Annotated in this window: 54 protein-coding genes and 1 pseudogene (1 of these 55 cut by a window edge); 31 read left to right on the top strand and 24 right to left on the bottom strand. The window is 66.8% G+C overall.

All coding sequences use genetic code 11. The features are described from left to right. Positions 1 to 223, top strand: the 3' portion of a protein-coding gene (locus AC0B44_RS16005; RefSeq protein ID WP_471903825.1) for a sulfate/molybdate ABC transporter ATP-binding protein. 866 nt of this gene lie to the left of the window's left edge; 223 of the gene's 1,089 nt are visible here — the last part of the coding sequence; its start codon lies off the left edge, out of view; it ends in the stop codon at positions 221 to 223. On the opposite strand, the gene AC0B44_RS16000 is transcribed toward AC0B44_RS16005, so the two are convergent. Continuing rightward, positions 153 to 1,478, bottom strand: coding sequence for an MFS transporter (locus AC0B44_RS16000; protein WP_471903824.1), 1,326 nt, complete (start codon positions 1,476 to 1,478; stop codon positions 153 to 155). The two genes, AC0B44_RS16005 and AC0B44_RS16000, sit on opposite strands and share 71 nt — an antisense overlap. 97 nt (positions 1,479 to 1,575) lie before the next feature. Here AC0B44_RS16000 and AC0B44_RS15995 point away from each other — a divergent pair, with 97 nt between their 5' ends. Together AC0B44_RS15995 and AC0B44_RS15990 are read left to right on the top strand one after the other, a co-directional pair. Next, on the top strand, positions 1,576 to 2,289 hold the full coding sequence (locus tag AC0B44_RS15995; protein ID WP_471903823.1) for a TetR/AcrR family transcriptional regulator: 714 nt from the start codon (positions 1,576 to 1,578) through the stop codon (positions 2,287 to 2,289). A gap of 4 nt (positions 2,290 to 2,293) precedes the next feature. After that, positions 2,294 to 2,911 carry a YqgE/AlgH family protein gene (locus AC0B44_RS15990; RefSeq protein WP_471903822.1) on the top strand — a complete coding sequence of 206 codons (618 nt, stop codon included), beginning with the start codon at positions 2,294 to 2,296 and terminating at the stop codon, positions 2,909 to 2,911. A 24-nt stretch (positions 2,912 to 2,935) separates the two neighbouring features. On the opposite strand, the gene AC0B44_RS15985 is transcribed toward AC0B44_RS15990, so the two are convergent. After that, entirely contained in the window at positions 2,936 to 3,934 is a 999-nt protein-coding gene (locus AC0B44_RS15985) for a DUF1648 domain-containing protein (protein ID WP_471903821.1), read from the bottom strand. Positions 3,935 to 4,001: 67 nt separating this feature from the next. After that, entirely contained in the window at positions 4,002 to 4,406 is a 405-nt protein-coding gene (locus AC0B44_RS15980) for an SdpI family protein (protein ID WP_471903820.1), read from the bottom strand. 104 nt (positions 4,407 to 4,510) lie between these two features. Between AC0B44_RS15980 and leuS the strand changes: the two genes are divergently transcribed. Beyond that, positions 4,511 to 7,393: a leucine--tRNA ligase gene (gene leuS, locus AC0B44_RS15975; protein ID WP_471903819.1), complete on the top strand. Its 2,883-nt coding sequence runs from the start codon at positions 4,511 to 4,513 to the stop codon at positions 7,391 to 7,393. Positions 7,394 to 7,461: 68 nt separating this feature from the next. Here the strand turns inward: leuS and AC0B44_RS15970 are convergent, their stop codons facing one another. The 3 genes from AC0B44_RS15970 to AC0B44_RS15960 form a co-directional block, all read right to left on the bottom strand. Further along, on the bottom strand, positions 7,462 to 8,049 hold the full coding sequence (locus AC0B44_RS15970; RefSeq protein ID WP_471903818.1) for an IF2 family translation initiation factor: 588 nt from the start codon (positions 8,047 to 8,049) through the stop codon (positions 7,462 to 7,464). Positions 8,050 to 8,200: 151 nt separating this feature from the next. Next, complete coding sequence (locus AC0B44_RS15965) at positions 8,201 to 8,764, bottom strand: CsbD family protein (RefSeq protein ID WP_471903817.1); 564 nt, start codon at positions 8,762 to 8,764, stop codon at positions 8,201 to 8,203. Between the two features lie 100 nt (positions 8,765 to 8,864). Beyond that, positions 8,865 to 9,689, bottom strand: a complete 825-nt coding sequence (locus tag AC0B44_RS15960; RefSeq protein WP_471903880.1) for an alpha/beta hydrolase — start codon at positions 9,687 to 9,689, stop codon at positions 8,865 to 8,867. A gap of 153 nt (positions 9,690 to 9,842) precedes the next feature. Here AC0B44_RS15960 and AC0B44_RS15955 point away from each other — a divergent pair, with 153 nt between their 5' ends. Genes AC0B44_RS15955 through AC0B44_RS15945 form a run of 3 tightly spaced genes read left to right on the top strand, consistent with a single transcriptional unit; the run spans position 9,843 to position 12,313 of the window. After that, positions 9,843 to 10,226 carry a nuclear transport factor 2 family protein gene (locus AC0B44_RS15955; protein WP_471903816.1) on the top strand — a complete coding sequence of 128 codons (384 nt, stop codon included), beginning with the start codon at positions 9,843 to 9,845 and terminating at the stop codon, positions 10,224 to 10,226. After that, complete coding sequence (locus AC0B44_RS15950) at positions 10,226 to 11,206, top strand: alpha/beta fold hydrolase (protein ID WP_471903815.1); 981 nt, start codon at positions 10,226 to 10,228, stop codon at positions 11,204 to 11,206. Before AC0B44_RS15955 ends, AC0B44_RS15950 begins: the two co-directional genes overlap by 1 nt. 36 nt (positions 11,207 to 11,242) lie before the next feature. Next, positions 11,243 to 12,313, top strand: a complete 1,071-nt coding sequence (locus tag AC0B44_RS15945; RefSeq protein WP_471903814.1) for a DUF6777 domain-containing protein — start codon at positions 11,243 to 11,245, stop codon at positions 12,311 to 12,313. A gap of 11 nt (positions 12,314 to 12,324) precedes the next feature. Here the strand turns inward: AC0B44_RS15945 and AC0B44_RS15940 are convergent, their stop codons facing one another. Next, positions 12,325 to 12,996: an SDR family oxidoreductase gene (locus tag AC0B44_RS15940; protein ID WP_471903813.1), complete on the bottom strand. Its 672-nt coding sequence runs from the start codon at positions 12,994 to 12,996 to the stop codon at positions 12,325 to 12,327. Positions 12,997 to 13,051: 55 nt separating this feature from the next. Further along, positions 13,052 to 13,702 (bottom strand): SanA/YdcF family protein, encoded by a 651-nt coding sequence (locus AC0B44_RS15935; protein ID WP_471903812.1) that lies wholly within the window; start codon positions 13,700 to 13,702, stop codon positions 13,052 to 13,054. A gap of 39 nt (positions 13,703 to 13,741) precedes the next feature. On the opposite strand from AC0B44_RS15935, the gene AC0B44_RS15930 reads away from it, so the two are divergent. Next, positions 13,742 to 14,752, top strand: a complete 1,011-nt coding sequence (locus AC0B44_RS15930) for a PHP domain-containing protein (protein WP_471903811.1) — start codon at positions 13,742 to 13,744, stop codon at positions 14,750 to 14,752. A gap of 7 nt (positions 14,753 to 14,759) precedes the next feature. After that, complete coding sequence (locus AC0B44_RS15925) at positions 14,760 to 16,193, top strand: flavin-containing monooxygenase (protein WP_471903810.1); 1,434 nt, start codon at positions 14,760 to 14,762, stop codon at positions 16,191 to 16,193. 22 nt (positions 16,194 to 16,215) lie between these two features. Here the strand turns inward: AC0B44_RS15925 and AC0B44_RS15920 are convergent, their stop codons facing one another. Both AC0B44_RS15920 and AC0B44_RS15915 read right to left on the bottom strand, forming a co-directional pair. Further along, entirely contained in the window at positions 16,216 to 17,241 is a 1,026-nt protein-coding gene (locus AC0B44_RS15920) for a pirin family protein (RefSeq protein WP_471903809.1), read from the bottom strand. Further along, the gene (locus tag AC0B44_RS15915; RefSeq protein WP_471903808.1) at positions 17,238 to 18,173 is read right to left on the bottom strand and encodes a spermidine synthase; all 936 of its coding nucleotides are present in this window, start codon (positions 18,171 to 18,173) and stop codon (positions 17,238 to 17,240) included. The genes AC0B44_RS15920 and AC0B44_RS15915 overlap by 4 nt, the downstream gene beginning before the upstream one ends. Before the next feature lie 86 nt (positions 18,174 to 18,259). Here AC0B44_RS15915 and ggh point away from each other — a divergent pair, with 86 nt between their 5' ends. Next, the gene (gene ggh / locus AC0B44_RS15910; protein ID WP_471903807.1) at positions 18,260 to 19,597 is read left to right on the top strand and encodes a glucosylglycerate hydrolase; all 1,338 of its coding nucleotides are present in this window, start codon (positions 18,260 to 18,262) and stop codon (positions 19,595 to 19,597) included. 18 nt (positions 19,598 to 19,615) lie between these two features. On the opposite strand, the gene AC0B44_RS15905 is transcribed toward ggh, so the two are convergent. The 4 genes from AC0B44_RS15905 to AC0B44_RS15890 form a co-directional block, all read right to left on the bottom strand. Continuing rightward, on the bottom strand, positions 19,616 to 21,706 hold the full coding sequence (locus AC0B44_RS15905) for a PhoX family protein (protein ID WP_471903806.1): 2,091 nt from the start codon (positions 21,704 to 21,706) through the stop codon (positions 19,616 to 19,618). A gap of 99 nt (positions 21,707 to 21,805) precedes the next feature. Further along, positions 21,806 to 22,990 (bottom strand): alpha/beta fold hydrolase, encoded by a 1,185-nt coding sequence (locus tag AC0B44_RS15900; protein WP_471903805.1) that lies wholly within the window; start codon positions 22,988 to 22,990, stop codon positions 21,806 to 21,808. A 77-nt stretch (positions 22,991 to 23,067) separates the two neighbouring features. Further along, a complete protein-coding gene (locus AC0B44_RS15895) occupies positions 23,068 to 23,847 on the bottom strand; it encodes an LLM class F420-dependent oxidoreductase (RefSeq protein ID WP_471903804.1) in 780 nt (259 codons plus the stop codon). An 81-nt stretch (positions 23,848 to 23,928) separates the two neighbouring features. Then, positions 23,929 to 24,555, bottom strand: a complete 627-nt coding sequence (locus AC0B44_RS15890) for a TetR/AcrR family transcriptional regulator (protein ID WP_471903803.1) — start codon at positions 24,553 to 24,555, stop codon at positions 23,929 to 23,931. Positions 24,556 to 24,697: 142 nt separating this feature from the next. Between AC0B44_RS15890 and AC0B44_RS15885 the strand changes: the two genes are divergently transcribed. Further along, positions 24,698 to 25,867, top strand: a complete 1,170-nt coding sequence (locus tag AC0B44_RS15885; RefSeq protein ID WP_471903802.1) for an acyl-CoA dehydrogenase family protein — start codon at positions 24,698 to 24,700, stop codon at positions 25,865 to 25,867. Positions 25,868 to 25,877: 10 nt separating this feature from the next. Beyond that, entirely contained in the window at positions 25,878 to 27,014 is a 1,137-nt protein-coding gene (locus AC0B44_RS15880) for an acyl-CoA dehydrogenase family protein (protein ID WP_471903801.1), read from the top strand. Positions 27,015 to 27,055: 41 nt separating this feature from the next. Here the strand turns inward: AC0B44_RS15880 and AC0B44_RS15875 are convergent, their stop codons facing one another. Beyond that, positions 27,056 to 27,580 (bottom strand): TIGR04338 family metallohydrolase, encoded by a 525-nt coding sequence (locus AC0B44_RS15875; RefSeq protein WP_471903800.1) that lies wholly within the window; start codon positions 27,578 to 27,580, stop codon positions 27,056 to 27,058. Next, a complete protein-coding gene (locus AC0B44_RS15870) occupies positions 27,577 to 28,386 on the bottom strand; it encodes a DUF2786 domain-containing protein (RefSeq protein ID WP_471903799.1) in 810 nt (269 codons plus the stop codon). The genes AC0B44_RS15875 and AC0B44_RS15870 overlap by 4 nt, the downstream gene beginning before the upstream one ends. An 85-nt stretch (positions 28,387 to 28,471) precedes the next feature. Here AC0B44_RS15870 and AC0B44_RS15865 point away from each other — a divergent pair, with 85 nt between their 5' ends. From AC0B44_RS15865 to AC0B44_RS15835, 7 genes are all read left to right on the top strand, one after another. Further along, the gene (locus AC0B44_RS15865; RefSeq protein ID WP_471903798.1) at positions 28,472 to 29,926 is read left to right on the top strand and encodes an alanine/glycine:cation symporter family protein; all 1,455 of its coding nucleotides are present in this window, start codon (positions 28,472 to 28,474) and stop codon (positions 29,924 to 29,926) included. A 47-nt stretch (positions 29,927 to 29,973) separates the two neighbouring features. Beyond that, positions 29,974 to 31,047, top strand: coding sequence for an ABC transporter ATP-binding protein (locus AC0B44_RS15860; RefSeq protein WP_471903797.1), 1,074 nt, complete (start codon positions 29,974 to 29,976; stop codon positions 31,045 to 31,047). Between the two features lie 149 nt (positions 31,048 to 31,196). Further along, positions 31,197 to 32,474 (top strand): ABC transporter substrate-binding protein, encoded by a 1,278-nt coding sequence (locus AC0B44_RS15855; protein ID WP_471903796.1) that lies wholly within the window; start codon positions 31,197 to 31,199, stop codon positions 32,472 to 32,474. A 19-nt stretch (positions 32,475 to 32,493) separates the two neighbouring features. Beyond that, positions 32,494 to 33,567: a carbohydrate ABC transporter permease gene (locus AC0B44_RS15850; RefSeq protein ID WP_471903795.1), complete on the top strand. Its 1,074-nt coding sequence runs from the start codon at positions 32,494 to 32,496 to the stop codon at positions 33,565 to 33,567. Further along, the gene (locus AC0B44_RS15845; protein WP_471903794.1) at positions 33,564 to 34,415 is read left to right on the top strand and encodes a carbohydrate ABC transporter permease; all 852 of its coding nucleotides are present in this window, start codon (positions 33,564 to 33,566) and stop codon (positions 34,413 to 34,415) included. The genes AC0B44_RS15850 and AC0B44_RS15845 overlap by 4 nt, the downstream gene beginning before the upstream one ends. Then, positions 34,412 to 34,606: a hypothetical protein gene (locus AC0B44_RS15840; protein ID WP_169620954.1), complete on the top strand. Its 195-nt coding sequence runs from the start codon at positions 34,412 to 34,414 to the stop codon at positions 34,604 to 34,606. The genes AC0B44_RS15845 and AC0B44_RS15840 overlap by 4 nt, the downstream gene beginning before the upstream one ends. A gap of 170 nt (positions 34,607 to 34,776) precedes the next feature. Further along, a complete protein-coding gene (locus AC0B44_RS15835; RefSeq protein ID WP_471903793.1) occupies positions 34,777 to 36,837 on the top strand; it encodes a transglycosylase domain-containing protein in 2,061 nt (686 codons plus the stop codon). Here AC0B44_RS15835 and AC0B44_RS15830 read toward each other — a convergent pair. Further along, positions 36,812 to 37,429 carry a TetR/AcrR family transcriptional regulator gene (locus AC0B44_RS15830; protein WP_471903792.1) on the bottom strand — a complete coding sequence of 206 codons (618 nt, stop codon included), beginning with the start codon at positions 37,427 to 37,429 and terminating at the stop codon, positions 36,812 to 36,814. The genes AC0B44_RS15835 and AC0B44_RS15830 overlap by 26 nt on opposite strands. A gap of 51 nt (positions 37,430 to 37,480) precedes the next feature. Between AC0B44_RS15830 and AC0B44_RS15825 the strand changes: the two genes are divergently transcribed. The 3 genes from AC0B44_RS15825 to AC0B44_RS15815 are packed head-to-tail and all read left to right on the top strand — an operon-like array spanning position 37,481 to position 40,559. After that, positions 37,481 to 38,734 (top strand): acyl-CoA dehydrogenase family protein, encoded by a 1,254-nt coding sequence (locus AC0B44_RS15825; protein WP_471903791.1) that lies wholly within the window; start codon positions 37,481 to 37,483, stop codon positions 38,732 to 38,734. Continuing rightward, positions 38,731 to 39,801, top strand: coding sequence for a phosphotransferase family protein (locus AC0B44_RS15820; protein WP_471903790.1), 1,071 nt, complete (start codon positions 38,731 to 38,733; stop codon positions 39,799 to 39,801). Before AC0B44_RS15825 ends, AC0B44_RS15820 begins: the two co-directional genes overlap by 4 nt. Next, entirely contained in the window at positions 39,801 to 40,559 is a 759-nt protein-coding gene (locus AC0B44_RS15815) for an SDR family oxidoreductase (RefSeq protein WP_471903789.1), read from the top strand. Before AC0B44_RS15820 ends, AC0B44_RS15815 begins: the two co-directional genes overlap by 1 nt. Positions 40,560 to 40,643: 84 nt before the next feature. Here AC0B44_RS15815 and AC0B44_RS15810 read toward each other — a convergent pair whose 3' ends face one another. Further along, a complete protein-coding gene (locus AC0B44_RS15810) occupies positions 40,644 to 41,744 on the bottom strand; it encodes an inositol-3-phosphate synthase (RefSeq protein ID WP_471903788.1) in 1,101 nt (366 codons plus the stop codon). Next, positions 41,737 to 42,294, bottom strand: a complete 558-nt coding sequence (locus AC0B44_RS15805) for a PadR family transcriptional regulator (RefSeq protein ID WP_169620961.1) — start codon at positions 42,292 to 42,294, stop codon at positions 41,737 to 41,739. The genes AC0B44_RS15810 and AC0B44_RS15805 overlap by 8 nt, the downstream gene beginning before the upstream one ends. 238 nt (positions 42,295 to 42,532) lie before the next feature. Here AC0B44_RS15805 and AC0B44_RS15800 point away from each other — a divergent pair, with 238 nt between their 5' ends. The 4 genes from AC0B44_RS15800 (at position 42,533) to AC0B44_RS15785 (ending at position 48,169) form a co-directional block, all read left to right on the top strand. Next, positions 42,533 to 42,955, top strand: a complete 423-nt coding sequence (locus AC0B44_RS15800) for a DUF5318 domain-containing protein (protein ID WP_471903787.1) — start codon at positions 42,533 to 42,535, stop codon at positions 42,953 to 42,955. An 849-nt stretch (positions 42,956 to 43,804) separates the two neighbouring features. Further along, positions 43,805 to 46,057 (top strand): transglycosylase domain-containing protein, encoded by a 2,253-nt coding sequence (locus AC0B44_RS15795; protein ID WP_471903879.1) that lies wholly within the window; start codon positions 43,805 to 43,807, stop codon positions 46,055 to 46,057. A gap of 9 nt (positions 46,058 to 46,066) precedes the next feature. After that, the gene (locus AC0B44_RS15790; RefSeq protein ID WP_471903786.1) at positions 46,067 to 47,659 is read left to right on the top strand and encodes a glycosyltransferase family 87 protein; all 1,593 of its coding nucleotides are present in this window, start codon (positions 46,067 to 46,069) and stop codon (positions 47,657 to 47,659) included. A 141-nt stretch (positions 47,660 to 47,800) separates the two neighbouring features. Beyond that, entirely contained in the window at positions 47,801 to 48,169 is a 369-nt protein-coding gene (locus AC0B44_RS15785) for a sigma factor-like helix-turn-helix DNA-binding protein (protein WP_471903785.1), read from the top strand. A 24-nt stretch (positions 48,170 to 48,193) separates the two neighbouring features. Here the strand turns inward: AC0B44_RS15785 and AC0B44_RS15780 are convergent, their stop codons facing one another. The 4 genes from AC0B44_RS15780 to AC0B44_RS15765 are packed head-to-tail and all read right to left on the bottom strand — an operon-like array spanning position 48,194 to position 51,171. Beyond that, a complete protein-coding gene (locus AC0B44_RS15780; RefSeq protein WP_471903784.1) occupies positions 48,194 to 48,619 on the bottom strand; it encodes a DUF2752 domain-containing protein in 426 nt (141 codons plus the stop codon). Then, on the bottom strand, positions 48,616 to 49,218 hold the full coding sequence (locus AC0B44_RS15775; protein WP_471903783.1) for a dihydrofolate reductase family protein: 603 nt from the start codon (positions 49,216 to 49,218) through the stop codon (positions 48,616 to 48,618). Before AC0B44_RS15775 ends, AC0B44_RS15780 begins: the two co-directional genes overlap by 4 nt. Before the next feature lie 28 nt (positions 49,219 to 49,246). Further along, the gene (locus tag AC0B44_RS15770; protein ID WP_471903782.1) at positions 49,247 to 49,834 is read right to left on the bottom strand and encodes a GNAT family N-acetyltransferase; all 588 of its coding nucleotides are present in this window, start codon (positions 49,832 to 49,834) and stop codon (positions 49,247 to 49,249) included. After that, positions 49,831 to 51,171 (bottom strand): hypothetical protein, encoded by a 1,341-nt coding sequence (locus AC0B44_RS15765; protein WP_471903781.1) that lies wholly within the window; start codon positions 51,169 to 51,171, stop codon positions 49,831 to 49,833. Before AC0B44_RS15765 ends, AC0B44_RS15770 begins: the two co-directional genes overlap by 4 nt. A 154-nt stretch (positions 51,172 to 51,325) precedes the next feature. On the opposite strand from AC0B44_RS15765, the gene rpsF reads away from it, so the two are divergent. From rpsF to dnaB, 5 genes are all read left to right on the top strand, one after another. Beyond that, positions 51,326 to 51,613: a 30S ribosomal protein S6 gene (rpsF, locus tag AC0B44_RS15760; protein WP_471903780.1), complete on the top strand. Its 288-nt coding sequence runs from the start codon at positions 51,326 to 51,328 to the stop codon at positions 51,611 to 51,613. A gap of 64 nt (positions 51,614 to 51,677) precedes the next feature. After that, complete coding sequence (locus AC0B44_RS15755) at positions 51,678 to 52,196, top strand: single-stranded DNA-binding protein (RefSeq protein ID WP_471903779.1); 519 nt, start codon at positions 51,678 to 51,680, stop codon at positions 52,194 to 52,196. A 42-nt stretch (positions 52,197 to 52,238) separates the two neighbouring features. Further along, positions 52,239 to 52,481: a 30S ribosomal protein S18 gene (gene rpsR, locus AC0B44_RS15750; protein ID WP_072700987.1), complete on the top strand. Its 243-nt coding sequence runs from the start codon at positions 52,239 to 52,241 to the stop codon at positions 52,479 to 52,481. A gap of 17 nt (positions 52,482 to 52,498) precedes the next feature. Then, positions 52,499 to 52,954 carry a 50S ribosomal protein L9 gene (gene rplI, locus AC0B44_RS15745; RefSeq protein WP_471903778.1) on the top strand — a complete coding sequence of 152 codons (456 nt, stop codon included), beginning with the start codon at positions 52,499 to 52,501 and terminating at the stop codon, positions 52,952 to 52,954. 497 nt (positions 52,955 to 53,451) lie between these two features. Continuing rightward, positions 53,452 to 55,674, top strand: a complete 2,223-nt coding sequence (gene dnaB / locus AC0B44_RS15740) for a replicative DNA helicase (protein ID WP_471903777.1) — start codon at positions 53,452 to 53,454, stop codon at positions 55,672 to 55,674. Positions 55,675 to 55,916: 242 nt separating this feature from the next. Here dnaB and AC0B44_RS15735 read toward each other — a convergent pair. After that, a pseudogene (locus AC0B44_RS15735) lies at positions 55,917 to 56,278 on the bottom strand (hypothetical protein); the annotation flags it as partial.

Raw genomic sequence — 56,278 nt, 5'->3', positions numbered from 1 at the left:
TCCGCGCAATGCGTTCGAGGTCATCGTGACCGAGATCGAAGCACGGGGAGCGACGGTGCTGGTGCGCACCGGAGGCGGACTCGCCGCAGAAGTCACCTCCGCGGCCGTCGCAGATCTCGCCCTCGAACCGGGTTCGGCCGTGTGGTTCGTGTTCAAGGCTGCCGAGGTGCACGTTCATCGTGCAGCGCTCCCTCCCCCGGGATCTTCGACCCCCCGAGTGTGAGAACGCGAACCAGAGTGAGGACGTAGATCAGCCCACCGGCCACGGCAAGTCCCGGGCTGCGCCCGTCGGGTGCGATCAGGAACGCGGCCGCCGCGATCGCGGCAAGGAACGCCAGGTTGAACACGGTGTCCTGCAATGCGAAAACCTGGCCGCGACGCGCGTCGTCGATCTCGATCTGCATCGCGGCGTCGCCCGTCAACTTGATCGTCTGTCCCGCGACCCCGAGGAGGAACGCGGCGGTCAACAGCGTTCCCGTCGTCAGGAAGGTGACGAACGCGAACTGGACCACCGCGGCGGCGAGCAACCCCATGACTACCACGCGCGGTCGTCCGAGACGAGGCAGAAGGAACGGTGTGAGGGCAGCCGCGACGAGCATCCCCGCTGCGGTGCACGCCACCGCGAGACCGAACCCCGCGAGCCCGCCGGGTAGATCCGACGGATTCTCGGCCGCGCGCAATACGAGCAGCATGATGAGGGTGTTCAACCCGAACACGATGCGGTGCGCCCCGATACCGACCAGTGCGGCTTCGACACCGGGATGCTCGGCCACGGCTCCGGCGCCGGTGCGCAGGCCCGCGAGTACCGCGCGAACAGGCGAACGGAGGCGTGCACCCGCGGGTCCGAGCGCATTGCGCGGGAATCGCAGGGCTGCGAGTGCGCCGACGATCGACCCACTCACGCCGAGCAACACCGCGACACCCGATCCGGTGTCACCCGTACCGACGACGCCGATCGTCGCCACGGCGACGGCGGCTCCCGCAGCCGCGACGACCGAACCGGCGGTCGCCAGAACGGAATTGACCGGTACCAGCCATGATCGTGCCGCCACATGGGGTAGTGACGCCGACACCCCGGCGAGAACGAACCTGCTCACCCCCACGGCGCCGAGTGCGAGCAGCATCAGCGGCAGTTGCGGTCCGCCGACGAGCAGTACCGCTGCGGCGGCCGCCACCAGAACGCCGCGAGCCACGTTCGCCCACACCAGGACGAGGCGGCGATCCCAGCGGTCGAGCAAGGCGCCGGCGAACGGGCCGATCACCGAGTAGGGCAGCAGGAGGACCGCGAACCCCGCCGCGATGTCCACCGGGTTCGTGTGACGTTCCGGGTTGAAGAGAAGCGCGCCGCCGAGGGCGGCCTGGAACAGTCCGTCCCCGAATTGCGCGGCGAAGCGCACCGCGGTCAGTCGCGCGAGCCCCGGGGAATGCCGTAGCGCGGTCGTCGTCGATCGCCACGCCTGTTTCTGGGAGTCCCGCACGCTGCGACCCTATCGACCGAGCGCGTCGCCGGTCCCCGCAGGGCGTGAGCGGCGCTCACATTTGTTTGCGCTGCTCACGGTAGGGCACATTGGAGGCGTGACGACACCGCGCGCCCGGGCACGTGCCCGCACCCTGGAAGACATCGTGACCATCGGCCGTAAGCACCTCGCCGCCGGTGGCGCGGAGGCGCTGTCGTTACGAGCGGTCGCCCGCGACCTCGGCGTGGTCTCCTCGGCTGTCTATCGCTACGTCGCCAGTCGCGACGAACTGCTGACTTTGCTGGTGGTCGACGCCTACGACGAACTCGGCGACGCGGTCGACGCAGCGGTCGAGGGTGCAGACCCCGCCGACCCCCGGGCACAGTTCTTCGCGCTGGGCCGCGCGGTGCGGAGGTGGGCGGTCGCAGAGCCGGCTCGATACGCCCTGATCTTCGGTACCCCGGTGCCGGGCTATCACGCTCCCGCCGAGCGGACCACCGAACCGGGAACCCGCGTCGTCCTGCGACTCGTCCGCATCCTGGCCGAGGCATACCGGGCCGGAGCGCTGGAGGTGCGGAACGAGGTCCCAGCGACGCCCGAGTTCGTCGCCGATCTCGACCGCATCCGTGCCGAGATCTCCTCGGATCTGCCCGACGACGTCCTCGCGCGGGGGATGTTCGCATGGCCGACGTTGTTCGGGGCGGTGAGTTTCGAGGTGTTCGGCCAGTACGGCGCCGACACGTTCACGGATCCGGCGTCGGTGTTCGATCACCACCTCGCGCTGCTCGCACAGACTGTCGGGTTCCGTCCGACAGAGGGGCGGGCACGGTGACAGAATGTTTCCCGTGGCGCAGCACCAGGAGGAACCCGAGGACCGCACCGCACCTGTGACTCCGAAGGTGCGGCCCGGAAGTCTCCTCGTCTCCGCCACCGACCTCACCGAACCGACCTTCCGCCGCAGTGTCGTCTACGTCGTGGAGCACAGTGTCTCCGGCAGTTTCGGTGTCGTGCTCAACCGCATCAGCAACACCTCCGTCGATGCCATGCTGCCGCGATGGACCCGGCTTTCGGCGGCACCGAAGGCATTGTTCGTCGGCGGTCCTGTTCATCGGAGTTCCGCACTGTGCCTGGGCACGGTGCGGGCGGGCACGAGGATCGACGGCCTGCCCGGTATCCGACGTGTCGACGGCCGTGTCGTGATGATCGATCTCGATTCGGATCCGGCCGTGATCGCCCGCCATGTCGAGGCCGTGCGGATCTTCGCCGGATACGCGGGATGGAGTGCGGGTCAGCTCGACGGTGAATTGCGCAACGACGACTGGATGGTCGTCTCGGCGCTCCCCTACGACATCTTCGCGCCCGCCCACGTCGACCTGTGGGCGCGGGTGCTGCGTCGCCAGCCGTTGCCGCTCGCCCTGCTGGCGACGCATCCGATCGAGATCGAACGGAACTGACGCGCATTCATCGGGACGGTTCGGTCAGGCCTCCGGCATCGAACCGGAATCGACGGATGTGTCCGCACCGCGTCGATCCGCGAGGGTGTTGAGTGCCCCGGCCATCTCGTCCGCCCGTCCCGAGGTGACGGTGAAGACGTGGCCCGACGCCATCGTCACCACCACAGCGGGTCCGGTGGTCGTGACGAGGCCGTACCTGCCACGTCCCTTCACCCGCAGACCCCAGCCACCCCAGTCCTGGAAGGGGCGGGTCTCGGTGATCTCGGCGCCGACGACCTCGTCGAGGTCGTAGACCACCGCATCGGTCGCGAGGTTGCGCACCCGGATGCCCTTCTCGTCCACGATCACGGTGAAGCGCAGCAGGCTCACGGCGAGGACGGCGACCGGAACCACGAACACCAGCGGCAACCAGCTGTCCGTGGTCGCGCCCACGAGCGACGTGGGCACGAGGACCGAGCCCAGCAGGACGAGGGTGGCACCGGTACCGATACCGACTCTGTCCACGATCGGCGACTCGACCGGTCCACGAGGCAAATCGGCTGCGGGGGGCCGTGATGCGGGTGTGCGCTCACGTCCGTCGCGGAGCAGGGCCGCACCGAGCCATCCGACGGCGACACCCGCGGCCGTGCCCACGGCGATCGACCAGGTTGGAAACGCTGTCTGTGTCACGTCCGCGACATCGAGCTGGGCGCCGAGCACGGCGACGAACGTCGCGACCATCAAGCCCGTGACCCCGAGACCGATGACGAGCATGTAGCGCCGCATCATCAGCAACGACCGGGCGAGCGCAGCGATCGCACAGCAACCACCCCCGACCATTACGACGAGCAGCGCCATCGTCCACGCCGACGACCCGACCGGCCCGAAGCCGTCCGGGCGCGATCCGGTCCAGTGCGTCGCGATCTCGGCCGGCAGCCGTGGTTCCCACAGGCGGGCGAGAACGACGATCGAGCCCGCAGCGAGTACCGGGAGCAAGATGCCGAAGAAAACACCGACAGGATCGATCACGCGGGTCTGCGACACGGCCTCACAGTAGAGGCCCGGAACCGCGAGTGCGTTGCCGGCGGACCGGCGGTGGGATCGGGAGAGGTCAGGCGCTCGGCTCGCACGCCCCGCGCAGGCTGCACGCACCGCAGGACGAGCCGCAGCCGTCGGATTCGGCGGGCTTCGTAGCTGCCGCGACGCGCGCACCGACCGATCCACCTGCGCCGGCGGTGACGAGCGCCGCGACGACGGTGACGACGATCGCGATGATCGCCGCGACGGTCGGCAGGGTCAGACTCGCGATTCCGCCCACCGCGAGGAGGACGGCAGCACCGAGCATGCTGGGGGCGGCGACCTTGTTGGCCAGCGCGAAGGTGGTGTCGTCCCGCATCGAATCGGGGGTGCGTACGCCGGCCCAGCGGTTGCGCGGCAGCTTCCCGGCCAGCGCTGCGACACCGACCGCTCCGACGACGAGAGCGAGCAGGAAGAGCAGAAGGGCGACGATCAGCACTCGGTCAGGATACGCGCCGGGCGAAGGCACCGGTCGGGTCGGGTGCGGGGACGTTCTACCCTGGTAGGAGCCCACAAACGCCGGCCGAGTAGATAGCGATCAACGTGACCCGTCCCGATCAGACCCCCGCACAGCCGCACGCTGCTGCTCAGCAGCAGTCGTCCGACGCCACCCCGAAGCATCGGTACACCGCCGAACTCGCGGGGCAGATCGAGCAGCGCTGGCAGGAGTCGTGGCGCGAGCGCGGCACCTTCCACGCCCCCAACCCGGTCGGCGCGCTCGCCGGCGACGTGCCCGCCGACAAGCTGTTCGTCCAGGACATGTTCCCGTACCCGTCGGGCGCGGGTCTCCACGTCGGCCACCCGCTGGGTTACATCGCGACCGATGTGTACGCGCGCTATCACCGTATGCAGGGCCGCAACGTGCTGCACACCCTCGGTTACGACTCGTTCGGTCTGCCGGCCGAGCAGTACGCCGTCCAGACGGGAACCCACCCGCGCACGACCACCGAGGCGAACATCGCCAACATGAAGCGCCAGCTGGGGCGCCTCGGACTCGGTCACGACGAGCGCCGGGCCATCGCGACGACGGACGTCGACTTCTACCACTGGACCCAGTGGATCTTCCTGACCATCTACAACGCCTGGTACGACCGGGCAGCAGGCAAGGCCCGCCGGATCTCCGAACTCGAGGCGGAACTGGATTCGGGTGTCCGCTCGCTCGAGGACGGGCGGGACTGGTCGAGCCTGTCCGATACCGACAAGCAAGCGGTTCTCGACGACCACCGTCTGGTGTACCGCTCGAATTCGCTGGTCAACTGGTGCCCCGGCCTGGGCACGGTGCTCGCGAACGAAGAGGTCACGGCGGACGGGCGTTCCGAGCGCGGCAACTTCCCCGTGTTCCGGAAGAACCTGCAGCAGTGGATGATGCGCATCACGGCGTACTCCGACCGCCTCATCGACGACCTCGAGTACCTGGACTGGCCGGAGAAGGTCAAGTCCATGCAGCGCAACTGGATCGGGCGCAGCAACGGTGCTCAGGTGAAATTCGCTGTCGACGGCCATGATTCGGATATCGAGGTCTTTACGACCCGGCCCGACACGCTGTTCGGTGCCACCTACGTCACCCTCGCACCCGAGCACCCCCTGGTCGACGAGATCGTCGCCGCGTCGTGGCCGGAGGGCGTCGACGCCCGCTGGACCGGTGGCGCCGGCACGCCCGCCGACGCGGTGGCCGCGTACCGAGCGTCGATCGCCGCGAAGTCCGATCTGGAACGGCAGGAGAGCAAGGAGAAGACGGGCGTCTTCACCGGTGCGTTCGCCGTGAACCCGGTGAACGGTGAGAAGTTGCCGGTCTTCATCGCGGACTACGTCCTCACGGGGTACGGCACCGGAGCCATCATGGCGGTGCCCGGCCACGACCAGCGGGACTGGGAGTTCGCCACCGCGTTCGGTCTGCCGATCCGCGAGGTCATCGCGGGCGGCGACATCTCGGCGGAGGCGTACACCGGTGACGGGCAACTGGTGAACTCCGGCCATCTCGACGGCATGACGGTGCCGGACGCGAAGAAGGCGATCATCGCCGAACTCGAGAAGTCCGGCGCGGGAGTCGGAAAAATCCAGTACAAGCTGCGCGACTGGCTCTTCGCGCGCCAGCGCTACTGGGGCGAGCCCTTCCCCATCGTCTACGACGCGCAGGGTAATGCCCATGCGATCCCCGAATCGATGCTGCCCGTGCAGCTTCCGGAGGTCGAGGACTACGCTCCCGTGTCGTTCGATCCCGACGACGCCGATTCTGCGCCGTCCCCGCCGCTGGCGAAGGCCGTGGACTGGGTGAACGTCGAACTCGATCTCGGTGACGGCCTGCAGCACTACACCCGCGACACCAACGTGATGCCGCAGTGGGCCGGCAGCTCGTGGTACCAGCTGCGCTACATCGATCCGCTCAACCAGGACGAGTTCTGCGCCAAGGAGAACGAGCAGTACTGGACCGGGCCGCGTCCGGATCTGTACGGGCCGAACGATCCCGGCGGTGTCGATCTGTACGTCGGCGGCGTCGAGCACGCTGTGCTGCACCTGCTGTACGCGCGCTTCTGGCACAAGGTGCTCTTCGATCTGGGTTACGTCACCTCGTCGGAGCCCTACCGGCGCCTGTTCAACCAGGGCTACATCCAGGCGTACGCCTACACCGATGCGCGCGGCGTCTACGTTCCGGCAGACGAGGTCGTCGAACGTGACGGCAAGTTCTTCTGGGCCGGCCCGAGCGGTGAGCAGGAAGTCGCCCGCGAGTACGGAAAGATGGGCAAGTCGCTCAAGAATTCCGTTGCGCCCGACCAGATCTGCCAGGACTACGGTGCCGACACGCTCCGCGTGTACGAGATGTCGATGGGTCCGCTCGACCAGTCGCGTCCGTGGGCGACCAAGGACGTCGTCGGTGCGTCCCGCTTCCTGCAGCGTGCGTGGCGTCTGGTGGTCGACGAGGAGACCGGCGACGTGCGGGTCACCGACGAGACGCCCGGGGACGAGACCATGCGCGCGCTCAACAAAGCGGTGGCGGGAGTCTCGGACGACTACGCGCATCTGCGGGACAACACCGCGGTCGCCAAGCTCATCGAGTACACCAACCACCTGACCAAGCAGTACCCGGCGGGTGCGCCGCGTGCCGCGGTCGAACCGCTCGTGCTCATGCTCGCCCCGGTGGCACCGCACCTCGCGGAGGAACTGTGGTCGCGGCTCGGACACACCGAATCGCTGGCGCACGGGCCGTTCCCCGCCGCCGACGAGAAGTGGCTCGTCGAGGACACGGTGGAGTACCCGATCCAGGTCAACGGCAAGGTGCGCAGCCGCATCACGGTGCCGGCCGACGCGAAACCCGACGCCATCGAAGCCGCCGCACTGGCGGACGAGAAGATCGTCGACCTGCTCGCAGGCGCGGCGCCCCGCAAGGTGATCGTCGTGCCGGGCAAGATGGTCAACGTCGTCAAGTAGCCGAACGCATCCGAACGGACCGGTGCCCGGCAGCCACGTAGGCTGCCGGGCACCGGTCTACTGTCGAATTACGACTTCCGGGAAGCCTTTTCCGCGTCGGCGAGATTGCCCGCCTTCTTCGCGTGCTCCTCGGCCTTCTTGGACTCCAGTTTCTTGGCGACGGCATCTTCCAGCGTGATCTTCGCGGGTTCGGACGCCTGCTTCTCGGCTTCCCGAACGGCCGCTTGCTGCTTCCGCTTCGTCGCTTCGGCGGACTGACGTTGCTTCTCGGCCTGCCGCGTGGCCTGGGCGGTCTGGGCGGCCTTCTTCTGTGCCGCCTCCTGTGCCGCCCGCTTCTCACGTTCGGCGCGCTCGGTGCGTGCCTGCTCGACTTCCTGTTCGCGTTTGGTGCGCGCTTCCTCCCGTTCGTCGGCTGCGCGCTCGTGAGCGTTCCTGAGTTGCGCGTCGGCCGCCTGCTTTTCGGTGGCGGCACGCCTGTCGAGTTCCTCGGCACGGAGCACTGCCTGAGCACGTTCGTTCGTGAGTGCCCCACGGGTGGCGATGTCCTCGTCGCCGACCACGCTGCCGACGATGCCGTCGAGCATGCCCAGGCCTCGCTCGTACATCAGGCGTGGCATCGCGTCGGACGGAAGGAACCGCAATTGCCGTTCGATCACACCGAGTGGGAATCGGGCGACCCGGTATTGCAGTCGTAGAACGCTTTTCGGTAAGGCGGTCAGGTCCATGGGCACAACTCCAGTCTCCGGTTCTGTGGTCCGTACGAATCCGAGGTCGCCGAACACGGGTGCCCGGGCAGTTGCCCCGGGGTCAGCGGTCGTGTTCGTCCAGCGCTTGTTCGAGAGCCTCGGCCCTGCGACGTTCCTGTTCTGCTTCGAGGCGCGCGCGTTCGGCGTCGTTCACGGCGGTGCCGTGTTCGGCGTGTGCCGCATTCACGTCTGCGGCAACGTCGGCAGCCTCGGCGTTCTCCTGTGCGCGGGCGCGCTGCTCGTCGATTGCCGCGTCGCGCGTGGCCTTGGCCTGTTCGCGTGCGACGTGTTCCTGCCGTTCGCGTTCGGCCTGCTGCTTGCGCAACTCGGCTTCCTGTTGCGCACGGGTTTCGGTGGCGTCGGCGCGGCGTTCTGCCGCCTCACGTTCCTGGCGGCCCGCGTCGTGCACCGCCTCGAGATGCTCGGTGGCCTGCTTCGCCTCGGCTTCGGCCATTCGGGCGGAGGTGTCCGCTTCTTTCAGCTTGGCGGCCTCCTCTTGTTCGAGGCGGCCTTCCGTCGTCAGGGAATTGTTGCGCGTGAGCGCGCCGGTGAATTCCTTGAACTTGCCGACGACGGATTTCCTCAACCCGGTACGGGCTCTGTGTGATGCATCCTCTTCGGCCACGGGTACTCCCTTCCGATGGATCCACGAGAAAGTGGTTCTCGAGGGGATATCCGCGAAAGGGGCGCTTCAATCCTCCATCGTCGGGAAATTAACCCGGGTGTCACGCGGATGTGTGAGCGTCCCGGAGGTTGGCATGTACGAAGTCGAGCACGTCGGTCAGAACTTCGTCCTGGTTGGTCTCGTTGAAGATTTCGTGCCGCGCGCCGGGATAGACCTTCGACGACGACCGGGTACCGGCCAGGGTGGCCCATCCACCGGCGGTGCCGTCGAGGGGCACGAGCCTGTCGTCCTCGCCGTGCAGCCAGAGCATCGGCACGGTGTCGACCGCACCGGCCGAGGTGACGAGATCCAGGCAGTTCTTCAAGGCTTCGAGGGTGGGACGAGCGAAGGGGCCGTGCCACACCAGCGGATCGTCGACGTATGCGCGGCCGACCTCGGGATCGCGCGAGAGCGTCGCGGGATCGATAGGGGTATCGGGGATCTCGTCGGCGGCCAGCAACTCGTCGACCACCGCCCAGGTGCCGAGAACCGGGCCGGAAAGCACGACGGCAGCAAGTTCGTCTCCGAATCGCTGCGCGTACCGGGCGGCGATCATGCCGCCCATCGAGTGCCCTATCAGTGCGACCGGAAGCCCGGGGTGTTCGCGCCGCGCCGTGAGGTCGAGGAGGCGGAAGTCGTCGACCACCTTCTCGAAGTCGGACACGAGGACCCGCTCGCCGTCGCTGAGGCCGTGACCTGCGTGGTCGACGCCGTACACCGCGGCACCGTCGGCGACCAACCGCGCCGCGACGTGGTCGTAGCGGCCGGCGTGCTCGCCGTAACCGTGGCACAGCAGCGCGATGTAACTCGGTGTCGCCGTCCCCCACTGCCGGGCCGCGAGCGCGCCGGCGTGTCCGTCGAGGGTGAAGGCGAGGGTCTCGGGCATCGGGCTCCTGGCGTCGCGGGTGAAACCGTCGGTGACGGGGGTAAGCATGGCACGTCCGCCGGCCGGATCGGTGTCTGCAGGCCCTGTTCGGATGGCGAGTCGTACTCTAACCTCCACGGTGGAACACGTTCTAGAAACTGAAGGGGCACACCTATGGCACCCACCCGTGACGCGATCCGCACCACGGTCGAGAACTACGTCCGCTCGGTGGCGAAGGGAACGGTCGACGACGTGCTGGCCCTCTACGCGCCCGGCGCGACCGTCGAAGACCCGGTGGGCACACCGGTGCATACCACCGAAGCGGAACTGCGCGAGTTCTACGGGGTGATCGAGCCAATGACCCAGACGGGCGAGGTGCTCGAACTCAAGATCGCGGAGAACAACGCGGCCTTCCTCTTCCGGCTCGTCACCCACCTCGGCGAACAGGATCTCGTCATGGAGGTCGTCGACGTCATGACCTTCGACGACGAGGCGAGGATTTCCAGCATGAAGGCGTACTGGAGCCAGGAGGACATGAAGACCGTCCCGGCGTCCTGATGACCACCCGCACCGTCACGGTCGACGGTTTCACGTGGAACATCCAGGACGACGGTGACGGACCCGCCGTCGTCATGTGCCACGGGTTCCCCGGACTCGGTTTCAGCTTCCGGCATCAGAGCGCCGCGCTCGCCGCTGCCGGCTATCGGGCAATCGCGCCCGATATGCCGGGTTACGGCGGCACCGAGTGCTTACCGGCGGTCGAGGACTACACCTCCGTCGCGATCGCCGACCGTCTCGTCGGACTGCTCGACGCCCTGGGAATCGCCGAGGCGGTTTTCGTCGGTCACGATTTCGGTGCGCCCGCGGCGTGGACCGTTGCGCTGCGCCATCCTTCGAGGGTCGCGGGCCTGGTCCTGCTCGCGGTGCCGTACACACCGGACAGGTTGCCCGCGCGTCCGACCACGCTGTACCGCAAGATGGCCCGTCGCCACTTCCTGCACCTGCACTACTTCCAGGAACACGGTGTCGCCGAATCCGAACTCGACCCGCGGGCACGCGAATTCCTGCAGCGACTGTTCTTCGCGCTCTCGGGCGACCATCGATATCTGGACGTGTGGAACCACCGTTCCGAAGGGAACGGATACCTCGACGTGCTCCCCGCAGCACCTGATCTTCCGTGGGCGTGGCTCACGGAAGAGGAACTCGACACGTACGTCGCGGTCTTCGACCGGACGGGCTTCGGCGGCGGATTGTCGTGGTACCGGGCATACGACGCGAACTGGCTCGCGTCCGCTGAATACGAGGGTGCCGAAATCACGGTGCCGACGTTGTTCGTTGCGGGCGACCGGGATCCGGTGCTCACGATGTCGGGTTCCGAAGCGCTCGAGCGGATGGCCGCGGCGGTACCGGACCTTCGTGGTGTCCATCTCCTCACCGGGGCCGGACATTTCTTGCAAATGGAACGGAGTAGCGAAGTCGACGCGTTGTTGCTGCACTTCGTAGGCGAAGTCGGTTCTGCTACCGGAAGTTCCGAATAGCCCGTTCCCGGAGCCCATCGCCCCTAACATGACGACGTGGCCACCGACACAGTGCGAGGATTCGGACTGGTGCTCGCCCTCACCGCACTCGTGGTGGGTGCGTGTGGCTCGGGCGGCTCGGAGGAGCCCGCATCCGTGCGACTCCAGGTCGCCACGTCGCAGGGCGAGTACCCGTGGACGGGCCCGCTGCTTCCACCCCAGGCGCCGGTCGCCGTGCCGCCGCCCACCCGCGACGTCGTCGAAGAGACCGGGGATCCGGTGGCGGCCGACGGTTCGACACCTTCGGTACCGGGCGATCGGGCCGCTCTCTACGGCGGAAGTCTCGACCGGACCCTCTGCGACCGGAACGCCATGGTCGACACTCTCGAGAGCGACCGTCCCAAGGCGGATGCGTGGCGGAGCGTGCTCGAGGTCTCCGACATCCGGGGCTACATCTCGAAACTCAGCCCGGTGCTGCTCCGCGCCGACACCCGCGTCACGCTCCACGAATACCGCGACAACACGGCGGTTCCCGTGCAAGCCGTGCTCGAGACGGGGACGATCGTGCTCGTCGACAACCGCGGAGTCCCCAGGGTGCGATGCGCGCGCGGGAACCCGCTGTCGTCGCCCGTCCTGAGGGCCGACGCCGAACTCGAGGGCCGGACCTGGCCGGGCCTGAATCCGGAGCGGTTGTTCGTCGTCCAACCGGCCGAGAAACCCGTCGAGGAGTTGCGGGTCGTCGACATCATGACCGGTGGCATGCTCCCGGTCCGGGTCGGTGAAGGTAAGCAGGCGCCCGCGCCGCCGCCACCGTCGGCCGAGCCGTCGACCGATGACGCACCGTCTCCGTCACCGGAGCAGCGACGCGCTCAGGTCCAAGAACCTGCTCCCCCGCCCGCTCCGGCACCGGCACCCGAACCGGCGCCCGCGCCCCCACCACCCGTCCAAGCGCCGGCACCCGCGCCCGCGCCGCCGCCCGCTCCGGCGCCGGCCCCCGAACCGGCGCCCGCCCCACCGCCTGCGCGGCCCCCGGCCCCGGCCCCGGCGCCTCCGCCGCCACCCCCGCCGCCCCAGATCCAGATCCCGATCCCCGGCGCACCGCCGGTCATCATTCCCCTACCGTTCTGAGGCGTGCCTGTTCACCACGGGCGGAGGACTATCTCGGTGGGCTGCGCGTCACGCGGTGTCTCGATCGCCTGACGCACCGCCCTCGCCACCGTGCTCGGCTTCAGGAATCGATCCGGGTCGTACTCGTCACCCTCCGTCGCGACGATCGCGCGTTGCATGTCGGTGTCGATCCGGCCGGGATGCACAGAGGTGACGCGCAACGACGGCTCCTCGATCCGGAGCGCGTCGCCGAATGCGCGCAGCGCGAACTTGCTCGCCGCGTACGCGCCCCAACCCGCGTTCGCACGCAACCCGGCGCCCGAATTGATGAGCACCACATGCCCGTTCGCCGCACGCAGTGCGGGAAGCAGTAGACGGGTGAGTTCGACGACCGCGATGACGTTGCTTTCGAACGCGTCGCGCCACTGCGCGGTGTTCCCGTCGGCGATGGTTCCCAGTTCTGCGATCCCCGCGTTGTGCACGAGGACGTCGAGGCGGTCGATACCCGCGGTCGACGCGGCGACGGCGTCGTGGTCGAGAAGGTCGACGGGCCACGCGGTGGTGCCGGGTAGTTCGGCGAGCACGGCGTCGAGAGAACTACGACTCCGTCCGCCGAGAAGAAGATCATGGGTGGGTGCGAGTTCACGGGCGATCGCGGCACCGAGACCGCGGCCGCCACCGGTGATGAGGGCTGTTGGGCGCATGGCTCCACACTATGAGCTGTCCCGCGGTTCGGCGACGGCACCCGCCGGCCGGGCGTCAGTGCACCGCGAGGATTTCGGCGAGCGTGTCGTCGGGCGGTGTGCTCACCAGCGGGTCGCGCGGGAACCGCAACTCCAGGAACGCTTTCGGCCGTGAGAGCAGGTGCTCGCGGAGAAGGTTCCGGATGTGGGTGATTGCGCGGACGTCCCCGTTCGCCCGTACGCCCGTGATGTCGATACCGGCCCGGCGGCACAGGGCGACGGCGCGAGGAAGGTGGAACGACTGCGTCACGATCAGCGCCTCCCGGACCCCGTAGGTTTCCACCGCTCGCCGCGCGGTGTCGTAGGTGTCGAGGCCGTACGGATCGGTGACGATTCGATCGCGCTCGACGCCGTGGACAACGAGGTATCGGACCATCGCCGCGATCTCGTCGCCGGATCTGCCCGCCGCGTCGCCCGACACCAGCACGGCACGCACCCGTCCGCCCCGGACCAGTTCGATCGCCGCGTCGAGGCGTCCCCTCAGGTACGTCATCGGGACACCCGCGCGCACCCGCGCACCCGGCACGATCACCACGGGGGCGACCGGGGCATCGGCGATATCCACCATCCGGCCCTCGGCCCGCACCGCTACCTGTGCCGACACCCAGGCGAGCGCGGACATGCCGCCGGCGGCGGTGACGACGAGGACAAGCGGACATTTCGGCATGATCTCCACGGTACGGACCGTCGTAGCCACAATGGAGTGATGGATCCGGTCACCGCTCTCCGTGAGGTCGCGTTCTATCTCGAACGCGAACATGCCGCCACCTACCGCGTCCAGGCATTCCGGCACGCGGCCGATGTGGTCGCCGGTCTCGACGACGTCGCGCGCGCGTCACGGCGGCGGCGCGACAACTGGACGGAACTACCCGGTATCGGACCGAAGACGGCGGCGGTGATCCGGGAGTCGTTCGACGGTGTTCCCGAGTATCTCGCGCGGTTGCGCGAGGAGGCCGAACCGATAGGCAAGGGCGGGCAGGAGTTGCTGGCGGCGCTTCGCGGGGACCTCCACACCCACTCGGACTGGTCGGACGGCGGCAGTTCCATCGAGGAAATGCACCGTGCCGCGTCCGTGATGATCGGACACGCGTACTTCGCGCTCACCGACCACTCCCCTCGCCTGACGGTCGCGAACGGGCTGAGCGCCGGGCGGCTCCGCACCCAACTCGACATCGTGGCCGCGATAAACGAAAAGGGCGAAGGCGCAAGGATACTCACCGGTATCGAGGTCGACATCCTCGACGATGGAGCACTCGATCAGGACGAAGGTCTGCTTGCGGAACTCGATGTGGTGGTGGCCAGCGTGCATTCACACCTGCGTGCCGACCGCGACGTGATGACGAAACGCATGCTCGGGGCCGTCGCGAATCCGCACGTCGACGTGCTGGGCCACTGCACGGGCCGACTCGTCACCGGGGGCCGCGGGCAGCGGCCCGAATCGAAGTTCGACGCTGAGAAGGTGTTCGCGGCGTGCCGTGATCACGGCACCGCGGTGGAGATCAACTCGAGGCCGGAACGTCGCGATCCGCCGTCACGTCTGATCGATCTTGCGCTCGAAACCGACTGCCTGTTCTCCATCGACACCGACGCGCACGCTCCCGGGCAACTCGCGTGGCTGGGCTACGGTTGTGAGCGCGCTGCCGAGCGGGGCGTCGAACCGGATCGGGTGATCAACACGTGGCCGGTCGACGAACTGCTGGCCTGGACCGAAGGGTAGAACTTCCGTGGAACACGTCGATGTGCTGATCGTCGGGGCAGGCCTCTCCGGAATCGGGGCCGGTTACCGGCTTCAGACGCAGTGTCCGGAACTGAGCTACGCCATCTTCGAAAGCCGGGACACGATCGGCGGAACGTGGGACCTGTTCCGGTACCCGGGAATCCGTTCCGACAGCGACATGTACACCCTGGGTTATCCGTTCCGGCCGTGGCGCGGGGAGAAAACCATTGCCGACGGAGCGGACATCCTCCGGTACGTGCGCGACACCGCCACGGAGAACGGCATCGACCGACGAATACGATTCGGGCACAAGGTGACCGAGGCATCGTGGTCCTCCGAGCAGGCACGCTGGACGGTACGGGTCCGGACCGCAGACGAGACCGTGGAATGGTCGTGCTCGTTCCTCTACGTGTGCAGCGGCTACTACAGCTACGAATCCGGGCACCTTCCCGACATCGCCGGATTGGACGACTTCTCCGGCACAGTGGTCCACCCGCAGTTCTGGCCGGAGGATCTCGACTGGCGCGACAGGAAAGTCGTGGTGATCGGTAGCGGGGCGACGGCGGTGACTCTCGTACCCGCCCTCGCGGAACATGCCGCGCACGTGACGATGCTCCAGCGGTCGCCCTCGTATGTGATGTCGCTCCCGGCGCGGGACCGGTTCGCACGTGGACTCCACCGTTTCCTGCCGGGCTCCGTCGCCCATCGTGCGGTGCGCACCAAGAATGTGGCGACCAATTTGGGGTTCTACCAATTCTGCCGTCGCGCACCGCTGCTCGCGAGGAAGGTACTGCGCCTGCTCACCGAGCGGCAGCTACGCGACGACACGCACGTCGATCCCCACTTCACCCCGTCGTACGACCCGTGGGACCAGCGAATGTGCCTGGTGCCGGACGCCGATCTCTTCCGTGCTCTGCGGACGGGTAGGGCCGAAATCGTCACCGACCACATCGGCACGGTCACCGCGACCGGCGTCCGCTTGCGTTCGGGCGCCGAACTCGAGGCGGACATCCTCATCCCCGCCACCGGCCTGCGGCTGGTGCCGGCCGGCGGCATCTCGATGACCGTCGACGGCGAACCGGTCGACCTTGCCACCAAGGTCATCTACCGGGGCACGATGCTCGACGGAATCCCCAATGCCGCCATGTGCATCGGCTACACGAACGCGTCGTGGACCCTCCGTGCCGACCTCGCGTCCCTGTACGTCTGCCGGGTCCTCGGCTACATGCGACGGAAGGGCTACCGCACGGCCGTACCGTCGTACACCGGCGACGGCGAGCGCAGACCGCTGCTGGGACTGAACTCGGGATATATCCACCGTGCCGAGAAGACCTTGCCCAAACAGGGTGCGCACAGTCCCTGGCTCATGCGCCAGAACTATTTCCTGGATCTGCCGACCATGAGGCTCGGACGAGTCGACCGGGCGATGAAGTTCAGCTGACCGCCGCGGAAGGTGCCGCTGTTCAGGGTGTTTCGAGTGTCCCGTCGGGGTAGCGCGCGAAGCGTCCCGAATCCGCGGGGTGGACGGGACCGTCGGATTCCCACGGCCAGCCACCGAATCCGGTGCGGCGGTAGTCGTCGAACGCCTTGCGCACGCCCGCCTCGTCGTTGAGGACGAACGGTCCGTACGACACGACCGGTTCGCCGATCGGCCGGCCCTGCAACATGAGGATCTGCGTTGCGTCCGCGCCGCCCCGGAGCAGCACCGGCGCGGTGGCGTCGACGAGCGCACCGTGCCCGGCCTCCACCCGGGTGCCGCCGATCTCGACGGCGGACCCGTTGTAGACGTACAGCACGCGCCGCGTGTCGGTGCCGGCGGAAGGAGGAAGAGTCCACTCCGCTCCGGCCGAGAGGTCGATGTTCCAGATCGCGACGTCGGCGTCGGGCCGGGAAGCCCAGGATGCCGGCGGGGGCGAAGGCGGGACCGCGTCGCCGAGGGCACCTGCGAGTACCCGGATATGCGTGGTGCGGCCCGATGCGTCCGTGGAGGCGACGATGGGGGTCATATCGTTCCACAGCATCGTGAAGTGCGGGTCCGCGGTTTTCGACTCGCGCGGAAGGTTGAGCCAGATCTGGAACAACTCGAGGGGATTGGGTGCGTCCCGGTGCAGAAGCGGGAACATCTCGCTGTGCACCACGCCGTTGCCGGCGGTGAGCCACTGCGTGTCGCCCTCCCCGAAACGCGCGGTGGCCCCGACCGAGTCGGAATGGTCGATGATGCCCGAGCGGACGAATGTCACGGTCTCGAAGCCACGGTGCGGGTGCTGGGGGAATCCCGGGACCGTCGTTCCGTGGTACACGTTCCAGCCCTCGGGGTTCCCGAAGTCCTGACCGATCGGCCGCCCGGCGAGCGAAGCGTCGGGACCGAGTTCGGCGTTGCCCGCCGGGTAGGCGTCCACGTGGTGGGCGACGAAGAGGAACGGATCGATCGTCTGCCACTGGGAACCCAGAGGGAAAACCTGCAACACGGGCGAATCGACGGAAGTCATGACTCCTGCAACCCCTGCGGCTTCCCGTTTGTTCCGGAGTCCGCCGGTGCGGCCTTCCGGACGGGCGCCTCGCTGTCGTCGATCACCCGGGAACCCGCCGCGAACCGCCGCACCTGGGTGTCGTCCCACAGATGGGCCGGCACCGCACCGCCGAGCAAATCCCTTGCCAGCGAAGGGTTCCGGTCGAGCGGCGTATCGCTCCCGGCGATGATGATGTTGCCGTAGCGGCGGCCCTTGAGCATCGCGGGATCGGCGATGACGGCCAGGTGCTCGAACACGGACCCGATTGTGGCGGCTTCGCGTCGCGCGGTGGTCAGGTCGCGGGTGTCGCCGCAGTTGACGACGTAGATGCCGCCCGGGGACAGCACCCGACGCGCATGGCGGGTGAACTGGACCGTCGTCAGGGCGACGGGTGTCCGATCGAAGGCGAATACGTCCCGCACGACGAGATCTCTGCTGTCGTCCGAGAGGGTGGTGAGGACCGCGCGGGCCTCGCCGACACGAATCCGGAGCAGCGGTGCACGCGGCAGGTCGAACCACTCCCGCACCAACTCGGCGAGCCGGCCGTCGATCTCCACGACCACCTGACGCGCGTCGGGGTACACCGCCGCGAAGTACCGCGCCATCGTGCAGGCCCCGCCGCCGAGGTGCAGTGCGCGGAGCCGGGCGTCGGTGGCGAATCGGCTCTCGACGAGCAGCGCGATCCAGCGCATGTACTCGAATTCGAGGAGGGTGGGGTCGCTGAGGTCGATGTGGGAACTGGGTACGCCGTTGACCTCGAGCACCCAGCCGTCGGGTAGATATCGGTCCTTGACCAGCTCACATGTGCCGGTGTCGGTGTCGTACACACCTTCGACGGGGCCCGTCGACACATCCGTGGTTTTACCGCGGCGCGGCGTCGCTGCAGCCCGTCCGCCTCGCTGCCTGCCCATTCTTCGAGCCTAGTCCCGCATGTATCGCGCGTGTTACGCAGTCCGGCCCGGCGTGCGGATCGGCGTGGAAGCCGGAGAATGAGACGATGCCGGACCGAGGATTCACCCCGACTCAGCTCGCTGCGCGCGCCGCTTATCTGCTGCGCGGCAACGACCTGGGATCCATGACAAGCGCCGCACCCCGGCTCTATCCGCACATGTGGAGCTGGGACGCCGCGTTCGTGGCGGTCGGGCTCGCGCCGCTGAGCGTCGAGCGTGCGGTCGTGGAACTCGACACTCTGCTGTCGGCGCAGTGGAAGAACGGCATGATTCCGCACATCGTGTTCGCCAACGGGGTCGACGGGTATTTTCCCGGGCCGGCGCGCTGGGCAGTGTCCGAGCTCGCCGCCAATGCTCCCGACGGGGTGGAGACGTCGGGCATCACCCAGCCGCCAGTGCATGCGATCGCCGTGCAGCGGATCCTGGAGAACTCGAGGCGGCACGGCCGCAGCACGAGAGCGGTCGCGGAGGAGTTCCTGGACCGCCGGTGGGCCGATCTGATGCGGTGGCACCGGTGGCTCGCCCACGCCCGCGACCTGGACGGGAACGGCCGCATTGCCCTGTACCACGGGTGGGAGTCCGGGATGGACAATTCGCCGCGGTGGGATCTGGCCTACGCGAATGTCACCGCGGGGGACGTCCCGCTCTTCCGGCGCGAGGACCTCAACCACGTCGCCGATCCCGCCGAGCGGCCCAGTGACAGCGAGTACGCCCGCTATCTGTGGTTGCTCGAAGAGATGAAGGCGGCGCGTTACGAGGACGACGTACTCGCCAAGACGATGAGCTTCGCGGTGGAGGACGTGTTCGTCAGCGCGATCTTCTCCCTGGCGTGCGACGTTCTCGCCAACATCGGCGAGGAGCACTCCCGGCCCAACGCGGACGTCCGCGAACTGTACGGCTGGGCCGAACGGTTCCGGCACGGAGTCGTCGCCACCACCGACCCTCGTAGCGGTGCGGCGAAGGACTTCGACCTTCGTAGCGGGAAATGGGTTGCCACAGACACTCTCGCGATGTTCGCTCCACTGCTGTGCGGTGGGCTCGACCGGCAGGCCGAACGGGCGCTGCTCCGCACGTTCGAGGGCCCGAAATTCTGTGGACACCCCGACCTGCGCTACGCGGTGCCGCCGTCGGCCTCGCCCGTCTCCGGTGCCTTCCGGTCCCGCGAGTACTGGCGCGGGCCGGTGTGGCCGGTGATGACGTGGCTGTTCTCGTGGGCATTCGCGCGGCGCGGCTGGGCGGAGCGCTCGAACATATTGCGGGCGGAGGGTTTACGCCAGGCGAGCGACGGATCGTTCGCGGAGTACTACGAACCGTTCACCGGTGAGCCGCTGGGCAGCATGCAGCAGTCCTGGACGGCTGCTGCCGTCCTGGACTGGCTGGGGTAGCGCGCCGGACGTGATCGATCAGGTGCCGATGCGTCGCCCGTCCGACTTCCATGCTGCGACGACCGCCGGACGTGGCGCGGTGTTGCCACCGTCGGGCCAGTGCGACGCGGGACTGTCCCACGATGCCTCGTCGGTCTCCCCCGGATGCTGCACACACACGACCACGCGGTCCGCGTCCACGATCGGACCGCATGTCTCGGCACCGATCGGCACGGTGAGGAATTGTTTCGTCTCACCGCGGCGCGGCCCGTCGAGCACGACGGCGAACAGGCCGTCGTTGGAACCGAGAGCGTTACCGTCGGTGGAGATCCACAGGTTGCCGTGGGGATCGAAAGCAAGATTGTCGGGGCACGAGATCGGACTGACCTGCGCCGGGTCGAATCCGCCGAAATAGGTGTCCGCCTCGTTCGGGTCGCCGCACACGAGCAGGAGATTCCATGTGAACGACGTGCCCGCGTGGTCGTCGTCGATCTCGAGAACCTGGCCGTTCTTGTTGTTGACGCGCGGGTTCGCTTCGTCGGCGGGGGCGGCACCGTCGGTGCCGCGCTTGGTGTTGTTGGTCAGCGCGACGTACACCTTGCCGGTCACCGGGTTAGGCTCGAAGTCCTCGGGCCGATCCATCTCGGTCGCGCCGACCTTGTCTCCTGCGAGCCGGGTGAAGACGGCGACTTCCTCTGCGCTCATGCCGTCCACGAGTGAGACCCCACGACCGTCTTCTTCGGTGCGCAGCAAGGGGATCCACCGGCCCGTGCCGGCAAATCGGCCTCCCTCCGGGGGTGTACCCGAACCGTCGATCGCGTCCGGATGATCGCCGCTGAGTTCGGCGACGTACAAAGTCCCGGCATCGAGCAGAGTCATGTTGTGCCGCACCGCGGTCCGGGAACCTCCGGGTTGCATCTTCCGCGACGAGACGAATTTGTACATGTAGTCGAAACGCTCGTCGTCGCCGCTGTAGGCCACCACTGTGCCGTCGCCGGTGACGTACACGGTGGCCGCTTCGTGCTTGAAGCGTCCGAGCGCGGTGTGCTTGACCGGGACGGACTGCGGATCCCACGGGTCGATCTCGACGATCCATCCGAATCTGTTCACCTCGTGGGGTTCGGAGGCGATGTCGAACCTCTTGTCGAAGCGTTCCCACTTCCGTTCGGTCTCGCCGCCTTCCAGTCCGTACCGGGCCAGTCGTTCGGCGGCGACAGGGTCGGTGATGCGCTCTGCGTTCGCGAAGTACTGGTTGAAGTTCTCTTCACCGGACAACACTGTGCCCCAGGGAGTCAGGCCGCCCGCACAGTTGTTGAGGGTGCCCGCGACACGCGTCCCTGTCGGGTCCGCCGTGGTTTTCAGCAACTCGCTCCCGGCGGCAGGTCCGGTGAGGACGAATTCGGTGGTTCCGGTGATACGCCGGTTGTACGGTCCGAATGTCGGTGTCAGACGCCCGGTTCCGGGCTCACCCTGGACCTGGACAACGGACAGACCGTGGTTGGCCCAGCCGATCCGCACCTGTTCCTCGGTGGGATTCTCCGCATCGTAACCCGCGAACATGAACGGTTCGGTGGTGTACTCGTGGTTGACGACGAGCAGGTAGGTATTCGGTACACCGTCCACCGGGAGAAGCCCGGCGAAGTCGTTGTTGAACCCGAACTGCTTCTCCTGAGCCACCGCCGTCTGGCGGTCGATGTCGAACGTGGGAGCGTCGGGCAGGACGGCATCGCCCCAGCGGATGACCACGGCCGATTCGTACCCGGCCGGTACCGTCACGGCGTCGTCGGTGTTGGGGGCGACCGCGGCGAAATCCGTTCCGGTGGCTGCGGGTCCGAGATCCACCGCGCCGGTGCCGGTGGCAAGTTCTCCACCGCTGCTCGCGGCCGCGGAGTCGTCCGCACAACCGGCGAGTACACCTCCCGCACCCACTGCGAGCACGGCCATCGCGCCGCCGCGCAGCACCCCGCGGCGTGAGAGCGCGGTCCGCACGACATCACCGAAATAGGTACCGCCGGAGGTGTTCGGCACGTTCTGCGAGCATGCGTCGCCGCATTTGTACAGGCAGGTGATGTTCGCGCGGGACGAACTGCCGTCGTGCGTCGGGAACAGGGGCAGGTGCGTGCGGGCCACGGGCATATCTCCTCGGTTCGGGGGGCTCCGAGCACCGTAGGAGTCGTACGCGATCGGGAGGGAACGAGAAGATGAACGTGTGATGAGCGTTGGGCGCCATCAAGATCCGTCGGGCGTGACCGTACCGGTCGACGCGTCTCCGTCCGCCGCGCTCGCACCCGGTCGCGAGTCCAGGAACGGGAGTATCCGGCGGGTGATCGCCTCGTTGTACGCCGCGGGCGCCTGGATCGGATTCGCGTGCCCGACGTGGCCGAGCTTCGAGACGAGCAGCGTTCCGTCGGGGCCGCCGACCTGGTCGACGAGAATGCGCTGGGTGTAGTCGACGTCCACGACAGGATCGTCCTGCGGGAGCCGGGGCCGCAGGAAGACGACGGCGGGCCGGACCTTGTCGTCGCGGGGGTCGGCGAGCGCGCGCAGATTGTCGGTGGCGCCCGACGCGACGATCGCGCGGAACTGTGACTCGATCAGGCCGTTGCTCGCGGTGTCGTCCGACAAGATCTTGTCGCGCAGCACTTCGTCGACCACGTTCCTCAGTTCGGTGGTGTCGATCCGCCGGTACCAGCGGTCGGACGGCACGACGAAACGATCTTGCCGCGCGGCGATCTCGACCGTCATCCGCATGAGCCGGCTTTCGCGTGCGCCGGGAAGCCAGCCGATCCAGCGGAGCAGGTCTTCGCCCGCATTGCGGCTTTCGGCCCGCACCGCGTGGAGGTCCACCGGGGTGCAATCCAGGATCACGCCGGTCACCTCGAGCGGGGTTTCCTCGTACAGGTGCTGCGCGACTTCCAGCGCGATGATGCCGCCCATGCTGTGCCCGACGAGGACGATGTTCTCCACACCCGACCAACCCGCACGCTCGAGGATCAGGTCGCTGACGACGGCGGTGTCCAGACCGCTGTTGTCGTATTGGACCGACCACACCTGACCGATTTCGCTCAACGCCGGCAACGCCTCGGCGGTGGGCGTCGCATCGAGGTTGCCCAGGCCCACCAGATCGACCACGGCGGTGTCGAGATCCTCTCGGTCCGCCGCGTCGTAGACCTGGTGGACCTGGGGTTGGGTCAGCGCGAGTTGTTCACGGACGGGTGCGACGTCCCACGACCAATACAGGGTGGTCAGGACGATCAGTGGTACGAGCACATATACGAGCCGGGCGAGCGCTACGCGCGCGCGTCCGAAGCGGGTCCCGCTGTGGCCGAGCCGGGTGGCACGCAGCCGTTGTCGCCGGCGGTCGTCGTCCCAGTCGTCGGAGGTACACGGTGGAAGATTCGGTAGATGCGGCATGCACTTCCCATGGTAGGTGCCGACACGTGTGCGCCACGTAACAGCACCTACCCGTGGGTTTTTCGGGACGTGGGTTTTCAGGCGAGACCGGCGCTCGCGTCCCGCCAGGCGATCGCCTCGACCAGGGGTGCGAGGTCGTAGTCGGGGCCGCCGATGCCGACGGTGAACTGGGTGATGCCCTGTTCGACGTAGAGCGCGGCCTTGTCGACGCCGGGCCAGTCCGTCGATCGTTCGATGTCGTCGGGGTTACGACCCACATCGGCGCAACGCTGTGCCAGAATTTCCGACTTCTCGACGTGCGTGTCGAACTCGCCGAAGCTGTGCCAGATGTCGGCGTACTTCGCGACCATCGGAAGGGTCTTCTTCGGTCCGCCACCGCCGATGAGAATCGGGATGTGCCGCGTCGGCGGCGGGTTCAGTTTTTCGAAGCGTGAGGTGATGCGGGGAAGGTATTCGGCGAGCAGGTCCAGGCGGGAACCCTTCGTGCCGAAGTCGTAGCCGTACTCGTCGTAGTCCTTCTCGAACCAGCCGGATCCGATACCGAGGATGAGGCGGCCGCCGCTGATGTGGTCGACCGTGCGCGCCATGTCGGCGAGCAGATCGGGGTTGCGGTAACCGCCCCCGGTGACCAGTGCGCCGATCTCGACGCGTTCGGTCTGCTCGGCCCAGGCGCCGAGCATCGTCCAGCATTCGAAGTGAGCGCCGTCGGGATCGCCGTAGAGCGGGAAGAAGTGATCCCAGTTGAAGACGATGTCCACGCCGGCGTCCTCGGCACGGAGCACCGTGTCGCGGATGACCTTGTAGTCGGGCTGTTGCTGCGGCTGAAGTTGAAGTCCGATGCGTATGGTGCGCGTCATCGTTCCACCGTAGGACGCCGACGCTCACTCCGCACCGCTTGCAGACTTCGCGCTGCCCAGGCCCCACATGGGTGCCGACGTCTACGGGATGCCGGGATATTTGTCTTCGAGTCCGCGGAGGAACGACTCCAGCAGGAGTTCGAAACTGTCCACATCGATCTCCGCCGCGTATTCGTGCAGACGATGCGCCTGCGAGAGGTGCGGATAGCGGGCGTTGTAGGTCTCGATGTGGTCGTCGAAACTGCCCGCGAACGACGTGATCGCCGACCCGATGACGATGTACTTGATCGACGCTCCGATGAGGGTCGCCAGTCGCGGGGGCCAGCCTGCCCGGGTCAGGCCTCCGTGGACGGAATCTGCGTGGTGGAGGGCGACGGGACGCTGTCGTGGACTCGATGCGAGAAACGGGACGAGATTGGGATGGGCGGCGAGCGCCGCCCGGTACGAGCGCGCCCAGATGCGCAGGCCGTGGCGCCAGTCGCCGTCCTCGAAGCCGCTCACGTCCACGGTTTCGGCGATGCCGTCGGCGATGTCGTCGAACAACTCGTCCTTGTTGGCGTAGTGGCTGTACAGCGACGGTGCGCGCACGCCGAGTTCCGCTGCGATCCTGCGCATGGAAACTGCGTCGAGGCCGTGCTCGTCCACGAGTGACAGCGTGGTCTCGCGGATGAGCGACCGGCTGAGCAGGGGCGTGCGGGGTCGTGCCATGAGGGTCCTTTTCCGCGCCGATCTGGACGAACTAACGATGTAAGGTTAGTTTTGCATTGTGTTGGGCGCCACAGTTCCGCGAAGGGTGCGGAGTTGCCGGGCGCTCATGATCCATTGCCACCACACGTGACGGAAGGCCCCCATGAACCTGAAGCTCACCGAGGAGGAGCGCGCTTTCCGTGACGAACTGCGCACCTTCTTCACCACCGAGATCCCGGCCGACGTGCGCGCAAAGGTCGCTGCCGGCCAGCCGCTGGGGAAGGACGACTACGTCGCCACTCAGCGCATCCTGCACGATCGGGGCCTCGCCGTTCCGAACTGGCCCGTCGAGTGGGGTGGCCAGGACTGGACACCCATGCAGCGCAACATCTGGCTCAGCGAGTTGCAGTTGGCGTCGGTGCCCGATCCGCTGCCGTTCAACGCCTCGATGATCGGTCCGGTCATCGCCCAATTCGGTTCGCAGGAAATGAAAGAGCGTTTCCTTCCCCCCACGGCCAATCTCGACATCTGGTGGTGCCAGGGGTTCTCCGAGCCCGAAGCCGGATCGGATCTCGCGTCGCTCAAGACCCGCGCGGTGCGCGACGGGGACGATTACATCGTCAACGGACAGAAGACCTGGACTACGCTCGCCCAGCACGCCGACTGGATCTTCTGCCTCGTCCGCACCAATCCGGACGTGAAGAAGCAGGCCGGTATCTCGATGCTGCTCATCGACATGAACACACCCGGCGTCACCCGTCGCCCGATCAAACTGATCGACGGTGGCTACGAGGTCAACGAGATGTTTTTCGAGGACGTTCGCGTTCCCGCCGAAAACCTTGTGGGTGAAGAGAACACGGGCTGGACCCAGGCCAAGTTCCTGCTCGGCAACGAACGCACCGGTATCGCGCGCGTCGGTGCCACGAAGGTCAAGCTTGCTCGCGCGAAGAGTCTCGCGGCCGAGACCACGCTCGGTGACGGCACGCTGCTGTCCGATCCGCTCTTCGCCGCGCGTCTGGCGGAACTCGAGAACGAACTCCTCGCACTCGAACTGACGCAGCTGCGGGTGGTTGCGGGGTCTGCCGACGGCAAGCCCAATCCTGCGTCGTCGCTGCTGAAGATGCGGGGCTCCGAGTTGCAGCAGGCGGCGTCCGAGCTTCTCGTCGATGTCGCGGGACCGGACTCCCTGCCTACCGGTGCCACGGACATCGATTCGCCGGGATGGGCTCAGCTGACCACGCCCGCCTACCTGAACACCCGCAAGGTGACCATCTACGGCGGTTCGAGCGAGGTACAGCGTTCGATCATCGCTTCTTCGATTCTCGGACTGTGAGGCCCAGGACATGAATTTCGAACTCGACACCGAGCAGGATCTGCTCCGCAAGACCGTCCGCGACATGCTCACGTCCGCGTACGACGTCGAAGCCCGCAACCGGGTCTCCGACACCGACCTGGGGTGGAGCCCCGAGGTGTGGAAGCAGCTGGCAGAGCTGGGCGTGCTCGGGCTGCCGTTCGCCGAGGAGTACGGCGGCATGGGCGCCGGACCGGTGGAGGTCATGGCCGTCATGACCGAGCTCGGCCGCACGCTCGCACCCGAACCGGTGCTCGCTGCCGTCTACCTGCCGGGTGGTCTCGTGGCCGAGGTCGGTACCGAGGCACAGCGAACCGATCTCCTGACCCGGTTGTCCGAAGGGGAGCTGCGTCTGGCCTTCGCCCACGACGAGCCCGGTAGCCGCTGGCCCACGATCGACGTCGCCACCACGGCCACCCGCGACGGCGACCGGTGGCTGCTGTCCGGCCGCAAGAACCCTGTGCTGCACGGAGATTGCGCCGACATCTTCGTCGTGTCCGCGAAGCTTCCCGACGGTGGTGTCGGCTTGTTCCTGGTCGATGCCGGAGCAGAGGGTGTCACGCGCACCGTCTACCGCACCAACGACGAACGACGCGGCGCACAGGTGGTACTCGAAAACGTGGCGGCACAGCCGCTCGGCGAGCCCACCGATGCCTCCGAAGCGGTCGGCGCGGCGGTGATCCGGGCACAGGCCGCGCTGTGTGCCGAGGCGGTCGGGGCGATCGACGCCTCGGTGCAGCTGACGACGAGTTACCTCAAGCAGCGCAAGCAGTTCGGAGTGCCGCTGTCGATGTTCCAGGCGTTGACACACCGCGCCGCCGACATGTACGTGCTGTACGAGTTGGCGGCCAGCATGAGCCTGTACGCGACGATGGCATTGGCCGACGGCATCGTCGACCCCGTGATCGCCTCGCGGGCGAAACTGCAGGTGGGACGGTCCGCCCGCAAGGTCGGGCAGGAGTCGGTGCAGATGCACGGCGGTATCGGGGTCACCGCCGAGCATTCCATCGGTCACTACCTGAGCCGTCTCACCGCGATCGAGCACACGTTCGGCACGATGGACGACCACCTGCGGGTGCTCTCCGGTGGCCTGACGTCCTACGACCGGGTGGAGATCGCCGGGGTGTGAAGCACGGAAATGCATCGACGGCGCGCCTGACGATCTGTTCGTCAGGCGCGCTGTTCGTTTCCGGTGATCCCGGTCGCGCGGAGAACGAAAGCTGCTTCCGGGCCCACGATTTCCCCGACCAGCGTGAGGAACCGATCGACGAACCCGGCACCGTGTGCGGCTTCGGTCGGGTCGTCCGGATCCTGGGGATTGAGATGGTGCGCGAGTTCGTGCAAGACCACGAGTTCCCGGAACGCCCACGCGTGGTTGGCGTTGTGCTCGGGCAACGCAATTGTGGCGCAATCGTTTTCGTAATGAGCCGCGGTGTTTCCGGAGCGGGCCCGGATGTGGACGGGTACCGCGGCACGCGGCCAGCGAGCACGCACCCAGTCCAGTGCCAGAACCGCATCGACGTACCGCTGCACGGAGTCGAGAGACGCGAACCGGCGCTCGACGGGCAGCGTCACGCTCGACCCGGCCACGTCGACGGTGCGCAGGCCGCGTTCATCGGCGAGATCGAACATGCGGCGCACCAACGATTCCGACTCGTACACTGCCGACTTGTGGACGTCGCGCACCCGGGTCATTCCTCCAGCCCCCTCGGCGACGACGGAAGTTCGGGTGCCGTACCGAGGCGGGCCGCACGCCCGGCCCGGTCGCCGGCGCGCTGCGCATCGGTCGAGCGTGCCGACGGGGCACGATTCCCTCGCCAACTCCCCCGCGCCTGCGACGTGCTGCGGTAGAAGTCGCGCAACTCCAGGGTTTTCCCGCGGAGGACGAGGTCGGTTCCCGGCGACGCCGACACGGCTTCCTTCTCGGTCTCCTGCTTGGTTTCGGCCAGTCGCTCCCCGATACGGGCCGCGAAGGCCGACTGGAAGTTGAGCCTCGCGGTGACGGGAGCGATCGGTTTGCGCACCCGTGTCCTGACCTCGCGCCCACCGCGTCGCTCGACGACGGTGCGGACCGTCGATTCGCTGCGGTAGGTGCCGGACCGCAGATACGCGTCGGACGCGCGGACCATCTGGACGAGCAGCGACGAGTACAGCGCCTCGCACACGTCGATGTCCTCGGCGAAGCCGTACGCGAAGATGACGGTCGACGTGGCCGTGATGTCGCACTGCACGTCGTTGGCAGCAGCGATGGCGAGGAAGAGTTGCGCGTACGTGCGCAGTCCTTTCTTGCCGACCTCTCCGATGGTGACCAGTCGCTGCACGGGCCCGGCCCGGCGTTCCCGTGCGCCGGTGTGGGCACGCGCCATCGCGAGGTCGACGGACGCAGCGGTTGCAAGGCGCTGGGCAGCAGCCATGAATGCGTCGGCTTCATGGGCATTGTCCGTGGACTCCGCCTGTCTCAGCAGGCCACCTATCCGGGTCAACATCTTGTCCGAGCTCACCAGAGAAGGGTAGGCCGTCGCACCGACGCGGTGTGCTGACCTCAAAGCGCTGCGGGATATCCGCGAACAGCCCAAGATCGGCAGGATGGACGTCGCAGTCGATTCTGTCACCGCGGTCAACGACCGGTTCTGGTATGCCGTGATCGCCTTGCTCATCGGATCCGGTCTGTACTACACGATCCGGTCCCGGTTCATCCAGATCAGGCTGATTCCGGACATGCTGCGCTCGATCGTGGAGAAGCCCGAGCGACTCCCCGACGGGGAAGAGGGCATCTCCGCATTCCGGGCCTTTTCGATCTCGGCGGCGTCCCGCGTCGGTACCGGCAACGTCGCCGGGGTCGCCATCGCGATCAGCCTCGGCGGCCCGGGTGCGGTGTTCTGGATGTGGGCCATGGCGCTCATCGGAGCGTCGACGGCGTTCCTGGAATCCACGCTCGCGCAGTTGTACAAAGTGCGTGACAAAGGCGCATACCGCGGCGGACCCGCGTACTACATGCAGTACGGGCTCGGTAAGCGCTGGATGGGAATGATCTTCGCAGTGATCATCACGATCACCTACGGCTTCGTGTTCAACGCGGTGCAGACCAACTCGATCGTCGATGCGGTCGCCGGATCGGTCGGTGAGAAGACCTTCGGTCTGCAGGTCGCCGTGGGGGTGGGGGTCGCGGTGTGCGTGGCCGCCGTGATCTTCGGTGGCGTCCGGCGGATCTCGTCGGTGTCGCAGGTCGTGGTGCCGGTCATGGCGGCCGCGTATCTGGTGATCGGCGTCGTGGTCGTGATCCTCAACGTCGGCGAGGTGCCCGGGATGTTCCGGTTGATCTTCGAGAACGCGTTCGGGATCCGCGAGATCGTCGGCGGCGGATTCGGTGCCGCATTCATGAACGGCATCCGGCGAGGCCTGTTCTCGAACGAAGCCGGTATGGGGTCGGCACCCAACGCCGGCGCCACCGCGTCCGTCTCACACCCTGTGAAGCAAGGCCTCGTACAGAGCCTGGGCGTGTACTTCGACACATGGCTCGTCTGCTCGATCACCGCGTTCATCATCCTGCTGTCCGAGCCCGAGTTCGGCGGCGGTCTCGAGGGTGCCGCGATGACCCAGAACGCGCTGTCGCTGCAACTGGGCGACTGGACGGTGCATTTCCTCACCGTCATGATCTTCTTTCTCGCGTTCACCTCCGTCATCGGCAACTACTACTACAGCGAATCGAACATCGAATTTCTCACCGGGACGCGCAGGGCGCTGCCGTACCTGCGCAGCGCAGTGGTGCTCTGCGTGTTTCTCGGGGCGATCGGATCGGTACCCCTCGTGTGGGCGCTCGCCGACCTGTCGATGGGCGTGATGGCGATCGTCAACCTGATAGCGCTGATCCCGCTCTCGGGCATCGCCTACGCGCTGTTCCACAACTACACCGCCCAGCGGAAGCAGGGACGCGATCCGGTGTTCCACCGCGGGGACGTTCCCGGCCTCCGCGGAATCCAGGTCTGGGGCGACGACGACGACTTCGCGCCGCGTACCGGAAATACGCGACAAACACGGTAGATTTCCGTACCGCACGTGACTGTGTTCCGCTTCGGAAAGGATCTGCGATGGCCTCGGTGACCTTCGACAAGGCGGTCTGCCTGTTCCCGGGCTCGAGTACACCCGCGGTCGATTCGCTGGATCTCGAGATCGAGGACGGGGAATTCCTCGTCCTGGTCGGGCCCTCGGGGTGTGGCAAGTCCACTTCCCTGCGCCTGCTCGCGGGTCTCGAGGAGGTGCACAGCGGACGCATCCTCATCGGCGACCGCGACGTGACCGCGCAGGATCCGAAGGAACGCGACATCGCGATGGTCTTCCAGAACTACGCGCTGTATCCCCACATGTCCGTCGCCGAGAACATGGGGTTCGCGCTCAAACTCGCGAAGCAACCCAAGAGCGACATCCGGGAGCGCGTGGTCGAGGTCGCCAAGATGCTCGACCTCGAGCCGTTCCTCGATCGCAAGCCCAAGGCGCTCTCCGGTGGTCAGCGGCAGCGCGTCGCGATGGGCCGCGCCATCGTCCGGCAACCGCAGGTGTTCCTGATGGACGAACCGCTCTCCAATCTCGACGCCAAACTTCGCGTGCAGACCCGCACGCAGATCGCGCAGTTGCAGCGCCGGCTCAACACCACCACCGTCTACGTCACCCACGACCAGGTGGAGGCGATGACGATGGGTGACCGCGTCGCGGTGCTCGACAAAGGCGTGCTGCAGCAGTGCGCGTCGCCGCGGGTGCTCTACAACAAGCCCGCCAACGTCTTCGTCGCCGGATTCATGGGGTCCCCCGCGATGAACCTGTTCCGGCTTCCGGTGCGGGATCGCGGCGTGATGGTCGGCGAATTCACTGTGCCCGTCCCCCGCGACGTGGTCGGTCAGGTCACCGAGTCGGAGGTCACGCTCGGCATCCGTCCCGAGCACCTCGAGATCTCGAGCGAGGGCCTGCCGATGGATGTCGACGTCGTCGAGGAACTCGGGTCCGAGGCGTACGTCTACGGCCGCACGGTCGTCGGTGGCCGCGACCATCAGATCGTCGCGCGCAGCGACTGGCGGAGCCCGCCGCAGAAGGGCGAGCGCGTGCACCTTCGCTTCGATCCCGAGCAGGTCCACGTGTTCAAGGCCTCGGACGGAACACGGATCGGCTGAGTTTCCGGGGAGATGAACCCCGACACCGACCGGTCCGGGATGGGCGGAATGCCGACTTTTTGCGGTGGCGCGTGCCACAGTAGTGCCCTATGTCGGTGACCTTCGTGTTACCGGCGCGTTTTTTCCGACCTCGAATGGGGAGATTGTTGATGATTCTCAACACGAAGGCGATGCGCAGAGCTGCCATCGCTGCGACGGCGGCGACAGCGCTCGTCCTCGCAGGGTGTTCATCCGACGACAGCGCCGGTAGCGACGACGGCGACACGAGTGCCGCAGCGGCCGGTGGCCGCGGGCCGATCACGATCGTCGAGGGGCAGGACCCCCTGAACACGGCGCTCGAGAGCATCATCGCCGACTGGAACGCCGAACATCCGGACGAGCAGGTGACGTTCAAGCCGCTCGCGACGGAAGCCAACGACCAGTACGACGACATCGCGCAGCGGATGCAGGCGCGCAGCGACGAGTACGACCTCATCGCCGTCGACGTGACCAACACCGCCGAGTTCGCCGCGAACGGATGGCTGCGTCCCCTCGAGGGCGACTACGCGATCGACACCGAGGGCCTGCTGCCCGCGACCGTCGAGTCCGGCACCTACAACGGCACGCTGTACGCGGCTCCCAAGAACACGAACGGTGCGTTCCTCTACTACCGCACCGACCTCGTCGACCAGGCGCCCGCCACGTGGGACGACCTCAAGGCCGAGTGCCCGAAGGCCGAAGAAGCCGGCATCGCGTGCTACATCGGCCAGTTCAAGAACTACGAGGGCCTGACGGTCAACGTCACCGAGATCGTCAACGGCTTCGGTGGCTCCTTCGTCGGAGAAGACGGTCTCGCACCGGCAATCGACGAGCAGACCGCGGAAGGCCTGCAGTTCATCGTCGACGCGTTCGAGGACAACATCATCCCGGCTGCGGCACAGACCTACACCGAGGGCGAGTCGCAGACCGCGTTCGGCAACGGCGAGGCGATGTTCCTGCGCACCTGGCCCGGCTTCTACACCGACGGTGAGAGCTCCTCGATCGCCGGCAAGTACGGCATCGCCGTCCTCCCGGGTGTCGACGGACCGGGCGCGTCCACGCTCGGTGGTTACAACGTCGGCATCAGCGCATTCAGCGATGCCCCGGAGACCGCGCGTGACTTCCTTGAGTTCATGCAGACGCGCCAGTCGCAGCTGTACTACGCCGAAGCCGGTGGGGCTCCCGTCCTCGCCGAGGTCTACGACGATGCCGCGATCATCGAGCAGTACCCGTACTTCACCACGCTGAAGGAAGTTCTCGAGGCTGCCAAGCCGCGTCCGGCGTCGCCGTACTACTCGGCCGTGTCCAAGGCGATCTCCGACAACTCCTACGCCGCGATCCGCGGTGAGAAGACCGTTCAGCAGGCGCTGGACGACACCTCGGCCGGCATCGCAACCGCCGGCAACTGATGCTCTAGGAGCAGTTCACATGGCAGAACCGCAGGTCGGTATTCCCGCGGATCCGCCACACGACGCCGCGGTCGGGACCACGTCAGGTCCCGACCGCGGGCGTGTCGGTGGACGGCATCGTGTGCCCAACGCCCCCGTACCGGTGGTGAAGAAGCGACGCACGATCCCGATATGGATGTTCATCGCTCCGTCGATGATCGTCCTGGCCGTCATCATCCTGTATCCGCTCGGCCGAGCGGTGTGGATGTCGGTGCACGGCGACGCGAAGACGCTCGACCCCGAGACCGGACGATTCGTCACCGGTGGCTTCGTCGGGATCGAGAACTACACGCGCTGGATCACCCAGACCTGCGGGACGGCCACCGGCACGATCCCGTGCCCCCCGGGGACACTCGGCTCCCAGTTCTGGCAGTCGATCTTCAATACGTTCTTCTTCACGGTCGTGACCGTGTCGCTCGAAACCGTCGTCGGATTCGCGATGGCACTGGTGATGGCCAAGTCGTTCCGCGGCCGGGGTCTGTTGCGCGCTTCGGTCCTGGTGCCGTGGGCGATTCCCACGGCCGTCACGGCCAAGTTGTGGTTCTTCATCTTCGCCAACGACGGAATCGCCAACAAACTGCTCGGCACCGACATCATGTGGACGGCCGATCCGTGGCCCGCCCGGTTCGCCATCATCGTCGCCGACGTCTGGAAGACCGCGCCGTTCATGGCGTTGCTCATTCTCGCCGGCCTGCAGATGATCCCGTCCGACGTCTACGAGGCCGCGAAGGTCGACGGAGCCAATGCGTGGCAACGCTTCACGCAGATCACGTTGCCGCTGGTCAAGCCCGCACTGATGGTCGCAATCCTGTTCCGCACGATGGATGCGCTGCGTATGTACGACCTGCCCGCGATCATGATGGGCTCCAACCCGGCGACGTCCACGATCTCCGTGCTCGTGGTCGACCAGATGAGGCAGGGCGCCAACTCGGCCTCCGCGCTGTCGACGATCACGTTCCTCATCATCTTCGCGTGCGCATTCGTCCTCGTCCGGTTCCTGGGCGCCAACGCGGTGAGTACCCAGGAGAAGCAGCGGAAGGGAGAGGTGGCATGACCGCCCCGCGCACGTCCAAACCGAGGTGGCGCTCGATGGGCACCTACCTCGGCGTCGCGATCATCGTCGTGTGGGGCCTTGCGCCGTGCTACTGGATGATCGTCACGGCCCTGCGGGACCCGAAGGACACCTTCAGCACCTCGCTCTTCCCGTCGAATCCGACGCTGCAGAATTTCGCGGATGCCCTCGACCCCGCAGCCAAGGTCAACTTCTCGCGGGCGCTGCTCAACAGCGTGATCATCGCGGGCGCGACCACTGCGGTGGCACTGCTCATCGGCGTGTTCACGGCATACGCGCTCTCACGGTTCGAGTTCCGCGGCAAATACTTCGTCACCGGCATCATCCTGGGCGCGTCGATGTTCCCGGTCGTCGCGCTCGTCACGCCGCTGTTCCAGTTGTTCACCGACATCGGCTGGATCGGCAGCTACCAGGCCCTGATCATCCCGAACATCTCCTTCGTGCTGCCACTGACGGTGTACACGCTCACGTCGTTCTTCTCCGACCTTCCCTGGGAACTCGAAGAGGCCGCCCGCATGGACGGTGCCACCCGCGGGCAGGCCTTCCGCCTGGTGATGCTCCCGCTGGCGGCTCCCGCGCTGTTCACCACCGCGATCCTCGCGTTCATCGCGACCGTCAACGAGTACCTGCTGATGTCGCAGCTCTCGAGCGAACGCACCGCACCGGTGACGGTCGCGATGGCCCGCTTCACCGGAACCGACCCGTACGTCACCCCGTACGCGTCGATCATGGCCGGCGGCACACTCGTGATGGTGCCGCTCGTGATCATGGTTCTGCTGTTCCAGCGCCGGATCATCTCGGGTCTGACCGCAGGTGGCGTCAAGTCGTGAAACGTCTTCCGAAACGGCAGCGACTCGAGATGCTCCTGGGCTTTCTCACCGTCTTCACCGTGCTGGCGGTGGTCGGCGCGGTGGCCGAGATGCGTACTTCGGCGCCGGGGATCGTGCCGTCGCTGGTGCTCCTCGGCTTCGCGGTGGCGTGGTGGTTCGCGTTCCGGGCGTGGCGGCGCACCGGCTCCTGATCTGCTCGTAGATCATCTGTGCCGGACACTTCCGTACCATTCCTAGTCGGGTGCGAATTGCCCTGCCCGCCCCGATTCCGGAGAAAGTGATACGAGTGACTTCCTCGAACAGGCACACAACCGGCAGGAACGGTTCTACAAAGTCCGCGCGCGCAGGTCGGTGGCGGATCGTGCGGTGGGTAGTGCTCGCCGTCGTCGCGCTTCTGGTGATCGTGCCCGCGGGGTTCTTCATGTCGTCGTATACCGCGACGGAGGTTCCGCGTCCGGCCGACCTGAAGACGAACCAGATCGCACGGATCTATGCCGCCGACGACACGACCGAGATCACGCGGGTCGTGCCGCCCGAAGGGAACCGCGTCGAGATCACCATCGACGACGTGCCCGTGCACGTCCGCAACGCGGTGTTGTCGGCCGAAGACCGCAACTTCTACACGAACCCGGGTTTCTCGATCACAGGCTTCGCCCGCGCGGCCCGCGACAACGTCATGGGTAAGGAAAGCGCGGGTGGTGGTTCCACCATCACGCAGCAGTACGTGAAGAACGTTCTCGTCGGCGCCGACCGCACCCTCGACCGCAAGATGCGCGAACTCGTCATCTCCACCAAGATGGCGCGCGAATGGTCGAAGGACGAGATTCTCGAGGCCTACCTCAACACGATCTACTTCGGGCGCGGCGCGTACGGAATCGCAGCGGCGTCGCAGGCGTACTTCGGGAAGACCGTCGGTGAGCTGTCGGTGGCCGAAGGTGCCGTGCTCGCCGGTGTGATCCAGACGCCGTCGAGGCTCGATCCGGAGTACAACCGCCTCGCGGTCGAAGAGCGCTGGAACTACGTGCTCGACGGCATGGTCGGGATGGGAGTGCTCGACGAAACCGAGCGGGCGACACAGGTTTTCCCGGACACCGTGCCGTCGAACTCGCTCGCCCTCGCCAGCCAGGCAACGGGACCGGAAGGACTGATCCGGTCTCAGGTGCTCCGTGAACTGTCGCAGGCCGGCATCAGCGAGCAGGTGCTCAACACCGAGGGCCTGCGCATCACCACGACCATCGATCCGGTCGCCCAGCAGGCCGCCGTCGACTCCGCGCGCGGCACGCTCGAAGGCGAGAACCCCGACCTCCGCACGGCGGTGGTCTCGATCGATCCGCGCTCCGGTGCCGTGCGGGCCTACTACGGCGGCGAGGACGGCGCGGGCTTCGACTACGCGCAGGCGCCCCTGCAGACCGGATCGTCGTTCAAGGTGTTCGGGTTGCTCGCCGCTCTCGACGAGGGAATCGGGCTGAACGCGAAGTACGACAGTTCTCCGCTGAAGATCGGCAATCTCGAGATCGGCAACGTCGAGGGCGAGTCGTGCGGACGCTGCACCATCGCGGAAGCACTCAAACGCTCGCTCAACACGAGCTTCTACCGGCTCATGATGTCGATGGACAACGGTCCCCAGAAGATCGCCGACATCGCACACCGGGCGGGTATTCCGGAAACCATTCCGGGAGTGGAAGGTAGGACGCTGGGAACCACCGACGGATCGCCGGAGGGCGGCATCGTGCTCGGCCAGTACGAGTCGCGGGTCATCGACATGGCGTCGGCGTACGCGACGCTCGCGGCGTCGGGGACCTACCGTGCGCCGTACTTCGTACAGAAGGTCGTCACGGGAGACGGTGTGGTGCTTCTGGACCGGCCGGAGTCGCCCGCCGAACAGCGCATCGACCCTGCTGTCGCCGACAACGCCACGCAGGCGATGCTGCCCATCCCGGCGCATTCGCGCGGGCACGGTCTCGCCGGCGGCCGCCCGGCTGCGGCGAAGACCGGCACGACCCAGCTCGGCGAGACCGGTCTCAACAAGGACGCATGGATGGTCGGCTACACGCCGTCCCTGTCGACCGCCGTGTGGATCGGAACTCCCGACGCCGGTCCCATCACGAACAGCTGGGGCGGGTCGATCTACGGATCGAGCCTGCCGGCGGACATCTGGAAGGGCACGATGGACCGCGCGCTCGCGGGCACCGAGGTCGAGAGCTTCCCGTGGCCGGCCCCGATCGGTGGTCAAGCCGGGGTGCCCGACCCGGGTATCGAGGAGCCGAAGGAAAAGGAAACACTCCCGCCGGGACTCCGGCTTCCGGACTTCTCGAACCTTCCGCCGATCACGATCCCGGCACCGCCGGTTCAGTTGCCGGTGCCGGTGCCGCCGCAGATCGAGGTCTTCCCCGGCGTCACGATTCAGATTCCGGGTCTGTGAACCGGTCGGCCGGGGTGGTGAGGACGGCCGGCAAAAGCCTGCTCGCGTAGTCGACGACGTCGTCGACGGAGAACCCCGGTTCGCTCAACCGGTCGATCGCGAGCGACTCGGTCAGCGACCACCATCCGCGCAACCGCATCCGGGTGAGCGGGGTGTCCGGACAGCCGAGCGCCGCGATCACGCGGTCGACCAGCGTGTTCTTCATCGACTCGTGGATCTCGCGGATCTGCGGGTCGGAGCCGTAGCCGCCGTGGAAGCAAGCCTGATAGTTGTCGCCGTGGCGGTCGATGAACGAGACGAAGGCGTGCAGGACCGCGCGAAGCGGGTCGGGGTCGCCGGGTGCGGGAACCGCCGCGCGTAACAGGCGGCGGGCTGCGGACCCGACGACCGCGACGTAGTAGTCCTGCTTGGTCGGGAAGTAGCGGAACAGCAGGCTGCGGGAGATCCCTGCGATCTCGGCGACGCGGTCGACGGAGAGCGCGTGGATGGGACGCGCGGCAAGTTCCTGCAGACCGATCGCGACGAGTTGCCGTCGTCGTTCTTCGGGTGGCAGGCGACGGCGTCTGCCGACCTCTTGTCGCGGGGTGCTCATCCGGTTAGCCTAACTGAGCATTGCTCATTTACCGCCCTACGGAAGGCGCACATGGATTTCGGACAGTCCGACCGCAGCCGTGACTATCTCGAGCGGCTCCGCACTTTCATCGCCGACGAGGTCGCTCCTGTGGAGGCCCGCCTCCATGCCGCACGCGGCGTCGCGCAGGCACAGCGTCAGGACACCTCGGGTGCAGACACCTGGGCCGTGACCGACGAGTTCCGCGAACTCCAGCGCGCCGCACGCGCCCAGGGGCTGTGGAATCTCTTCCTGCCCGACCCGGAACTCGGAGCCGGCCTGTCGAACGTCGAATATGCCTCCCTCGCAGAAGAAATGGGACGCTCGCCGTTCTACTCCGCGGTCTTCAACTGCGCCGCGCCCGACACCGGCAACATGGAGGTGCTCTACCACTACGGCAGCACAGCCCAGAAGGACCAGTGGCTCCGCCCTCTGCTCGACGGTGAGATCCGGTCCGCGTTCTGCATGACCGAACCGGGAGTCGCCTCGTCCGACGCCACGAACATGGCCGCGACCGCCGTCGTGGACGGTGACCAGGTGGTGCTCAACGGACGCAAGTGGTGGAGCACCGGCATCGGGCACCCGGACTGCAAAGTGCTGATCTTCATGGGTCTCACCGATCCCGAAGCGCACAAATACCAACGACATTCGATGGTTCTGGTGCCGATCGACACCCCCGGCGTCACGATCGAACGCATGTTGCCGACCATGGGGTTCTACGACGAACCCGCAGGCCACGGCGAAGTGTCGTTCACCGACGTGCGACTGCCCCTCGACGCGATCATCGCCGGGCCGGGCCGCGGCTTCGAGATCGCCCAGGGCAGGCTCGGTCCGGGGCGCATCCACCACTGCATGCGACTCGTCGGCCTCGCCGAGCACACCCTCGAACTCGCGTGTCGTCGGGGACTCGAGCGGACGGCCTTCGGCAAGCCCATCATCGACCTCGGTGGCAACCGTGAGCGCGTCGCCGACGCCCGCATCGCGATCAACCAGTTGCGACTGCTGGTTCTCCACGCGGCGTGGCTCCTCGATACGCAAGGTCTCGCGGGTGCCCGGTCGGCGGTATCGGAGATCAAGGTCGTGGCACCTCGTGTGACGCAGCAGATCGTCGATTTCGCGATCCAGATCCACGGCGGCGCAGGGCTGTCCGACGATTTCCCCCTCGCAGGCGCCTGGACGGCGGCGCGGGCGTTGCGTCTCGCCGACGGACCCGACGAGGTCCATCAGGGACTGATCGCGCGCGGCGAACTCGGCAAGTACAAGCAGGACGGGGTGCGGCAGAAGTGACGGCTCTTCCCGACAACGCGCGCGATGTCCGCGACGAGGACGCGTTCGACGTTGCCGCGGTGGCATCGTGGCTCTCCGAACATGCGGGCGTCGACGGCGTTCCGGAGGTCCACCAGTTCGCGGGTGGCGCATCCAATCTCACGTATCTGCTGAGGTATCCGGACCGTGATCTCGTCCTGCGGCGACCGCCGGTGGGCGCGAAACCGTCCTCGGGCCACGACATGGTGCGCGAGTACCGCATCCAGTCGTTGCTGGCACCGGTCTACCCGTACGTGCCGACGATGATCGGCCTGTGCACCGACCACAGTGTGATCGGCAGCGACTTCTACGTGATGGAACGGGTACGCGGAACGATTCTGCGCACGAATCCGCCGGCGGACCTCGCACTCACACCCGAGGAGACTCGCAAGCTCTGCCTGCGGATCGTCGACCTGCTCGTCGAGTTGCACAGCGTCGATCCGGCCGCAACGGGACTGGACGAATTCAGCCGCGGCACCGGCTATGTCGCCCGTCAGGTCGCGGGATGGTCGTCCCGGTACGAGAAGGCGCGCACCGACAACGTGCCGGACTTCGCTCGCGTGCGGACGTGGCTCGCACAGGCACAACCCGCCGACGTGGCGCAGACCGTCATCCACGGCGACTTCCGTCTCGACAACGTCGTACTCGACGAGAACGACCTGGGTACGCCACTGGCAGTCCTCGACTGGGAACTCGCCACCGTCGGCGACCCCCTGATGGATCTCGGCTCGTCGCTTGCCTATTGGGTGCAAGCCGATGACGAACCGCTGCTGCTCGCGACCAAGCGCCAGCCTTCCGACCTTCCCGGAATGCTCACGCGGCAGGAGATCGTCGACTACTACTCCGAGAAAACCGGTCTACCGGTCGACAATTGGGGTTTCTACGAGGTCTTCGGCTTGTTCCGGCTCGCGGTCATCGCGCAGCAGATCTATTTCCGCTACCACCACGGCCAGACCACCAACCCGGCGTTCAAGGATTTCTGGGTGATCGTCGGCTATCTCGATACGCGCTGCAACGCGCTGATCGACCGAATCGAAAGCGAAGTGTGATGGCTCGTCCGGAACGACGCAACATCCTCATCACCGGCGCGAGTTCCGGTCTCGGCGCCGGGATGGCGCGCGAGTTCGCCGCGCGGGGACGCAATCTCGCGTTGGCGGCACGTCGCGTCGAGCGGCTCGAGGAGTTGCGTTCGGAGTTGCTCACCGAACACCCGAACATCACGGTCACGCTGCGTGCCCTCGACGTCGACCGGCACGAGGACGTCTTCACCGTCTTCCGTGAGTTCGACGAGGAACTCGGGGGAATCGACCGGGTGATCGTCAACGCGGGTCTCGGCAAGGGACAACCGCTGGGGACAGGCTATTTCCGCGCCAACGCGCAGACGGCCAACACGAACTTCCTCGGTGCCCTGGCACAGAGCGAGGCGGCGCTCGAACTCATGAGGCCGCGTAATGCGGGCCACATCGCACTCATCTCGTCGATGAGTGCGCTGCGCGGGATGCCGAGGAACATGACGACCTACGCCGCCTCGAAGGCTGCGGTGGCGTCGCTCGGCGAGGGAATGCGGGCAGACCTGGCGGACACCGGAATCGGTGTGAGCACGATCTACCCCGGCTTCATCCGGTCGGAGATCAACGAGAAGGTCGCGAATGTGCCGTTCATCGTCGACACGGAAACGGGATGTCGCGCACTGGCGGCGGCGATCGAGCGAGAGCCTGCGCGCGCCTACGTGCCCGCGTGGCCCTGGGTTCCGCTGGGCTTCGCGATGAAGGTGCTGCCGCTGTCGGTGGTGCGCCGGATGGTGTGACGCTCGCCTGCTCCCGAAAAGCAGAATGTCACATTCGCGCAGTTGTCGTACTGCCCGAATGTGACATCCGGTAGAGCGTGCGAATCAGGCGTCGGCGCCGATGATGAAGGCCTCGAGCTCGTTACGAGCCTTGTCGTCGGCCATCTGGACCGGCGGGGACTTCATCAGGTACGCGGAAGCCGGAAGGATCGGTCCGCCTATGCCGCGGTCCTTGGCGATCTTCGCCGCGCGGATGGCGTCGATGATGATGCCGGCGGAGTTCGGGGAGTCCCACACCTCGAGCTTGTACTCGAGGTTGAGCGGAGCGTCACCGAAGGCGCGGCCTTCGAGGCGCACGTACGCCCACTTGCGGTCGTCCAGCCACTGCACGTAGTCGGACGGGCCGATGTGCACGTCGCGGTCGTGAACCTTGCCTGCCAGCGGGCCGGTGAGGTTCGACGTAACGGCCTGGGTCTTGGAGACCTTCTTGGACTCGAGACGCTCACGCTCGAGCATGTTCTTGAAGTCCATGTTGCCGCCGACGTTGAGCTGGTACGTGCGGTCGAGCACGACACCGCGATCCTCGAACAGCTTCGCCATCACGCGGTGGGTGATGGTGGCACCGACCTGCGATTTGATGTCGTCGCCGACGATGGGGACACCCGCGTCGGTGAACTTCTTCGCCCAGACGGGGTCGGAGGCGATGAAGACCGGCAGTGCGTTGACGAACGCCACACCGGCGTCGATGCAGCACTGTGCGTAGAACTTGTCGGCCTGCTCGGAGCCGACCGGCAGGTACGACACGAGAACGTCGACCTCGGCGTCCTTGAGGACCTTCACGACGTCGACGGGCTCGGCCTCGGAGAGCTCGATGGTCTCGGAGTAGTACTTGCCGATGCCGTCGAGGGTGTGGCCGCGCTGCACGGTCACGCCGGTCGGCGGTACGTCGGCGATCTTGATGGTGTTGTTCTCGCTCGCGAGGATCGCCTCGGACAGGTCGAAGCCGACCTTCTTGGCGTCCACATCGAATGCGGCAACGAACTGGACGTCGCGCACGTGGTACGAGCCGAACTCCACGTGCATCAGGCCGGGGACGGAAGCGGTGGCGTCCGCGTCCTTGTAGTACTCGACGCCCTGGACCAGGGACGAGGCACAGTTCCCCACGCCCACAATGGCCACGCGCACCGAGGTGCTGTTCTCACCCATGGTCGGGTTCTCCTTCTTTGTTGCGTGCTGCTGTCGACTGCTCGGCGGCGATCAGTTCGTTGAGCCACCGCACTTCGCGTTCGCTCGACTCGAGACCGAGCTGATGGAGTTGACGGGTGTAGCGGTCCAAGGTGCCGCCGGCCCGTCCGATCGCGTCGCGGAGCGCTTCTCGGCGCTCCTCGACCTGGCGGCGCCTGCCCTCGAGAATTCGCATCCGCGCCTCGGCGGGGGTGCGGCTGAAGAAAGCGAGGTGCACGCCGAATCCGTCATCGGTGTAGTTCTGGGGTCCCGTGTCGGCGACCAGTTCGGTGAAGCGTTCCCGCCCCGCCGGAGTAAGCCGATACACGCGCCGGGCGCGTCGTTTGACGGTGCCGGGTACTCCCGAATCTTCTTCGATGAGCCCATCCGCCTGCATCCGCCGCAAGGTCGGATAGAGCGACCCGTAGGAGAAGGCACGGAACGGCCCGAGGAGCCCGGTCAGGCGCTTACGCAACTCGTACCCGTGCATGGGCGACTCGAGGAGGAGACCGAGGATAGCCAGTTCCAGCACGAGTCACCCCCTTCCGAGCGAACCAACCGATTGATACGACACAAAACTATATCGCGCCGATATAAACGACGATACGCCTTGGTGAAATCGGTGGGACCGGCCGCACGCCCGGAAACCGTCTCCGAGCACGCTCGGGGTGTTGCCGAGCCCTCCGGCGGGGTCGAGTTTGCTGCGCGTCACAGGTTGCTGTTACCACTCCCCACCCACCTGTCGGCCCGGCGCACGTACTCTGGGGTCCGTGCGAATTCAGCGGCAGGTGGTGGACTACGCGTTGCAGCGTCGGTCGCTGCTTGCCGAGGTCTACTCGGGGCGGCGCGGCGTGGCAGAAGTCTGCGACGCCGGTCCCTACCTGTTACGGGCAGCGAAGTTCCACGGCAAGGGCAGCGACGTCACCTGCCCGATCTGCCGGAAGGAGCAGGTGACCCTCGTCTCGTGGGTCTTCGGCGAGAAACTCGGCCCGGTGTCCGGGTCGGCTCGTACGCCCGAAGAGTTGACCCGTCTGGCTGCCAGCCAGGAGGAATTCTCGGTCCATGTGGTCGAGGTATGTCGCACGTGTAGTTGGAATCACCTGGTGCAGTCGTACGTCCTGGGGTCGCAGCCTGCCCCGAAGCGCCCACGTCGCCCGTCGACGGGGCAGGACCGTCGCACCGCAAGCGAGTGAACGGGCGCCGGACGACGTGAGCGAACGCTGCCCGATGAAGTTCCTTCCCGCATACCGCCGGCACGATCGAATCGTCGTGTGCCCGTCTTCGGACGGGCATTCGGAGATGCGGCGCCATCCGTCGCGCAAACAGTTGGAGATGAGTACGTGAGTTCCCCCGACAACGAACCCGAGGGCAACAGGTCGAATCCGCCTCACCGGGACAACCCGGCAGGTCCGCCGCCGCAGCAGCGACCGGCGCCGCAAGGGGGACCCGCCCAGGGACGACCGTTGCCGCCTCAGCCGCGCTCCCAGGGCCGGCCCGGCCAGCCTCAGCCGCCGCAGTCCGGCGGCCGTCCGCCGTACCCTCCCCAGCCGTTCCCCCAGGGTCGGCCACAGCAGCCTCCCCAAGGGCAGCCGTATCCCCCGCGTCGGGGTCCTGCGCCGTCCAACCCGAACGCCCAGAACCCGAACGCGCAGAACCCGAACGCCCTGCCGCCTCGCGGACCGGGTGCCGGTTCGGTGCCGCCGGGAACGAATCCCCCGCTGCGCACGCAGCAGTTCCCGCCGGCCCCCGGCAAGAACACGCCGTCGGTCCCCGGACAGAATCCGCCGCCGGTCCGTGGGCCGCAGCGGCCGCCGCTCGGCCCCGACGGGGCACGTGGCCCCCAGACCGGTCCGTCCGATGCCGCAGCGACGCGCCGCGTGGCGTCCCCCGCCGGACCGCCGACCCGTTCGACGCAGGCCTCCCGGCCGACCGCTGCCGCGGGCGGCCCGCCCCGCACACCGCCGCCCGTCGATCTCGGCAAGGGCGGTGGCGGTCGTGGCGGCAACGGAGGCGGTGGCGGCAAGAACACGCGCTGGCGCACCATCCGCCGGATCGGTTACGGCGTTGTCGCGGCCGGCATCCTCGTGCCGCTGCTCGCGTTCATGCTCGCGTACGTGGCGCAGGACGTGCCGCGTCCGGGTGAGGTCGTCACCAATCAGGCTGCGACGATCTACAACTCCGACGGTGCCGGTGTCATCACCAAGGTGATCCCGCCCGAGGGCAACCGCAACGAGGTCGCGCTCGACCAGATCCCGCTGCACGTACGCAACGCCGTGCTCGCAGCGGAGGACCGCGATTTCTACTCCAACCCGGGGTTCTCGGCGACCGGCTTCGCCCGGGCCGCGCGCGACAACGTCCTCGGTCGTGAGAGCGCAGGCGGTGGTTCCACCATCACGCAGCAGTACGTCAAGACCGCGCTGGTCGGCAACGAACGCAGCCTGACCCGCAAGATGAAGGAACTCGTCCTCTCGGTCAAGATGGCCAACCAGTGGTCCAAGGACGACATCCTCGCCGCGTACCTCAACACCATCTACTTCGGGCGCGGTGCCTACGGCATCTCCGCCGCGTCGAACGCGTACTTCGGCAAGCCGGTCAACGAACTGACCATCGAGGAAGGCGCGGTGCTCGCGTCGTCCATCCAGCTGCCGTCGCTGCTCGATCCCGAGCAGAACCCCGAGGGCGCCAAGTCCCGCTGGACGTACGTGCTCGACGGCATGGTGGCCGCCGGCACCCTCAACTCCACTGACCGCGCGGGCATGGAGTACCCGGCCTACGTGCCGCTGGCCGAACTGGACAACGGTGACCAGTCCTCGGGTCCCGAGGGCTTGATCAAGAACCAGGTCCTGCGCGAGCTGGCAGCCGAGGGAATCGACGAGACCCTGCTCAACACGGCAGGTCTCGAGATCACCACGACCATCGATGCGCAGGCGCAGGCCTCCACGCTCGACGCGGTGCGGAACACCCTCGAGGGTGAACCCGAGGAACTGCGCACCGCCGTGGTCTCGGTCGATCCACGGTCCGGAGCAGTGCGCGCCTACTACGGCGGCGACAGCGGAATCGGTTACGACTTCGCGAGCGCGGGCCTGCAGACGGGTTCGTCGTTCAAGGTGTTCGGTCTCGCGGCGAACCTCGATCAGGGTGTGCCGCTGTCCCAGACCTACGACAGCGGTCCGCTGACAGTCAACGGCATCAAGATCGGCAACGTCGAGGGCCAGTCGTGCGGCGAGTGCACCATCGCCGAGGCGCTCAAGCGGTCGCTGAACACGAGCTTCTACCGCATGATGCTCGAGATGGACGACGGCCCGCAGGCGATCGCCGACATGGCACACAAGCTGGGTATCCCCAAGGAGGTCCCCGGAATCGGTGAGACGCTCACCGAGCCGAACGGAGCCGGACCCAACTACGGCATCGTGCTGGGCCAGTACCAGTCCCGGGTGCTCGACATGGCCTCGGCCTACGCAACACTCGCGGCGTCCGGCATGTACCACGAGCCGTACTTCGTGCAGAAGGTCGTCACGTCCGAGGGCGAGGTCCTGCTGGACCGGGGCAGCCCGTCCGGCGAGCAGGTCGTCGACGAGGTCGTCGCGGACAACACCACCGCTGCGATGATGCCGATCGCCGCCTACTCCAACGGGCACGCGCTCGCCGGAAGCCGTCCGTCCGCATCGAAGACCGGCACGGCGCAGCTCGGCGACACCGGCTCGAACAAGGACGCGTGGATGGTCGGTTACACACCGTCACTGTCGACCGCCGTATGGATGGGCACCGAGGAGGGCCTTCCGCTCGAGAACAGCTGGGGCGGGATGATCTACGGCTCGGGGCTTCCGTCCGACATCTGGAAGGACACGATGGACGGTGCTCTCGAGGGCACCGAGGTCGAATCGTTCCCGAAGCCCGGAGCGATCAAGGGTGTCGCGGGTGTGCCCTCGTGGACGGCGTCGGAAACGGCGAAGCCGACCACGACGGCGCCCGAGACCACCCGCACGATCCCCGAGATCCCTGAGATCCCCGAGATCACCACGCAGAACGTGGAGATCTTCCCGGGTGTCACGATTCCGGTACCGGGAGTCGCGCCGCAGACCACCAGGCCGACGGTGCCCTCGCGTCCGAACTCCGGAGTCGAAGAGGAACAGGAAGAATCCGGCGGCGGGGTCAGCGGGAACGACGAGGAAGACTCGCCGTCCCAGCCGACCACGCAGAACCGGGTACCGGGCCAGAACGGAATGGGACCTAACGGGCAAGCGGTGCCCGGCGCGCAGGCGCAACTCCAGTCCGAACTCGCGCCCGCACGGTAAACAAGTCGCGTGATCGACGAAGGGGAGCACAAAAACCGGGAACCGGTGTCTCCGGAGCCCCTCGCCGAGGACCGCCGGTCGGTGGACTGGCGCGACACCCCGGGTCGTACCGACCCGATGGTGTCGCGCCTGACCACGCTGATCGGCGGTCCCGTGGGCCGGCACGCCATGATCGGCCGGACGCGCTTCTTCACCCCCGTGCGCGCGATGCTCCTGCTCGCGGTGGTGTTTCTCGCGTTCGGCTGGTTCACCAAGGCGGCGTGCATCCAGCAGGCACCGATGGGTCCCGCGGGCGAATTGGGCCTGGACTGGAGCGACAACCGTCAGTACGTGGCGATGTGCTACTCGGACATCGTGCCGCTGTACGGGGCGGAGCGGCTCAGTGAAGGCGCCTTCCCCTACAAGACTTCGTGGGAGGAACCCGGCCCCGACGGGCAGATGCAGACCCGGTACATGGAGTATCCGGTCGTCGCCGGTCTGTACCAGTACGCGTCCATGCGCATCGCCAAGGCGTGGGACGCGACACCCTGGCTCCCAGGTGGTCTCCAGGTCGCGTTGTATTTCAACGTGGTGGCCTGGGGGCTTGCCCTGGCGTGGCTCGCCACGGTCTGGGCGACCGCCATGGCTGCGGGGCGACGCGTGTGGGATGCCGCGCTCGTCGCGGCCTCACCACTCGTGATCGTTCACGCATTCACCAACTTCGACGCACTGACCACCGCCTTCGCCGCGGGTGGATTGCTTGCGTGGGCGCGACGGCGTCCGGTCCTGGCGGGGGTGCTGCTCGGGCTCGGGGCAGCGACGAAGCTCTACCCGCTGCTTCTGCTCGGCCCGCTGTTCCTTCTGTGCCTGCGCACCGGAAAACTCGAGGCGTTCGCCCGGACCGCCGGAGCGACGGCTGCTACGTGGCTGCTCGTGAACCTGCCGATCATGTTGCTGTATCCGAAGGGCTGGGCAGAGTTCTTCCGGTTGAACTCCGAGCGAGGCGCCGACCCCGACTCGACCTACAACGTGCTGCGTTCGTTCGTCGGCTGGCCGGACTGGACACCGTCCACCCTCAACGCCGTCTCGCTCGTCCTGTTCGCCGCAGCGTGCGTCGGTATCGGATGGGTGGCGCTCACCGCGCCGCGTCGCCCGCGGCTCGCCCAACTGTGTTTCCTGGTCATCGCGGCGTTCCTGCTCACCAACAAGGTGTGGAGCCCGCAGTACTCGCTCTGGCTCGTCCCGCTCGCGGTGCTCGCCATTCCCCATCGCCGTGCCCTGCTCGCCTGGATGACTGTCGATGCCCTCGTGTGGGTACCGCGGATGTACTACTACCTGGGCCCCGCAAACAAGGGGCTGCCGGAACAATGGTTCACCGCGACCGTGTTCCTCCGCGATGTCGCGGTGGTGGCGTTGTGCGCCGCGGTGCTCTGGCAGATCCGGCGACCGGCCGGTGACCCGGTGCGGTACGGGTTCATCGACGACCCGGTAGGCGGCGTCCTCGACCAGGCACCGGACAAACCGCCGTCGTGGTTGCCGGATCGACTGCGTCCTGCTCATCAGCGGATGCGACAACCGAAATCATCCGAATGGACTACGGCAGCGAAAGCCTCGGGGTCCTAGGGTCGGAGATGAAGTGAGGGGGTTGCTGTGACGACGGGCGGACGAGCATCGGGTCTGGGTGTCGGAGGCGCTTCTTCCGGCTTCACAATGTGCGACCTTGCCCGGTCTGTCGCTGCAGGTGACGTTTCTGCCCTCCCCCTGTTGCTCCGCGAGTTGCACCCCCGCGTCTCGGCTTACAGCAGGGCGCGGGCGCGCCACGTCGGACATCCGTTCTCCGACGCCGACCGTCTCGCTCTCGACGCGTGCTGTTCGATCCTCGCCGCGCTGTCCGCTCCGTCCGGCGCCGACCGGCCGTTCCTCCGCCTGGCCTACTCCCTTGCAGCCGACACCGTCGACACCCGGTTCACGGGGCGCGGCGACGCGACCCTCACTCGTCGGCAGCAGGACATCCTGATTCTCCGGACCATCGTCGGCCTCGATCCGGAGCAGACGGCCGTGGCGATGGCTCTGAGCCCCAGCCGTGTTCGCGTCGAACAGCACGCGGCGCTGTCGTCGCTGCGAGCGGCGTAAGCAGCGGCGTCAGGTGCTTCGGCGTCAGATACGCAGTGTGGTGAACGGCGCGACCGGAATGTTGCGCACCACGAACCACAGTGCGATCACGATCAGCGCGATCCGGGGGGCCCAGCGATAGCGGTCCCATCGCGGGCCGGGGGTGCCGCGCACCCGGCCGACCGTCCACGCCGCAAACGCCGCCACCGCGATCACCACTGCCGCGACGCCCAACGCGTTGTAGTGCAGTGCTGCCGGGATATCCAGGTGCGCAAGCGAATACACCATTCGCGAGAGGCCGCACCCCGGACAGTAGATGCCGAAGATCGTGTAGGTCGGGCACGGGGGGATCACACCGCCGGGAGTGGTGGGGTCGGCCCAGACGACAGCCGCGCATGCGCATACCGCCCCTGCCGCGACGAGTGCGGGGGCCCTCAGCCGCGCGAACGCGGGACGCAGGGTGTCGCTCATCCCGAGTTGCCCGATGGTGGATCGGACGGAGCGACCCGGCGCCCCTTCGGACGATAGGTCCGCCCGAAACTGCGCGGACTGTCGTCGTAGATGTCGATCAGTTCCCAGTCGAGTTGCCGGCCGCCCGGCACGTCGAAGATCCGGGTGCCGTCACCGAGAAACACCGGGGCGACGAACACCTGCAACTCGTCGATCAGATCGTGCTCGAGCGCCTGCCGGGCGATGTCGGCGCTGATGATCTGCACGTCCCGGTCGCCGGCGATCTCCTGCGCGCGACGGACAGCCTCCACGATGTCGCAGTTCATCGCGACCACCGTCGGGTCATCGGCGAGTTCATCCGGGCGGTGCGTGAGGATGAATTCGGTCCCCGACCATGCGCCTCCGTAGGCCTGGGAGGTCGTCTCGTCGCGTTCGCCGTGCTGTTGTTTCGCCGCGTCGTAACCGGCCCGGCCCGAGATGATCACTGCGACGTCCCCCGCCATGCGCTCGGTCGCGCCCTCGGCGAGTGGCTCTGCCGCAGACAACCAGCTCATGTCGTGACCTGGCCCGGCGATGAAGCCGTCGATCGAGCACGTGAATCCCCAGGCCACCTTGCCCATCTCTACTCCTTGCCGGTCGGTACAGCGGTCATCGGTTCACCCGCGCTTCCAACCGAACACGCGCGTCGGGCCAGTCGTCGTCCGTCATCGAGAACAGGGCGGTCGTCCGCCAACTGCCGTCGCGGCGGCGCCGGTGCTTGCGCAGCAGCCCTTCGTGACGGGCACCGAGCCGGGTGAGCGCGTCGCGGGAGCGGGTATTGAGTTCGTCGGCGTGCCACTCCACGCGCACCGCGTGCAGGTCGTCGAAGGCATGACCGAGCAGCAGCAGTTTCGCTTCGGTGTTGACGTGGGTGCGCTGGACCTTCGTGGACAGCCAGGTGTGCCCGATCGTGAGTTTTCGATGCTCGGGTTCGAGCAGGTAGTACGAGGTCGAGCCGACGACCGTGCCCGTGTCCCTGTCGATCACCGCGTAAGGCTGCCGATCGGGATCGTCGACGGCGCTGCGCACGAACGACTCCGCGTCGGTGGGGGTACGGATGACCGCCACGGACCAGCGGAAGATGCTGTCGGGGTCGTCGGCTGCGGCCAGCAGTCCCGGCGCGTGCGCGGCGGTCAGGGGATCGAGCCGCACGCGGGCACCGTCGAGAGAGGGGTGGTCGGACCAGATGTCGCTCATGGAACGCTTTCCGTACCGAGGGTTTCCCGGTCTCGCTCCGCGGACGGAGTACCCGGCGGTGGCCGCCGCGGTACGCGGAGGAAGACGAAGAACAGTACGACCAACAGTATCGCGCGACCCCACACGCCGATCAGGGTGAGAACAAGCGGAAGCTCGATGTCGATCGCGCCTCCGGTCGCGTAGAACCACCGGAAGACACCGATGCCTATCGCGAGGTCGACGACGAGGTATGCCGCGACGAGCCGCCACGGAACCCGCAGGAGGATCAGCAACGGCAACAACCACAGCGTGTACTGCGGCGAGTGGACCTTGTGGAAGAGCATGAACCCGCACAGCATCGCCGCGCCGACCGACAGCCACGGGTAGATGCCGTCGCGGAGATAGCGGCGCCGGCCGAGCCACAGGGCGAGGACGAACGACGAGGCGATGAGCAGCGGCGACAACCAGGCGACCAGCGCGTTGAACTCCGGTGTCACACCGGTGCCCTCGTAACCACCCATCAGCGGACGCAGACCCCAGAACCAGATCGTGTTGCTCGTCCCGTCGGCCGCGCGGTTCTGCTGGAACGTGAACGACGCGCGCCAGCCCTCGTAACCGAGGACGGCGAACGGAAGGTTGATCGCGATCGTGGTCGCCACCGCGGCCCCGGCCACCGCCAGCGCACCGCGCACGTCGCGCACCATGCCGGAAGCGCGGCCGCCGGTGAACACGTAGATCATCAACGGCAGCACGAAGATGCCCGGATAGATCTTCAGGCAGAACCCTATTGCCAGGAGCATTGCCGCGAGAATGCCGCGGGTGCGCAACGACCAGCGTTCGACGCCGACCACCGCGACCGCAAGGACGGTGACGGCGACGACAGGAAGTTCCCAGTTGAGGAACGCATAGAGCACCAGCGGCGGAGTCGCCGACCATGCCAGGGCGGCCCACCCGGCGAGACGCGCGAGCAGCCATGCCGTCAGCAGACCGAACGGCGCGAGGATCAGGGCGGACTGCAACAGGAATCCGGCGTCGGTATGGACACCGATCGCGCCGAGCCACATCAGCAGCCCGCTGAGCACGGGATATTCGACGGTGCTCCCGACGAGTTGCCCGGCGGCGTCGATGCTGCCGTCGATGAACGGGAACCGGTGCAGATTGATGCCACGTCCGAGCCACAACTGCTGGATGTCCGAATAGCAGACGTGCCCGTCCTTGATCTCCTCGAACCTCATCGTGCGACCGAGTTCGTCGAACGGCGCACCCGCGCAACGGGCCTTGTTGAGGTATCCGAGCCAGAGCGCCACCGCGCACGTCAGGACGGCGACGAGCGAGATCGTCCTGGGGCTCGTGCGCATGGAATCACCCTAGGTCAAATCCGCTGTTCGGGGCGGAGGTCGATTTCCCTGGTCAGGGATGGCTCATGTACCCTTCTTGGGTTGCTGACGCAACGACCCTCCTGTCACGGATCGTCCGTGACCGTTCACAGTCCATAGGAGGTGATGAGGTCTTATGCGTCATTACGAATTGATGATCATCCTGGACCCCAGCCTGGATGAGCGCACTGTTGCTCCCTCGCTGGATACGTTCCTCAATGTTGTCCGCCAAGACGGCGGCAAGGTCGACAAGGTCGACGTGTGGGGTAAGCGTCGTCTCGCATTCGAGATCGCGAAGCAGAGCGAAGGCATCTACGCGGTTATCGACATCAGCGCGACGCCCGCCACTGTTGCAGAGCTGGATCGCCAGCTCGGCCTGAACGAGTCGGTGCTTCGCACCAAGGTTCTGCGCCACGGCAAGTGAGCCTGTCGGCGTCTGGCCGTAGGCTCTGGCGCATCAGGACTCCACACACAGCAGGAGGAACCACATGGCAGGCGACACCGTCATCACCGTGGTCGGCAATCTGACCGCCGATCCCGAACTGCGTTTCACCCCGGCGGGAGCTGCGGTCGCGAACTTCACCGTCGCGTCCACTCCCCGCATCTTCGACCGTCAGTCCAACGAATGGAAAGACGGCGACGCTCTGTTCATGCGCTGCAATATCTGGCGCGAGGCAGCGGAGAACGTAGCGGAAAGCTTGACCCGGGGCTCGCGCGTCATCGTGCAGGGCCGGCTCAAGCAGCGCAGCTACGAAACGCGTGAAGGCGAAAAGCGCACTGTCGTGGAGCTCGAGGTCGACGAGATCGGCCCTTCGCTCCGTTACGCAACCGCAAAGGTCAACAAGGCCGGGCGCGGTGGCGGCGGAGGCGGCTTCGGTGGTTCTTCCGGCGGATCAGGCGGTGGACGCCCTAGTTCCAACGCGAACGTCGGCGGCGACGACCCGTGGGGCAATGCTCCGCAGGCCGGCTCGTTCGGCGGCTCCGGGGACGACGAGCCCCCGTTCTGATCCGACCTTCGATCGGAACATCCAGAAGTACGGAGAAAGACCATGCCTAAGTCGCCCGCGCGCGAGAAGGTTTTGAAGAAGAAGGTCTGCACTTTCTGCAAGGAAAAGAACACGCAGATCGATTACAAGGACACAACGCTGCTGCGTAAGTACGTCAGCGATCGCGGCAAGATCCGCGCTCGCCGCGTCACCGGCAACTGCGTGCAGCACCAGCGCGACATCGCTGTTGCTGTCAAGAACTCCCGTGAGGTCGCTCTGCTGCCTTACGTCTCGACGGCTCGCTAGGAAAGGGAGGGAACACGATGAAGCTCATCCTCACCGCCGATGTGGACAACCTCGGTGCGCCTGGCGACACCGTTGAGGTCAAGGACGGCTACGGCCGCAACTACCTGCTGCCCCGCGGTCTGGCGATCGTTGCCACCCGTGGCGCCGAGAAGCAGGTCGAGGGCATCCGCCGCGCTCAGGAAGCCCGCGCAGTGCGTGGCCTCGAGCACGCTCGCGAGCTCAAGGCCGCCATCGAGGGCCTCGAGAGTGTCTCGCTGAACGTCAAGACCGCCGGCGACTCGGGCAAGCTGTTCGGCTCGGTCACCGCCGCCGACGTTGCCGGAGCCCTCAAGGCTGCCGGTGGCCCGGTTGTCGACAAGCGCCTCGTCGAGCTGCCCAAAGCTCACATCAAGGCGACCGGCAAGCACCAGGTCGTCGTGAAGCTGCACCCGGACGTCGTCGCGAAGTTCACGCTGGACGTCGTGAGCGCCTGATTTCCGGTTCGAGGAGCCCCGCGCGATCGTTGCGCGGGGCTCCTCGGCGTCTGTGCACAACCTGTGGATAGCTGCTGGGGGTAAATTGCGGCTTGTGATCGGGGTCATATCGTTTCGGGAACGAAGAGATGAACACGCCCGGGCGCGTTTGTTACCGCGACACGCCGAAAAAAATGTTCTTCCACAGGTCTGAACAGCCATTTTCCCTGGTTAACCTGCACCGTTGTGGAATGTGAGATGCATTCTCCCCAGGTTATCCACATCAGGTGCACAACCTTGTCCACCTGATTCCACAATCTATCCCCAGCTGTGTGCACAACCCGATTTGGTCGCGTCGGAAATCGTCCCTAACGTCGATCGCGCAACTCTCCCTAGGGGGAGTCGCCCAGCCCCCCGCGTGTCGGTGGGGACGGGTAGAACGTGGATTGATTCCGGTGGCGCTCACCGGGAGTCGGTACGGGGATACGGCCGGCAAACCACCGGGCGACGGTATTGGAATGGAAGGCGGCATCACGTTGGCTGTTGTGGACGATCGTGGCCATTCCGAGTATCCGGGGTCTTCCGACGAAGAGCCCGGCGGCGATTTCGGTCGCCAGCCTCCCCAGGACATGGTTGCCGAACAGTCCGTCATCGGCGGCATGCTGCTGAGCAAGGACGCCATCGCCGACGTGCTCGAGGTGCTGCGCCCCGGAGACTTCTACCGCCCCGCCCACCAGGCCATCTACGACTCGATTCTCGACCTCTACAGCCGTGGCGAGCCCGCCGACCCGGTTACCGTCTCGGCCGAGCTGGATCGCCGTGGCGAGCTCAAGCGCATCGGCGGCCCCGCGTATCTCGTCACCCTGACCCAGACGGTGCCCACCGCCGCGAACGCCGGCTTCTACGCCGAGATCGTCGCGGAGAAGGCCATCCTGCGGCGCCTCGTCGAAGCGGGCACGCGCATCGTCCAATACGGCTACGCAGGTTCCGACGGTCAGGACGTCGCCGAAGTCGTCGACCGGGCGCAGGCCGAGATCTTCGACGTGTCCGAGCGGCGCACCACCGAAGACTTCGTGGCTCTCGAAGAGTTGCTCCAGCCCACGATGGACGAGATCGACTCCATCGCCAGCCGTGGCGGCATCTCTCTCGGCGTGCCCACAGGGTTCGCCGAACTCGACGAACTGACCAACGGGCTGCACCCGGGCCAGATGATCATCGTCGCGGCCCGTCCCGGTGTCGGCAAGGCGCTGGCGCTCGACACCCCGCTCCCCACGCCCGCCGGCTGGACCACCATGGGCGAAGTACGCGTCGGCGACGAACTGCTCGCTCCCGACGGCACACCCACCCGTGTGGTCGCGGCGACCGAGGTCATGCACGACCGGCCCTGCTTCGACGTCGTATTCTCCGACGGCACAGTGCTCGTCGCCGACGAGCAGCACCAGTGGCGTACCGCCGACGGGGTGGTGCGCACCACCGGCGAACTCGCCGCGACCGTTGACGCCGGACACGCGGTTCCCCACACCGATCCCCTGTCGCTCCCCCAGGCCGATCTGCCGGTTGCGCCGTTCACGCTCGGTGCGTGGCTCGGCGGACCGCCGTCCGACGCAGAAGTGAACATGCGCGTCGAGGGCGAAGGCGGGTTCACCGAAGAATTGGTTTCGCTCGGCGCCCACATTCCTGTCGAGTATCAACGCGGGTCGATCGTGCAGCGCCGCGAGTTGCTTGCCGGCCTCCTCGACGCCGGTGGCCACATCGACGACGACGGCACCATCGAGTTCGCGACCGGATCCGAGCGCCTCGGCGGGGATGTCGCCGAGTTGATCTCGGGGCTCGGTTACGCATGCACCGTCGAAGACGGTGTGGTCTCGTTCTCCACCGACGACGACGTGTTCGTGCTGCCCAGCAAGGCTGTGCGGCACAAGGAATGCCGCACAGCAGTCGTTCGCCAGCGGAAGATCGTGGCCGTGCGGCCGGTGCCGTCGGTACCCGTCCGCTGCGTGGAGGTCGAGGGTGACCACATGTACCTCGCAGGTCGTGCGATGGTGCCCACCCACAACTCCACACTCGGCATGGACTTCATGCGGTCGTGCTCGATCAAGCACGGAATGGCGTCCGTCATCTTCTCCCTGGAGATGGGAAAGACGGAGATCGTCATGCGACTGCTCTCCGCGGAGGCGAAGATCAAGCTCGGCGACATGCGTTCGGGTCGCATGACCGACGACGACTGGACGCGGCTCGCGCGGCGCATGAGCGAGATCAGCGAAGCGCCCCTCTACATCGACGATTCTCCGAACCTGACGATGATGGAGATCCGCGCGAAAGCGCGGCGGCTCAAGCAGAAACACGACATCCGTCTCATCGTCGTCGACTACCTGCAGCTGATGACCTCCGGTAAGAAGGTCGAGTCGCGGCAGCAGGAAGTCTCCGAATTCTCGCGTAGCCTCAAGCTTCTCGCGAAGGAACTCGAAGTTCCCGTCATCGCGATCTGTCAGCTCAACCGTGGTCCCGAACAGCGCACCGACAAGAAGCCGATGGTCTCCGACCTCCGCGAGTCGGGATCGCTCGAGCAGGACGCCGACATGGTGATCCTGTTGCATCGCCCCGACGCGTTCGAGCGCGACGACCCGCGTGGCGGCGAAGCCGACCTGATCGTCGGTAAGCACCGTAACGGTCCGACGGCGACGATCACCGTTGCTCACCAGCTGCACCTGTCTCGGTTCGTGGATATGGCGCGCGGCTGATTTCGCTGCCGCGGACACGAAAACTTGAGACAAAAATCGGACATGTTGAGATGTTGAGACAGAAATCGGACATCTGACGGATTGCTGAGACGGGGGTCATGCGACAAGTCGTGGGTCCGGTTCACCGGCCGTGCGACCTCGCGTGTAGATCTGGACGCGCTGAAGCTATGACTGCACCTGGAAGGCGTTGTTCGACACGCGCCGGCGGGCCGCGCAGCACGGCCCGCCGATGCGATCTCGAGCTAACTGTCGTTGTGCATCCGGCGAGCCTTACGGAGGGTGTCGTCGTAAGAGCCCTCGATCGCGAGATCTGCCGGTGTTCTCCCGTCGGCTTCTGCGACCCGCGTCGTGAACCACCAGCGCGCCATGGCTAATGGATCAGTGGATGTGCCGAAGTGTTCGTTGATCTCCGCGACGAGGGGGCGAACGTAGCGGGTGCGGGTGTCGAACTGGAATGCCGGGTAGTACAGAGCATGCCCGAATTTGAAACTGATGACCGTTCCCTGGTCGGCGGGTAAGTCCCGGGGAGTGGTGGGAATCGGCTGAGCGCATCCGGCCAGGTCCGCGGCGTGTCGCTCCCTCGCCGAGGGTGGGTCATCGCGTA

Source organism: Rhodococcus sp. NPDC019050, assembly GCF_055664235.1.
This window is presented reverse-complemented; position numbering and strand designations above follow the sequence as displayed.

What these genes read in the sequence shown, in the direction of transcription:
- AC0B44_RS15990 (WP_471903822.1), top strand. Translation starts at nt 2,294, where the DNA reads ATGTTTCCCGTGGCGCAGCACCAGGAGGAACCCGAGGACCGCACCGCA.
- AC0B44_RS15960 (WP_471903880.1), bottom strand. Translation starts at nt 9,689, where the DNA reads ATGCCCGAGACCCTCGCCTTCACCCTCGACGGACACGCCGGCGCGCTC.
- AC0B44_RS15955 (WP_471903816.1), top strand. Translation starts at nt 9,843, where the DNA reads ATGGCACCCACCCGTGACGCGATCCGCACCACGGTCGAGAACTACGTC.
- AC0B44_RS15950 (WP_471903815.1), top strand. Translation starts at nt 10,226, where the DNA reads ATGACCACCCGCACCGTCACGGTCGACGGTTTCACGTGGAACATCCAG.
- AC0B44_RS15940 (WP_471903813.1), bottom strand. Translation starts at nt 12,996, where the DNA reads ATGCGCCCAACAGCCCTCATCACCGGTGGCGGCCGCGGTCTCGGTGCC.
- AC0B44_RS15935 (WP_471903812.1), bottom strand. Translation starts at nt 13,702, where the DNA reads ATGCCGAAATGTCCGCTTGTCCTCGTCGTCACCGCCGCCGGCGGCATG.
- AC0B44_RS15930 (WP_471903811.1), top strand. Translation starts at nt 13,742, where the DNA reads ATGGATCCGGTCACCGCTCTCCGTGAGGTCGCGTTCTATCTCGAACGC.
- AC0B44_RS15920 (WP_471903809.1), bottom strand. Translation starts at nt 17,241, where the DNA reads ATGACTTCCGTCGATTCGCCCGTGTTGCAGGTTTTCCCTCTGGGTTCC.
- AC0B44_RS15915 (WP_471903808.1), bottom strand. Translation starts at nt 18,173, where the DNA reads ATGGGCAGGCAGCGAGGCGGACGGGCTGCAGCGACGCCGCGCCGCGGT.
- ggh (WP_471903807.1), top strand. Translation starts at nt 18,260, where the DNA reads ATGCCGGACCGAGGATTCACCCCGACTCAGCTCGCTGCGCGCGCCGCT.
- AC0B44_RS15900 (WP_471903805.1), bottom strand. Translation starts at nt 22,990, where the DNA reads ATGCCGCATCTACCGAATCTTCCACCGTGTACCTCCGACGACTGGGAC.
- AC0B44_RS15895 (WP_471903804.1), bottom strand. Translation starts at nt 23,847, where the DNA reads ATGACGCGCACCATACGCATCGGACTTCAACTTCAGCCGCAGCAACAG.
- AC0B44_RS15890 (WP_471903803.1), bottom strand. Translation starts at nt 24,555, where the DNA reads ATGGCACGACCCCGCACGCCCCTGCTCAGCCGGTCGCTCATCCGCGAG.
- AC0B44_RS15885 (WP_471903802.1), top strand. Translation starts at nt 24,698, where the DNA reads ATGAACCTGAAGCTCACCGAGGAGGAGCGCGCTTTCCGTGACGAACTG.
- AC0B44_RS15880 (WP_471903801.1), top strand. Translation starts at nt 25,878, where the DNA reads ATGAATTTCGAACTCGACACCGAGCAGGATCTGCTCCGCAAGACCGTC.
- AC0B44_RS15875 (WP_471903800.1), bottom strand. Translation starts at nt 27,580, where the DNA reads ATGACCCGGGTGCGCGACGTCCACAAGTCGGCAGTGTACGAGTCGGAA.
- AC0B44_RS15865 (WP_471903798.1), top strand. Translation starts at nt 28,472, where the DNA reads ATGGACGTCGCAGTCGATTCTGTCACCGCGGTCAACGACCGGTTCTGG.
- AC0B44_RS15860 (WP_471903797.1), top strand. Translation starts at nt 29,974, where the DNA reads ATGGCCTCGGTGACCTTCGACAAGGCGGTCTGCCTGTTCCCGGGCTCG.
- AC0B44_RS15855 (WP_471903796.1), top strand. Translation starts at nt 31,197, where the DNA reads ATGATTCTCAACACGAAGGCGATGCGCAGAGCTGCCATCGCTGCGACG.
- AC0B44_RS15850 (WP_471903795.1), top strand. Translation starts at nt 32,494, where the DNA reads ATGGCAGAACCGCAGGTCGGTATTCCCGCGGATCCGCCACACGACGCC.
- AC0B44_RS15845 (WP_471903794.1), top strand. Translation starts at nt 33,564, where the DNA reads ATGACCGCCCCGCGCACGTCCAAACCGAGGTGGCGCTCGATGGGCACC.
- AC0B44_RS15830 (WP_471903792.1), bottom strand. Translation starts at nt 37,429, where the DNA reads ATGAGCACCCCGCGACAAGAGGTCGGCAGACGCCGTCGCCTGCCACCC.
- AC0B44_RS15825 (WP_471903791.1), top strand. Translation starts at nt 37,481, where the DNA reads ATGGATTTCGGACAGTCCGACCGCAGCCGTGACTATCTCGAGCGGCTC.
- AC0B44_RS15815 (WP_471903789.1), top strand. Translation starts at nt 39,801, where the DNA reads ATGGCTCGTCCGGAACGACGCAACATCCTCATCACCGGCGCGAGTTCC.
- AC0B44_RS15810 (WP_471903788.1), bottom strand. Translation starts at nt 41,744, where the DNA reads ATGGGTGAGAACAGCACCTCGGTGCGCGTGGCCATTGTGGGCGTGGGG.
- AC0B44_RS15780 (WP_471903784.1), bottom strand. Translation starts at nt 48,619, where the DNA reads ATGAGCGACACCCTGCGTCCCGCGTTCGCGCGGCTGAGGGCCCCCGCA.
- AC0B44_RS15775 (WP_471903783.1), bottom strand. Translation starts at nt 49,218, where the DNA reads ATGGGCAAGGTGGCCTGGGGATTCACGTGCTCGATCGACGGCTTCATC.
- AC0B44_RS15770 (WP_471903782.1), bottom strand. Translation starts at nt 49,834, where the DNA reads ATGAGCGACATCTGGTCCGACCACCCCTCTCTCGACGGTGCCCGCGTG.
- AC0B44_RS15765 (WP_471903781.1), bottom strand. Translation starts at nt 51,171, where the DNA reads ATGCGCACGAGCCCCAGGACGATCTCGCTCGTCGCCGTCCTGACGTGC.
- rpsF (WP_471903780.1), top strand. Translation starts at nt 51,326, where the DNA reads ATGCGTCATTACGAATTGATGATCATCCTGGACCCCAGCCTGGATGAG.
- AC0B44_RS15755 (WP_471903779.1), top strand. Translation starts at nt 51,678, where the DNA reads ATGGCAGGCGACACCGTCATCACCGTGGTCGGCAATCTGACCGCCGAT.
- rpsR (WP_072700987.1), top strand. Translation starts at nt 52,239, where the DNA reads ATGCCTAAGTCGCCCGCGCGCGAGAAGGTTTTGAAGAAGAAGGTCTGC.
- rplI (WP_471903778.1), top strand. Translation starts at nt 52,499, where the DNA reads ATGAAGCTCATCCTCACCGCCGATGTGGACAACCTCGGTGCGCCTGGC.
- dnaB (WP_471903777.1), top strand. Translation starts at nt 53,452, where the DNA reads ATGGAAGGCGGCATCACGTTGGCTGTTGTGGACGATCGTGGCCATTCC.